The sequence below is a fragment of the Microbacterium aureliae genome, assembly GCF_054780155.1.
Genome location: NZ_BAAGWW010000001.1, coordinates 222,923 through 279,187 on the forward strand (window position 1 = coordinate 222,923; position 56,265 = coordinate 279,187).

Below are 56,265 nucleotides of genomic sequence, written 5' to 3' on the forward strand. Positions count from 1 at the left end.
TCGGACGACCATCCCGGCCGGTCCAGATCCTCCGCCGCCTCGATCGCCTGCCGCACGGCATCCAACGCCGGATGCCGGAAGGGCTGGGCGAGCGACCGCGCGAGCAGATCCCGATCCACGCGGTGGCCGAACTGCAGGAATCCCATCAGCGCGTCGCGCTCGAGGGCGATCTCGGCCGTCCGCGGCAGGGAGGCGATCGTCACTCCCGGGGCAGCGCCCTCGGCAGGGGCGTCCGCGCCGCGCGCCGCGGATGCCGGCCGCGCATCTTCCCGGGGCGCACTGCGGGACGATCTCTCCACCTCCCGACGCACATCCTCGGTGTCCATGCCGAGCCGCCGTGCGAGGACGCGCACGTACTCGGGCTGCAGCAGCGGATCGCGGAGCTCTGCCACCACGGGCGCGGCCGCGCGCAGCGCACCCACCCGGCCCTCGACGCTGGCCAGGTCGAAGCCCGAGATGCGCTGGTCGAGCACGAACTCCACCATCGGAACCTTGGTCTCCAAGAGCGCCCGCACCGCGCCGTCGCCGCGACGCAGGCGCAGGTCGCAGGGGTCCAGGCCCTCGGGTCCGGTGGCGACATAGGTCTGGGCGTTGAAGCGCTTGGCATCCGCGAAGGCGCGCAGCGCCGCCTTCTGGCCCGCGGCATCCGGATCGAAGGTGAAGACCACCTCGCCCGCGGTGGAGTCGTCCCCCATCACGCGGCGGAGGACGGTGATGTGGTCGCCGCCGAATGCGGTGCCGCACGTCGCGATCGCCGTCGTGATCCCCGCGAGATGGCAGGCCATGACGTCGGTGTAGCCCTCGACCACGACCACGCGATGTTCGCGGGAGACGTCGCGCTTGGCGAGGTCGAGGCCGTACAGGACCTGGGCCTTCTTGTAGATCGTCGTCTCGGGCGTGTTCAGGTATTTCGGGCCGTTGTCGTCGTCGAAGAGGCGGCGGGCCCCGAACCCGATCACCTGCCCGGTGACGTCGCGGATCGGCCAGATCAAGCGCCCGCGGAAGCGGTCGTACACCCCGCGCTGCCCCTGAGAGACGAGGCCGGCCGACAGCTGCTCCTCGTCGGAGAATCCGGCAGCCTTGAGGGCCGTGTGCAGCGCTGACCACCCCTTGGGGGCGTACCCGACGCCGAAGTGGGCCGCCGCACCGGCATCGAAGCCACGCTCGCCCAGGAAGCGCCGGGCGATCTCGGCCTCACCCGATGACAGCTGGCCCCGGAAGTACTCCGCCGCCGTCGTGTTGGCCTTGTACAGCCGCGCGCGGCCGGTGCCCTCGGGGGCGGCGCCGCCGTCCTCGTAGTGCAGCGTGAAGCCCAGGCGGCCCGCCAGTCGCTCCACCGCCTCGGTGAAGGTGACATGGTCCATGCGCCGCAGGAAGGAGTAGACGTCCCCCGACTCGCCGCAGCCGAAGCAGTGGTAGAAGCCGGCCTGCGGGCGCACGTTGAAGCTCGGACTGCGCTCGTCGTGGAACGGGCACAGTCCCTTCAACGAGCCGACGCCGGCGGACTTGAGCGCCACGCGCTCGCCGATGATGTCGGCGATGTTCGTGCGTGCCTTGACCTCGTCGACGTCGGCCTGGCGGATCCTCCCCGCCATCAGACCGCCACCCGCGGAACGGTGCGGCCGGGCCGGCTGCCCGGCGCCCAGATGCCCAGCGACGCGGCATCCACCTCGCCGATCAACCGCCCGTGCCACGCGATCGCGAGCTGGTCGGTGAGGCTCGCCACCTGGTCGACGACGACCCGCCGCCGCGCCCGGTCATCGACGGCGGCGGCGAAGTCCTCGCCGTGCAGCGCGTCGAGCCGGTCCGGCTGCTCCCACAGCGCGGACGCGAGCCGCTTGAGCACGCGGCGCTGCTCCTTGTAGAGATCCTTCCGCCCCTCGATCGAGACCACCACGGCGCCGATGATGCCCTTCAGGACGGCCATCTCGGCCTCGACCACTCGCGGCACGACGACGTGCGCCCGGTAGCGCGTCAGGGACGGAACCGCGTACGCCTCGCGCGTCGCCGTCGTCGCCGCGCGCGCGAAGCGGCCGATGAGGTCCGAGGTGAGGTTCTTCAGCTGCGCCATCGACGACCGCGTGCCGTCAAAGGAATCGATCCATTCCGGCATCCGCATGAGTCGGTAGAGCGCGTCGGCGAGCTCGTCGCGGGCGAAGTCGAAGCCCACCCACGCCTGGATCGCATCCAGCAGCGCCTCGTGCTCCCGCACGTCGGCGAGCCGCGCGGGGTCGAGATAGCCGTTGACCATGGCGTCCTCGAAATCGTGCACCGAATAGGCGATGTCGTCCGAGAGGTCCATCACCTCGGCCTCGATGCAGCGGACCCGACCGGGAGCCCCCTCGCGCATCCAGCGGAACAGCGGCTCGTCGTCGGGGTAGACGCCGAACTTCAGTCGCCCGCCGGGGTCCGGGAGGGGGTGCTCCGAGGTCCACGGGTACTTGCAGGTCGCGTCCAGGCTCGCCCGCGTGAGGTTGAGGCCGAAGGAGCGGCCGCCGTCGTCGAAGACCTTCGGCTCCAGGCGCGAGACGATGCGCAGCGTCTGGGCGTTGCCCTCGAAGCCGCCGATGTCCTCTGCCCAGTCGTTCAGCGCGCGTTCCCCGTTGTGGCCGAACGGCGGGTGGCCGAGGTCGTGACTGAGGCAGGCGGTGTCGACGACGTCGGCGGCCAGCTGCAGCGACGTGGCGAGCTCGCGGCCGACCTGGGCGACCTCGAGCGAGTGCGTCAGACGGTTGCGGGCGAAATCCGCCGGGGACGCCGGGCTCAGCACCTGCGTCTTCGCCGCCAGGCGCCGCAGGGCCGCGGAGTGCAGCACGCGCGCGCGGTCGCGCGCGAAGTCGTCGCGCTGGGAGCGGTGGCGCTCGGCGTGGAACCGCTCGGCATCCTCGTCGGAGTAGCCGTGCGGACGCCCGGCGCCGCCGGCGTCAGCCGCCACTGTGGTCGAGCTCCGCAGCGGCCAGAAGCCGTCCGTCATCCGCCGCGAGAGCGCGCGAGTCCAGCCAGCCGTCGGGCAGCGCGGGACGCTTGGGGGTGCCCGCCCGGCCGCGCTGCCCTTCCGCCGCCGCCCCCGGATAGGGAGCATCCAGGTCCAGGGTGGCCAGCAGCGCGTCGATCTCGGCGAGGGTCGACACGGTGGCCAGCGCCGCGCGGGTGTCGCCGCCGACGGGGTACCCCTTGAAGTACCAGGCCACGTGCTTGCGGATGTCCCGGCACCCCCGCCCCTCGTCCTCGAAGAACTCCACCAGCAGCTCCGCATGTCGGCGGAAGGCCCTCGCCACGAACCCGAGCGTGGCGTCCACGGGTTCGCCGGATGCCGCGCCCGGACCCCCCAGGGCGCGGGCGAGGTCGCCGAACAGCCACGGCCGGCCCAGGCAGCCGCGACCCACGACCACTCCGTCGCAGCCCGTCTCGGACATCATCCGGCGGGCGTCCTCGGCCGACCAGATGTCGCCGTTGCCCAGGACGGGCACCGAGGTGACCGCCTCCTTCAGGCGCGCGATCGCCGACCAGTCCGCATTCCCCGAGTAGAACTCCGACGCCGTCCGCGCATGCAGCGCCACCGCGGCGACACCGGCATCCTCGGCGATCCGGCCCGCCTCGATATAGGTCAGATGATCGCCGTCGATGCCCTTGCGCATCTTGACCGTCAGCGGGATGCCGCCGGCGGCACGGGCCGCCCGCGTGACGATGTCGCGGAACAGCTCCGTCTTCCACGGCAGCGCCGCCCCGCCGCCCTTGCGGGTGACCTTCGGGACGGGGCAGCCGAAATTGAGGTCGATATGGTCCGCGCGGTCCTCGTCGACGAGGACGCGGACGGCCGACTCGACGGTTGCCGGATCGACGCCGTACAGCTGGATGGACCGCGGCGTCTCGGACTCGTGGTGGGTGATGAGCCGCATCGTGGTGGCGTTGCGCTCGACGAGCGCCCGCGACGTGATCATCTCGCTGACGTACAGGCCCGCGCCGTATTCGCGGCAGAGCCGCCGGAAGGCGGTGTTGGTGATGCCCGCCATCGGCGCCAGCACCACCGGCGCATCGAGTTCGATGGGGCCGATGCGCAGCGCGGGGGCGGGCGCGAGGACGGAGGACACGTCGTCCATTCTCACAGACTCCGCCGAATGTGCGCCGAGCCCGTCCCCACCCCCGCGGGGGCGCTTAGCCTGGGAGCATGACCGACGCCATCGCCACCGACGTCCGCCAGATCCCCTTCCACACGGCCGAGGGCGACGTCGCTTCTCTTGCCGACTACGCCGGCCGGGCCGTGCTCGTGGTCAACGTCGCCTCGCGTTGCGGGCTGACGCCGCAGTACGCTCAGCTCGAAGATCTGCAGCGCGCGTACGCCGATCGCGGGTTCACCGTACTGGGGTTCCCCTGCAACCAGTTCATGGGCCAGGAGCCCGGCACGATGGAGGAGATCCTCGACTACTGCGCCACGACGTGGGGCGTCACCTTCCCCGTGGCCGCGAAGGTCAAGGTGAACGGCCCGAAGGCTGCGCCCCTGTTCGCCGAGCTGCGCAAGACGCCGGACGCGGACGGGCGGAGCGGACGCGTGCAGTGGAACTTCGAGAAGTTCCTCGTCGCCCCCGACGGCACGGTGAGCCGGTTCCGGCCGCGGACGGCGCCGGATGACCCGCAGATCGTCGCGGCGATCGAGGCGGTCCTCCCCCGCTGACGCCGGTCAGCCGACGGCGACCCGCTCGGCCGCGACCTGGCGGACGATCTGCGCGAAGGCGGCCGCCGGCCGCGCACCCGACACCCCGTAGGTCTCGTCGATGACGAAGAAGGGGACGCCGGTGATCCCCCACGCCCGGGCCTGGGCCTGGTCCGCCGACACCGCCTCGCGGAATCGGCCCTGCTCGAGGGCGTGCCTCGCCTCGTCGGCGTCCAGCCCCGACTCGGCGGCGAGGGTCACCAGGTCGTCCACGCGGCCGACGTGGCGGCCCTCGGTGAAGTACGCCGCCATGAGCCGCTCGGCCATCTCGTGCTGGCGCCCGCGAGACTTGGCGTAGTGCAGCAGCTCGTGCGCACGGACGGTGTTGGTGTGCTGCAGCAGGTCGACTCGGTAGCCGAGGCCGGCCTCGGCCGCCACTGCGGTGACGCGCTCGAGCATGGCTCCGGCCTGCTCGCGCGAGATCCCCTTGTGCTGCACGAGGTAGTCGCTCTCGTCGCCCTCGAAGTCCTCGGGAGTGTCAGGTGAGAGCTCGAAGGAGCGGTAGACGACCTCCACCTCGGGCAGGTCGCCCTCCGCTGCGGCGGCGGCCAGCCCCTGCTCCAGGTTGCGCTTGCCGATGTAGCACCACGGGCACGCGATGTCGCTCCATACGTCGATTCGGATCTTGTCGGTCACGAAGAGACCCAACGCCCCGGCATCCGCGCTATTCCGCCACGCGAGCCGACGGCGCTCATCTCGGGCGGTCGACGGCCCCGCCGAAGCGCCGATCGCGGGAGAGGTAGAGCGAGATCGCGTGCCACAGGTCCGTGCGCGAGAAGTCCGGCCAGAGGGTGTCCAGAAAGACGAACTCGGCGTACGCCGACTCCCACAGCAGGAAGTTCGAGGTGCGCTGCTCGCCGCTGGAGCGGATGAAGAGGTCGACGTCGGGCATGTCCGGCTGGTAAAGGTGCCGGCGGATCATCTTCTCGGTGATCGCGGACGGCCGCAGGCGTCCGGCGGCCACCTCCTCGCCGATGCGGCGCACCGCATCGACGATCTCGACCCGGCCGCCGTAGTTGACGCACATCGTGAGGGTCATCACGTCGTTGTCCCGCGTGAGCTCCTCGGCGTACTGCAGCTCCTTGATGACCGAGCCCCACAGCCGGGGTTTGCGACCGGACCACCGCACCCGGACGCCCCACTCGTTCAGCTGGTCGCGGCGGCGATGGAGCACGTCGCGGTTGTAGCCCATGAGGAAGCGGACCTCCTCGGGCGACCGCGCCCAGTTCTCGGTCGAGAACGCGTACACGCTCAGATGGCGGACGCCGGCCTGGATGGCGCCGGCCACCACGTCCAGCAGGACCTCTTCGCCGGCCTTGTGCCCCTCGACGCGGGTGAGCCCGCGGTGGTTCGCCCACCGGCCGTTGCCGTCCATCACGATCGCGACGTGCGCGGGGACCCGGCCCTCGGGGAAGGCCGGCGGATGGACCCCGGTCCAGTCCAGGGGGCGGTAGGCGACGGCATCCCGATGGGTGTAGGGCTTGGGGGTCATCGCGGGGTCTCCGTGGGAACGTGGGCGAGCGAGCGGATGCCGCGCTCGAGATGCCACTGGGCGTAGGCGGCGATGAGCCCCGAGGCGGCCGATGACGCGCCGCGGCCGGCGTCGTCGATGACCTGCCAGTCCCCGGCCATGAGGGCGCGCAGGACGGCGGCGGTCGCGGAGTCCAGCCGCGCCGAGCCCGCCGGCGCGCAGGACGAGCAGACCATCCCCCCCAGCTGGGCGACGAACGACTCGTGCGGGCCGGTCGCGCCGCAGCGCGCGCAGTCGGTCAGGCCGGGAGCCCACCCCGACAGCGCCATCGCGCGCAGCAGGTAGGAGTCCAGGATCGCGCGCGCGGCGTGCTCGCCGCGCGCGAGGGCCCGCAGGCCCCCGACCAGCAGCAGGTACTGCTGCGGGGTCGCCTCGGCCTCGTTGAGCCGGTCGGCGGCCTCGACCATCGCGTGCGCGGCGGTGTAGCGCTCGTAGTGGACGACGATGTCGGCGCCGTACGCGCCGATCGACTCCGCCTGCTGCACGATGTCCAGCGAACGCCCCTCGTACATCTGGACGTCGGCGACCATGAACGGCTCCAGGCGCGAGCCGAACCGCGACGACGTCCGGCGCACGCCCTTCGCCACGGCACGGATCTTGCCGTGCCGCCGGCTCAGCAGCGTCACGATCCTGTCGGCCTCGCCCAGCTTGTGGGTGCGCAGGACCACGACCTCGTCGCGATAGGTGGGCACCCCTCGATTATCCGCGGTCGCGGCCTTCCGGGGCGCAGGCCGGGCCGGGCCGATAATGAGGGGATGGACGAGCCGCTGTTCGTGATCCCGCTGTGGGCGGACCTCACCGCCGTGGGACTGGGCGGCATCCAGGGCGCACTGTTCGCCTCGGGGTTCCGCGGTCAGCGACGTCTCGACCTGCTCGGGGTGGCGATCATCGGCATGGTGATGGGCATGGGAGGCGGGCTCATCCGCGATCTGCTGCTCAACGTCACCCCGGCGACGCTGCAGAGCAACTGGTATCTGCTCACGGCCACCGGCGCGGCGATCGTCGGGATGCTGCTGGCGGGCGTCTTCCAGCGCCTGAACGGCGTCATCGTGGGGCTGGACGCCCTGGTGATCGGGATGTTCGGCGCCTTCGGCACGAGCAAGGCACTGGGCCTCGGACTCCCGCCGGTGCCCGCGGTGCTCGTCGGGGTGTGCGCCGCCGCGGGAGGCAGCATCCTGCGCGACATCATGATGGGCCTGCCGGTGGCCATCATGCACGTCGGCTCGCTCTACGCCGTGGCTGCCGGCGCGGGCTGCGCGTTCCTCGCCGTGGTCCACGCGTTGGGCGCACCCCTGCTGATCGCGGCGATCGTGGGGATCGTCGTGACGGCGATCATCCGGCTGCTGGCGGTGATCTTCGACATCTCGCTGCCCGAGCAGCGGGCGCTGTACCGCCGCAAGGTCGCCGTCGAGACCGCCGCGATCCCGACCCGGCGCCCCTGACGGGGCGCCGGGTCGGGATCTCACACGCCCGCGAGCGCCCCCGCCTGTGCGCGGGTGCGGATCGCCCGGTTCACGCCCGAGACGATCGCCTTGAGGGATGCGGTGGAGATGTCGCCGTCGATCCCGACGCCCCACAGCCGGTCGCCGTCGACCTGCAGCTCGACGTAGGCCGCGGCCTGCGCGTCGCCGCCCGCGCTCAGCGCGTGCTCGACGTAGTCGTAGACGGTGACGTCGAAGCCGTGTCCGCGCAGCACCTCGAGGAAGGCGGCCACGGGCCCGTTGCCGCGGCCGCTCGCGGGAACCCGCTCCTCACCGTCGCGCAGGGTCACCTCGAGCAGGACGTCGCCGGACATGTCGCTCTGCGTGCGCGTGGACAGCAGCTCGAAACGGCCCCAGCGCTCGTCGGCGTCGTCGGCGGGCAGGTACTCGTCGGTGAAGATGGACCAGATCTGGTCGCTCGTGACCTCGCCGCCCTCGGCATCCGTCTTGGCCTGGACGACGCCCGAGAACTCGATCTGCAGCCGTCGCGGCAGGTCCAGGGCGTGGTCGGTCTTCAGCAGGTAGGCCACTCCCCCCTTGCCCGACTGCGAGTTCACGCGGATGACCGCCTCGTAGGAACGGCCGAGGTCCTTCGGGTCGATGGGCAGATACGGCACGGCCCATTCGAGGTCGTCCACCGGCACCCCGGCCTGCTCCGCGCGCGCGGCCATCGCCTCGAAGCCCTTCTTGATGGCGTCCTGGTGCGAGCCGCTGAACGCGGTGAAGACGAGGTCGCCCGCCCAGGGGCTGCGCTCCGGAACCGGCAGCTGGTTGCAGTACTCGGCGGTGCGCTTGACGTGGTCGATGTCGCTGAAGTCGATCTGCGGGTCGATCCCCTGCGTGAGCAGGTTGATGCCCAGCGCCACCAGATCGACGTTGCCGGTGCGCTCGCCGTTGCCGAACAGGCATCCTTCGATGCGGTCCGCGCCGGCCATGTAGCCGAGCTCGGCCGCGGCGATCGCGGTGCCGCGGTCGTTGTGCGGATGCAGCGACAGGATGATGTTCTCGCGGTGGGCCAGGCGTCGCGACATCCATTCGATGGAGTCCGCATAGACGTTCGGGGTGGCCATCTCGACCGTGGCCGGCAGGTTGATGATGACCTTGCGGTCAGCGGTCGGCTCGAGCACCTCGATCACCTGGTTGCAGATGTCGACGGCGAACTCCAGCTCCGTGCCGGTGTAGCTCTCGGGCGAGTACTCGTAGAACACGCGCGTCCCGGGGATGCGCGTCTCGAACTGCCGGCACAGCCGCGCGCCCTCCAGCGCGATGTCGATGATGCCCTGCTTGTCGGTGCGGAACACCACGTCGCGCTGCAGGACGCTGGTGGAGTTGTAGAGGTGGACGATCGCCTGCTTCGCGCCGGCGATGGCCTCGTAGGTGCGCTCGATCAGGTGGGCGCGCGCCTGGGTGAGCACCTGGATGGTCACGTCGTCCGGGATGAGACCCTCGTCGATGAGCTGGCGGACGAAGTCGAAGTCGGTCTGGCTGGCGGACGGGAACCCGACCTCGATCTCTTTGTAGCCCATCTGCACGAGCAGCTCGAACATGATGCGCTTGCGCTCGGGGCTCATCGGATCGATCAGCGCCTGGTTGCCGTCGCGCAGATCCACCGCGCACCAGCGCGGGGCGGTGGTGATGCGCCGGGACGGCCACGTGCGATCGGGCAGATCGACGCGGAGCTGATCGTGGTAGGGCCGGTACTTGTGGGTCGGCATGCCCGAGGGCTTCTGGGTGTTCTCCATGGTTCGTCGCTTTTCGTTCACGGCCCGGCCGCGCGGGCTGGCGGCAGGCTCGGGGCGGATGGTGCGGGCCGATGAGAAGCTCCGCGACGAGGAAGGCCCTAGAACGAGGACTCGTCGCGGCGGCTAAGAAGGAGAAGGATGCCGGCGCGCATGGGTCGATGCTACCAGGATGTCTTCGAAACGGCTGAGACGAACCAATTGTGCTCGACACTGTGAGGGTGTGAACCGCTCGCACCGACAATCTGCACTCGTCCTGACCGCCGCGACAGCGCTGCTGACGGTCCTGCTCGCCTCGTGCGCCACACCGGGTCGCCCCGGCGCGGCGGACCCCGCCCCCGCGGCGACGCTCGCCCCGCCACCGCCCCCCGCGGGCGAGGTCATCGCGCAGGGCACGGTCCTCGACACTGGAGACGACCCGCAGCTGTGCCTCGGCGGTGTCGCGGAGTCCTATCCGCCGCAGTGCACCGGCCTGCCGCTGCGGGGTTGGGACTGGGAGTCCGTCGAGGGCAGCGAGAGCTCGGACGGGACCACGTGGGGCGCGTACGCCGTGCAGGGGACCTTCGACGGCGAGACGATGACGGTGACCGCCGAGCCCATCATGCTGGCCCTCTACGATCCGATGATGATCCCCGACCCGACCGGCGGACGGCCGGGCACGGCATCCGAGGACACCCTCGCCCAGCTGCAGGAGGAGATCTGGGAGCGCCTGGGCGCACAGGCCCTCACCGCGTCGGCGATGGACGGGCGCCTGTGGGTGGACGTGGTGTGGGACGACGGCACGCTGCAGTCCGCCGTGGACGCCGACTACGGCGAGGACGTCGTCATCGTGCGTTCGGCGCTGCGGGAGCTCGCCGGCTGATCAGAAGCCCAGCCGGCCGAGCTGCTTGGGGTCGCTCTGCCACTCCTTGGCGACGCGCACGTGCAGGGACAGGAACACCCGCGTCCCCAGCAGCGGCTCGATCTGCGCGCGGGCCCGCGCGCCGACATCCCGCAGCCGGGAGCCCTTGTGCCCGATGATGATGGCCTTCTGGCTGTCGCGCTCGACGATGAGGTCGGCGTAGACGTCGGTGAGGTCGGAGTCCTCGCGGGGCGAGATGTCCTGGACGACGACGGCGATGGAGTGCGGCAGCTCGTCGCGGACTCCCTCGAGCGCGGCCTCGCGGATGATCTCGGCGATCCGGTCCTCGAGGGTCTCGTCGGTGACGACGTCCTCGGGGTACAGGGCCGGTCCCACCGGCATGAGCGAGAGCAGCTCGGCGGCCAGAAGGTCCAGCTGCTCGCGCGTGAGCGCGGACAGCGGGATGACCGCTGCCCAGTCCGGGCGGAGGGCGTCTACCTCGATGAGCCGCTCGGTGATCTGCTCCCGGGACGCCGCATCCGTCTTGGTCACGATGGCGACCTTCTTCGCCCTGCCGTAGCCGTCGAGGGACTCGGCGATGCGCCGGTCGCCCGGACCGATCTTCTCGGTGGCCGGGACGCAGAACCCGATGACGTCGACGTCGCCGAGCACCTGCTCGACGAGATCGTTCAGGCGCTGCCCCAGGAGGGTCCGCGGGCGGTGGAGCCCGGGCGTGTCGACCAGGACGAGCTGACCCTCGGGTCGGTTCAGGATGCCGCGGATCGCGCGCCGCGTCGTCTGCGGCTTGTCGCTCGTGATCGCCACCTTCTCACCGACCAGGGCGTTGGTGAGCGTCGACTTCCCGACGTTCGGGCGCCCGACGAACGTGGCGAAGCCGGACCGGGCCTGCGGGACGGGGGCGGTGTCTTCTGCGGTCATGGCGTGCTCCTCACGGTGCGCACTTCTCCGGTCTGGGATCGTGCGGTCGACGGCTCCGCCGGCGCGGCCTCGGTCTCGGCGTCGGCGTCCTCTTCTGCGGCCCGCTCGACGATGACCGTGGCCAGCCTCCCGCGGCCGCGGGACGCGCCGCCGGTCATCACCAGCCCCGCCAGCTGACCGGTCGCCCCGGGCTGCGGCACGCGACCGAGGGCCTTGCCCAGCAGTCCGCCCACGGAGTCGACGTCCTCGTCCTCGAGCTCGATGCCGAACAGGTCGCCCACCTCGTCCAGGCTCATGCGCGCGGACACGCGGAACCGGCCCGGGTCGAGCTCGACCACCTCGTCGCCGCGCGGGTCGTACTCGTCCACGATCTCGCCGACCAGCTCCTCGATGAGGTCCTCGAGGGTCACCAGGCCCGAGACGCCGCCGTACTCGTCCACGACCATGCAGACGTGCACGGCTTCGCGCTTCATCTGCTGCAGGAGCGTCTCGGCCTTCATCGACTCCGGGACGAACACCGCGGGCCTCGCGATGCGCAGGATCGGCGCGTCGCGCCAGCCGGCCTCGTCGCGGAAGCCGAACTGCACGAGGTCCTTCAGGTAGAGCAGCCCCACGACGTCGTCCGCCTCGTCGTCGACGATCGGGATGCGCGAGACGCCCTTCTCGAGGAAGATCGCCATCGCGTCGCGCGTGGTCGCCGACGCGTCGGCGGTCACCATGTCGGTGCGGGGCACCATGACCTCGCGCACGTAGGTGTCGGTGAACTCGAACACCGAGTGGATGAGCTCGCGATCGTCCTCTTCGATGAGCTCGTTCTCGGCCGCGTCGTCGATGATGCTCAGCAGCTGCTCCTCCGAGGCGAAGTTGCCGCCGCGGCGGACCCCCGGGGTGAGGCGGGTGCCGAGCGCGGCCAGCCCGTGGGCGAGGGGGCCGAGCAGGATGCGCACCCCGCGCACGACGGGAGCCGCGGCGCGCAGCAGCCCCGTCGCGTGCTGTCGCCCGACACTGCGGGGGCTGACTCCGACCACCACGTAGGACACGCCCGTGAGGATCACCGCCGCGGTGAGGGTCGCCCACCAGATGCTGTCGAAGATGAGCGTGAGCGCGACCGTCACCAGCACCGCCGCGGTCGTCTCGGCCAGCACGCGGATGAAGGCCACGGCGTTGGCGTGGGCGTCGGGATCGATAGCGATCTTCCGCAGCGATGAGGCGTTCGGGCCGGCAGATCCCCACTCGGCCAGATCGGCGCGGGAGGTCACCGACAGCGCCGCGTCGAGGGCGACCATGAGGGCGCCGAACGCCAGCAGGACCCCCGCGGCGATCAGCAGCAGAGTGGGTGTCATGGGCGCTCGCGTCGTCGTTCGCCGTGCTGGAACCCCACGATGAGGTCCTTCTGCAGCGCGAACATCTCCCGCTCCTCGTCCGGCTCGGCGTGGTCGAAGCCGAGCAGATGCAGCAGCCCGTGCGTGGTGAGCATCACCAGCTCGTCCATCGTGGAGTGCTTGGCGGCGACGGCCTGCGTCTCGGCGACCTGGGGGCACAGCACGATGTCGCCGAGCAGACCGGGCGGGGTGGGCTGGTCCTCGGTGCCGGGGCGCAGCTCGTCCATCGGGAAGCTGAGGACGTCCGTGGGGCCCGGCTCGTCCATCCACTGCACGTGCAGCGCCTCCATCGCCCCCTCGTCCACCATGAGGATGGCGACGTCGGCGTCGGGGCTGATGTGGAGCTCGGCGAAGTTGTGCTCCATGAGGCGCAGCAGGACGGTCTCGTCGACCGCCACGCCGGACTCGTTGCTGATCTCGATGGTCATGAACGTCCCCGCTTCGGAAGATGGTCGCGCGGTCCGGCCGGCCGCGAGTGCCCGCGACGGTCGGCGCGGGAGGCGAACTCCGCCGCCTCGTCCCGCTCGCGTCGTGCGGCCAGCCGCCGTTCGTCGTACTCGGTGTACGCGTCCACGATGCGCCCGACCAGCGTGTGGCGCACGACGTCGTCGCTGGTGAGGTAGGCGAAGTGGATGTCGTCGATGGTGTCGAGCACCCGGGTCACCAGCCGCAGGCCCGACGCACCCTGGGGCAGGTCGATCTGGGTGATGTCGCCGGTGACGACCATGCGCGTTCCGAACCCGAGCCGGGTGAGGAACATCTTCATCTGCTCGGGGGTCGTGTTCTGCGCCTCGTCGAGGACCACGAAGGAGTCGTTGAGCGTGCGGCCGCGCATGTAGGCCAGCGGCGCCACCTCGATGGTGCCCGTGGCGATGAGCTTGGGCACCAGCTCGGGGTCCATCATCTCGTTGAGCGCGTCGTAGAGCGGTCGCAGGTAGGGGTCGATCTTGTCGGTGAGGGTTCCGGGCAGGAAGCCCAGACGCTCCCCCGCCTCGACGGCGGGACGGGTGAGGATGATCCGGCTCACCTCTTTGCGCTGCAGCGCCTGGACGGCCTTGGCCATGGCGAGGTAGGTCTTGCCGGTGCCGGCGGGACCGATGCCGAACACGATGGTGTTCTCTTCGATGGCGTCGACATACGCCTTCTGGCCGAGGGTCTTGGGCCGGATGACCTTGCCGCGGGAGGACAGCACCGCCTCGCCGAGCACCTCGGACGGACGGGGGCTGCCGTCGGAGCGCAGGATGCGGCTGGACGAGGCGACGTCGGCCGGATCGAGTCCCTGGCCGGCGCGGGTCATCTCCAGCAGCTCGTCCACGAGGCGGCGGGCGGCCGCCACGGCGTCGGCGTCGCCGGTGAGGGTGATCTCGTTGCCTCGCACCAGCACATCGACGTCCGGATGCTCCTTCTCGACGACGCGCAGCAGTCTGTCCTGCGGACCGAGCAGCTGCACCATGGCCACGCCGTCGGCGTAGACGCGCTGCGTCGTGGGCGAATCGTCAGGCACCGACACTCTTCTCTTCCAGTCCACCGGCCAGCACGTGCGCGTGCACGTGGAAGACCGTCTGCCCCGCCCGCGGGCCGGTGTTGAACACCAGGCGGAAATCGCCGTCGGAGTGCTCCGCGGCCACGGAGTTCGCCAGCCCGATCAGCTCGCAGAGAAGGTCCGGGTCTCCGGCTGCCAGTTCCACGACATCGCGGTACTCCTGGGACTTCGGGATCACCAGCAGGTGGACCGGCGCCTGGGGGGCGATGTCGGCGATCGCGAACGCGTTCTCGGTCTCGGCGATGATGTCGGCGGGGATCTCTCCCCGCAGGATGCGCGTGAAGATCGACGGTTCGCTCATACCCGCCAGTCTAACGAGGCGGTGTCACCACCGGCCGAGCACGACGCCGACCACCGCCAGGGCGGCGGGCCCCGCCGTCGAGGTGCGCAGGACCGTGTCGCCCAGGCGCACGGCGGTCGCACCCGCCTCGACCAGGCGCTCCCGCTCCTGCTCGGTGATGCCGCCCTCGGGCCCGACGACCAGCACGATCTCGCCCTGCTCGGGAGCTTCTCGCAGGACCGCGGAGAGCGGACGATCGGCGGCGGGGTCGAGCACCAGCATCCGGGACCGACGCGCGCGCTCGGCGAGCTCGGCGGTCGTGACCGGCGCCGCCACGTCGGGGACCCAGGCCCGGTGCGCCTGCTTGGCGGCCTCCCGGACGATCGACGTCCACCGGTCGCGCCCCTTCTGCGCCTTCGGGCCCTCCCATCGCGACACGCTGCGGGCGGCCTGCCAGGGCAGGATCTCGTCGACGCCGAGCTCGGTCGCCGCCTGGACGGCCAGCTCGTCGCGATCGCCCTTGGCCAGCGCCTGCACGAGGACGACGCGCGGCGCCGCGGCGGGCACGTCGCGGCGCGTGCTCACCCGGACCGACACCTCGCGCGGCGAGACCTCGGCGCACACGCCGGTCAGCCACGTGCCCCGTCCGTCACCCACCGTGACCTCTTCGCCGACGCGGACCCGCCGCACCACGGCGGCGTGGTGCGCCTCGGCGCCGGTGAGCACGATCGTGCCGCCGGCGGCGACCGACGAGGCGTCGTCCGCGACGAAGTGAAGCGCCACCGGATCAGCCGTTGCGGAATCGGTCGCGGAGCTTCGCGAACAGGCCCTGGTGGAACTCCGCGAGGCGCGGGCCGGGGGCCTTCGTGCGGCGGGCGAACTCCTCGATCAGAGCGCGCTCCTTGGCATCCAGCCGCGTCGGGGTCACGACGTGGACTCCCACCTTGAGGTCGCCACGCTGGGTGCCGCGCAGCGGCGTGATGCCGCGCCCCTTGATGGTCAGCATGTCACCGGCCTGTACGCCGGGGCGCAGCTCGAGGTCGACGGGGCCGTCCAGCGACGAAATGGTGGTCGTGGTGCCCAGGATCGCGTCGGGCATGGATACCTCGATGGTGGCGAGCAGGTCGTCGCCGTCCCGGCTGAAGACCTCGTGCGGCGACACCGTGACCTCGACGTAGAGATCGCCGTGCGGGCCGCCTGCCGGGCCCACCTCGCCCGAGCCGGGGAGCTGGAGCCGCAGGCCGGTCTCGACGCCGGCGGGGATCTCCAGCGACACGGTGCGGCGGGCGCGCACCCGGCCCTGCCCCTGACACGTCGCGCACGGGTACGGGATCGTGGTGCCGTAGCCCTGGCACACGGCGCAGGGCTGGCTGGTGACGACGTTGCCCAGCAGACTGCGCACCTGTCGCTGCACGTGACCGCTGCCGTGGCAGATGTCGCACGTGACCGGCGACGTGCCCGGCTGACAGCACGAGCCCTCGCAGGTCTCGCACAGCACCGCGGTGTCCACCTCGATGTCGCGGTGGACGCCGAACACCACGTCCCCCAGCTCCAGGGTCACCCGGACGAGGGCGTCCTGCCCGCGCTCGCGACGCGACCGCGGGCGGCCGCCGCGCGCGCCGCCGGCGGCGGCGCCGAAGAACGTCTCGAAGATGTCGCCGAAGCCGCTGAAGCCGCCGGCCGCGCCGCCGAAGGGCGAGTCGCCGCCCATGTCGTACCGCGCCCGCTGCTCGGGGTCGCTGAGCACGTCGTACGCGTGGGTGACGAGCTTGAACCGCTCGGAGGCGTCCTCCCCCGGATTCACGTCGGGATGCAGCTGACGGGCCAGCCGCCGGTACGCCTTCTTGATCTCGTCCGCCGTCGCGTCCCGCGAGACGCCGAGAACCTCGTAGTGGTCAGCCACTTTCGCCTTCCTGGCCGCGCACCCGGCGCGGCATCGTCCTGGGGGTCGCCCGCTCTCAGCGGGCGCCCTCGTCCTCTTCCAGCAGCCGGGTCAGGTAGCGGGCCACCGCCCGCACCGCCGCCAGATTCGTCGGGTAGTCCATGCGCGTGGGGCCCAGCACGCCGACGCGGGCGCGCTCCCCCGTGGCGTCGTAGTCGCTGGTGAGCACCGAGGCCTCGCCCAGGCCGAACGGCTCGTTCTCGCGTCCGATGCTCGCCGCCAGCCCCTGCTCGTCGGCGACCATCTCACCCATCAGGCGCAGCAGCGTCACCTGCTCCTCGATGGCCTCGAGCAGCGGGTAGATGCTGCCGCGGAAGTCCGCCTCGCGCCGGGCGAGGTTCGCGCTGCCGGCCATGACGAGACGGTCCTGGCGGAAGCCCTCGAGCTCCTCGCCGACGACCCGCAGCACGGCCGCCGTCGCCGCGTGACGGCCGGTTCCCGCCGTCGAGGCGGCGCCGGCGAGATGCTCGTCGATGCGCTGCACGCCGTCGCGGACGGCGCGCCCCACGAGCATCGTGCCGATCTCGGCGCGCATGCGGGCGAGCTCCGACTCGTCGAAGTCGTCGTGCACGACCGCCAGACGCTGCGAGACCCGCCCGGTGTCGGTGACGACGATCACCAGCATTCGCCCCCCGCCGAGCTGGACGAGCTCGACATGCGAGACGGTCGCGCGGGCGAACGAGGGGTATTGGACGATGGCGACCTGGCCGGTCAGCTGCGACAGCGCACGCACCGTGCGCGCCAGCGCGTCGTCCAGATCGCCGGGACCGTCCAGGAACGACGCGATGGCGTGCCGCTGGGCGGGGCTGAGCGGGCGCAGCTCGGCGAGGTGGTCGACGAAGACGCGGTAGCCCTTGTCGGTGGGCACGCGCCCCGAGGAGGTGTGAGGGGCGACGATGAGGTCCTCGTCCTCGAGCAGGGCCATGTCGTTGCGGATCGTGGCGGCAGAGACGCCGAAGGCGTGGCGCTCCACGATCGCCTTGCTGCCGACCGGCTCGCGCGTGTCCACGTAGTCCTGGACGATCGCGCGCAGCACCTGCAGACCCCGTTCGCTGACCATCGTCTCCCTCGCTGGCACTCCTCTTGCGCGAGTGCCAATCCTACCGCCGTCCGGGCCGGGGGTTCGCGAGAACCGCGGGGCATTCCCTCCGGATGCCGGTCACCGGGTCAGCGCATGGGCGACGACGTCGGCCAGCAGCCGTCCGCGCAGCGTCGGCACCGCCCGGCCGCGAACGGCGGCGGCGCCCTCGAGCAGACCGTCGGCGATGAGCGCGGCCACCGCGGTGCGCGCCTGCGCGGTCAGCTCGCCGAGATCGAGCCCGTCCCGGATGCGCGTACCCAGCAGCACCCGCTCCGCGTGACGCGCCTCGGGGCTCAGCCGCTCCCGCCCCTGCGCCGGGGAATGCCCGGCGGCCAGGCGCTGGGCGTACGCGGCGGGATGCCGGACGTTCCAGAAGCGCGTGCCGGCGATGTGGCTGTGGGCGCCGGGACCGAAACCCCACCAGTCCGTCCCGCGCCAGTACGCGAGGTTGTGCCGGGAGCGGAAACGGTCGCCGCGCGCCCAGTTCGACACCTCGTACCAGGAGTAGCCCGCCGCGGCGAGGGCGGCGTCCGCCTCTTCGTACATGTCCGCCTGCAGGTCGTCGTCCGGCATCGCGACCTCGCCGCGCCGGATGCGGCGGTGAAGGGCAGTCCCCTCCTCGACGATGAGGGCGTAGGCGGACACGTGGTCCGGGGCGTGCGAGAGCGCCTCGTCCAGCGTCCGCCGCCAGTCCTCGAGGCTCTCACCGGGCGTGCCGTAGATGAGGTCGAGGCTGACCTGGAGGCCGGCGCCCCGCGCGGCGCGGACGGCGGCGGCCACGTTGGCGGGCTCGTGCGTCCGGTCCAGGGTGTGCAGGACGTGCGGCACGGCCGACTGCATCCCGATGCTCAGCCGCGTGACCCCCGCCTCGGCGAGCAGGGCGACGGACTCGCCCGTGACGGTGTCGGGATTGGCCTCGACCGTCACCTCGGCGTCCGGGTCGAGGCCGAACGCCGCCGTCACCGCCTCGAGCATCCGGCCGAGGTCTCCGGCGGGCAGGAGCGTGGGCGTCCCGCCTCCGAAGAACACCGTCGCGGCGGGCCGCAGCGGGCCCACCGCCTCGAGGGCCGTGCGGGCGAGGTCGATCTCGCGCCGAACCTCGTCGGCGTAGTCCTGCTGGCGCGCACCGCGCAGTTCCGAAGAGGTGTAGGTGTTGAAGTCGCAGTAGCCGCAGCGCACGCGGCAGAACGGCACGTGCAGGTACACCCCGAAGGGCGTGCTCGGGTCGACGTGGGTGTCGGCGGGAAGGACGCCGCCGGGCGGCACCGGCTCGCCGTCCGGGAGCGCGGAGGGCATCAGCGGGTCACGCCGGCGTGGCGTACAGCGGCGAGATCGCCCGCAGGTAGCCGGTGAACAGCCCGCGACGCCGGCGCTTGACCATCGCCGGAAGCAGCCGGTAGAGCACGGAGGACGGCGCGTCGAAGGCGCGGACGGTGAACCACACCTCGTCGTTGTCGAGCCAGTCGAGCATGAAGGACTCCTCGCCGCTGACCACCGACCCGCTCACCGTCCCGAGGGCGTACCCCACCCGGCGCGGCTCGTCGACGGCGAGGATGACCCGCAGCTCGCCCGACGCACGGTGTCCGGCCACGCGGCCGTCCACCGTGACGGTGGTGCCGGCGGCGACGTACGGGGTGCCGTCCTGATCGAAGCGCTGATCGGCGTCCGTGCGGCTCGGAGCCACGGCATTGCCCTCGCTGTCGAAACTCACGCCCGAGTACATCGGGCCGGATGCCGGGCGCACATCGGTCAGGCGCAGCCCCGCTCCGCGGAGCGCCGCCCAAGACATCAGGGCGTCCGAGGCGGTCTGGAAGCGCGACTCGCCGCTGCCGATGCGCCAGGACTCCTCGGCCGGGACGCTCCGCTCCGGCGGATACTGCATGAGATCGGGCGCCTGCGTGGCGCCCACGGCTGCGTAGTCGACCGTCTCGTCCCTGAACGTCCCGCGGCGCATGGTCTCCAGCGTAGCCGCGGCCCCTGCGCGCCCGGTGTGAGCGGGCGCGGGCCGAGAGGCTACTTCTTCTCCTTGCCCTCGACGTCGCCGGACAGCGCCGCGATGAACGCCTCCTGCGGAACCTCCACGCGCCCGACCATCTTCATGCGCTTCTTGCCCTCTTTCTGCTTCTCGAGGAGCTTGCGCTTGCGGGTGATGTCACCGCCGTAGCACTTGGCGAGGACGTCCTTGCGGATGGCGCGGATGTTCTCGCGCGCGATGATGCGCGCGCCGATCGCCGCCTGGATCGGCACCTCGAACTGCTGCCGCGGGATGAGCTTGCGCAACCGCTCGGTCATCATCAGGCCGTACGCGTACGCCTTGTCGCGATGGACGATCGAGCTGAAGGCGTCCACCTTCTCGCCCTGCAGCAGGATGTCGACCTTCACCAGGTCCGCCGTCTGGGAGCCCGCCGGCTCGTAGTCCAGGCTCGCATAGCCCTGCGTCTTGGACTTCAGCTGGTCGAAGAAGTCGAACACGATCTCGCCGAGCGGCATGTTGTAGCGCAGCTCGACGCGGTCCTCGCTCAGGTAGTCCATTCCCAGCAGCGACCCGCGTCGGGACTGGCAGAGCTCCATCACGGTGCCCACGTAGTCCTTGGGCAGCAGGATGCCGACCTTCACGACGGGCTCGGACACCTCGGCCACGCGCCCGTCGGGGTACTCGCTGGGGTTGGTGACGACGACGTTCTCGCCGGTGTCGGTGGTGACCTCGTAGGTCACCGACGGCGCCGTGGTGATGAGGTCGAGGTCGAACTCCCGCGACAGGCGCTCGGTGATGATCTCGAGGTGGAGCAGGCCGAGGAACCCGCAGCGGAACCCGAAGCCCAGGGCCACCGAGGTCTCGGGCTCGTACTGCAGGGAGGCGTCCGACAGCTTCAGCTTGTCCAGGGCCTCCCGCAGCACGGCGTAGTCGCTGCCGTCGATCGGGTAGATCCCCGAGAAGACCATCGGCTTCGGGTCGGTGTAGCCGGCCAGCGGGTCGGCCGCAGGCTTGCGCGCATTGGTGATGGTGTCGCCCACCTTGGACTGGCGGACGTCCTTCACCCCGGTGATGAGGTAGCCGACCTCGCCGACGCCGAGGCCGCGCGTCGGGGTCGGCTCGGGGCTGGAGACCCCGATCTCGAGCAGCTCGTGCGTCGCGCGGGTGGACATCATCTGGATCCGCTCGCGCGGCTCGAGCTTGCCGTCCACCATCCGCACGTAGGTCACGACACCGCGGTAGGAGTCGTAGACGGAGTCGAAGATCATCGCACGCGCGGGCGCGTCGGCGTCGCCGACGGGAGCGGGGATGTCGCGCACGATGCGATCGAGGAGCTCTTCGACGCCCTGGCCGGTCTTGCCGCTGACGCGGAGCACGTCGTCGGGGTCGCCGCCGATCAGCCCCGCGAGCTCGTTCGCGAACTTCTCGGGGTCCGCCGCCGGCAGGTCGATCTTGTTGAGCACCGGGATGATCTGCAGGTCGTTCTCGAGCGCGAGGTACAGGTTGGCGAGGGTCTGCGCCTCGATGCCCTGCGCGGCATCCACCAGGAGGATCGCGCCCTCGCACGCCGCCAGCGAGCGCGAGACCTCGTAGGTGAAGTCCACGTGCCCGGGGGTGTCGATCATGTTCAGGGCGTACACCGGCTCGGCGCCGCCGTCCGCGGGAACGGCCCACGGCATCCGCACCGCCTGGGACTTGATCGTGATGCCGCGTTCGCGCTCGATGTCCATGCGGTCGAGGTACTGCGCGCGCATGTCGCGGTCCGAGACGACGCCGGTGATCTGCAGCATGCGGTCGGCCAGCGTGGACTTGCCGTGGTCGATGTGGGCGATGATGCAGAAGTTGCGGATGCGCTCGGGGGGCGTGGCGGCAGGCTCGAGCGAGGTGAGGGCGCGGGGTGACATGTCCGCAGAATTCTACCGGGCGCCCGGAGGGCCCATCGGTGCGCCCGGCGGGATGGGTGCTGGGTACCGTGGGAGCATGGCGGTGCAGGTGGTCCTCGTGCACGGCATCCGCACGTCTGCCACCATGTGGCGCTCGCAGGTGTCCTACCTGCAGCGCCGCGGGAATCCGGTGACCGCCGTCGACCTGCCCGGGCACGGGACCCGCATGAGCGAGACCTTCACCCTGGAGTCCGCGCTGCGGACCGTCGACGAGGCGGTGCGGGCCGCGGCGGACCGGGGCCCGGTGCTGCTGGTGGGCCATTCGATGGGCGGCCTCGTCTCGATCGAGTACGCCGGAAGCGAGAGCGCGCCTCCGGTGGCGGGCCTCATCGCCGCCTCGTGCACCGCCATCCCCCGCGGCGTGGGCCTGGCGACGTACCGGCTGCTCGCGCGCGGATTCGACCGGCTGCCCGGGCGAGGACAGTGGCTCGCCGACCAGGTGCTCGACCGGACGCTCCCCGCCGAGACGCGGGCGGACTTCGGCGCGGGCGGATACGCCTACGACACGCAGGACATCGCCCTGCGGAGCCTGTCGGTCCTCGACCTGCTGGCCGCCCTGCGGCGCATCGAGGCGCCGATCTGGTTCGTCAACGGCCAGTACGACCAGCTGCGCGTGAACGAACGGCTGTTCCTGCAGGTCGCACGGCATGCGGAGCTCATCGTGGTCCCGCGCACCAGCCATCTGGTCACCGCCATGCGTCCCACCGTGTTCAACGCCGTGCTGGAGCTGGCGATCACGACACTCGAGCAGACCTGATAAACTCGCTGATTGGCTTGCGTGTGGGTTCTTCCCTCACGACCGCCGTGCGGCATCCCTCTCCTGCCACTCGGCAACACCATCGATCAACTCCGAACGAAAGAACGTCGACACGTGGCGAACATCAAGTCGCAGGTCAAGCGCAACAAGACCAATGAGAAGGCGCACGAGCGCAACAAGGCCGTCAAGAGCGAGCTGAAGACCGAGGTGCGCCGCACCCGCGAGGCCGTCGCCGCCGGTGACAAGGCCGCCGCCGAGAAGGCGCTGGTCAAGGCCGCCAAGAAGCTCGACAAGGCTGTGAGCAAGGGCGTCATCCACAAGAACCAGGCTGCGAACCGCAAGTCGGCGATCGCGAAGCAGGTCGCCGCTCTCTGAGCCGGTACGCACCGACGGCCCGTCCCCGCCAGGGGGCGGGCCGTCGTCGTCGTGCCCGCGGACCCGCCGGGCCGCCGCGCCGACCGGCCCCGTCGCGTCAGACCAGCCCGTCGCGTCAGACCAGCCCGTCGCGTCAGACCAGCCCGTCGCGTCAGACCAGGCCGTCGCCGCGCGTGGCGATGACCGTGACGAGCCGCTCCAGTGCGAACACCGGATCCCGCGAGGCGCCCTTGACCTCGGCGTCCGCGCGTGCGGCGGCCTGGATGGCCGCGCCCAGCGCGGACTCCGTCCAGCCGGACAGATCCCGTCGCGCCCGGTCGACCTGCCAGTCCTTCATCCCGAGACGCCCGGCCAGTGCGGCCGCGGGTTCGCGGCTGCCCGCCACGCGCGCCATGATGCGCAGCTTCGAGGCGATCGCCGCCACCATCGGCACCGGATCCGCTCCCGAGGCGAGCGCGTGGCGCAGTGCGAGGAGCGCTTCGCCGTAGCGTCCGGCGATGGCGGTGTCGGCGACGGTGAACGCCGACGTCTCCACCCGGCCGCCGTAGTAGCGCTCTACGACCTGGTCGGTGATGTCGCCGTCGACGTCGGCGATCAGCTGCTGGCACGCCGCGGCGAGTTCGGTGACGTCGTCCGCGAACGCGGCGACCAGGGTCCGCAGGGCCGTCGGGGCGATGCGGCGCCCAGCGGCCTGGAACTCCCCCGCCGCGAAGTCGAACCGCTCCCCCTCGCGCTTGATCGCAGGGCAGGCGATCTCGACGCCGCCGCCTGCGCCGGCACGGATGGCGTCCAGGAGCTTCTTCCCGCGCACGCTCGCCCCGGTGTGCCGCAGCACCACCGTCGCCCCGTCCTGCGGCGCCTCGAGGTAGGACAGCGCCTCGCTCAGGAACGCGTCGGAGCACTTCTCCACGCCCGACACCCGCACCAGGCGCGGTTCGCCGAACAGCGACGGCGAGGTCGTGGCCAGCAGCGTTCCGGGCGCGTAGTCGTCGGCCCGCACGTCGGACACCTCGAGGCTGGCGTCCTCGGCACGCAGCCGCTCCCGGACGCCGGCGATGGCACGCTCGCCGCACACCTCTTCGGGACCGGAGACCAGGACGACCGGCGCGGGCCGCGGGTCGCGCCAGGACAGCTGCGGGATCGCGCTGCGCGGTGCGGCGGCCGGTCGCCGGCGCGGGGTGGGGGCCATCGCTCCAGCCTATCGACGGTCTGCGACGCCCCCGTTCTCGCGCCACACCGCCACGCCCCCCGCGGTGGGCCACACGGCGACCGCACCGTCGAGGTCGGTCCGCACAGTGCGCGCGCCCAGACCGCGCAGGACCCCGAGGATCTCGTCCCTGGGGTGGCCGTACCCGTTGCCGTCGCCGACCGAGACGATCGCGAGCGACGGCGCGGCGCGTTCGTAGAGCTCGTCGAGCTGATCGGCGCTGCCGTGATGGGCGACCTTCACCACCGCGTACGGGGGGCGCCACCCGCCGCTGCGCAGCAGGGCGCGCTGCGGCGCCTCGGACAGATCGCCCAGCAGCAGTGATCGCGGGATGCCGCCGCCGCCCACCTCGAGGACGACGCTGGCGTCGTTGCCCGGCGGCCACGCCCGCACCGCCGCGTCGGGCCACAGCACGCGCCAGTGCGCCGCGCCGAGCGCACCGGCGTCGCCGGCGGCGACGTGCCGCGTGTGCGCGCCCGCAGCGGCGAGCCCCCGGAGGATCGCCGCGGCGTCGCCGCCTGCCGGGCCGTGCAGCACCTCCGCCACCCGCCCGGTCAGCACGCTCGCCGCTCCGGCATGGTCGCGATCGAAGTGGGTGAGGACGAGCAGGTCCAGATCCGCCACCCCCGCTTGCGCGAGACAGCGCTCGAGCGCCTCGGGGTCGGGTCCGGTGTCCACGAGCGCGACGGCGTCGCCGCTGCGCAGCAGCATCGCGTCCCCCTGTCCCACGTCGCACTGCAGCACGGCCCACTCGTGGGGCACCGTCCAGGGCGCCGCCCACGTGGCCAGGGCGAGCACCCCCGCCATGACGCCCGCAGCCGCGAGCAGTCCTGCCCGCGCGGTCCGGCGCCGCCATCCGTCCGCGGCGACGAGGGCGACCACGACCAGCGTGCCGATGCCCGCCAGCGCCGCCGCACCGATCGGCCCGGAGCCCCAGGGCAGCGCGCCGGCGGGGAGCGTCGACGTCGTGGCGGCGGTCGCGGCGATCCAGGATGCCGGTACCCACGCGATCGTGGCGAACCCGGCGGCAAGCGGCGGGATCGCGGCGGTGAGGCAGGCGAGCAGACCGAGCACGGTGGCCGCGGGTGCGGCGGGACCGGCGAGCAGGTTTGCCACGACGCCGTACGTCGGCACGGTGGGCTCGATGAGGATCAGCAGCGGGCCGCACGCGAGCTGCGCCGCCAGCGGCACCGAGACCGACAGCGCGAGCGCCCGAGGCATCACGCGCGCGAGCGCCGTCGAGAGCGGGCGGGCGAGGATCAGCAGCGACGCCGTCGCCGTCGTCGACAGCGCGAAGCCCAGGGACGCGGCCAGCCACGGATCGACGACGAGCAGGATCGCGACCGCGACCGAGAGCACCGCGATGCCCGCGCCGGCGCGGCCGAGCAGCAGGGCTGCCATCGCGATGAGCGCCATGGTGGCGGCACGCACCACGCTCGGCTCGGGGGTCACGAGCACCACGAAGGCGCCGAGGACGACGGCCCCCGCCGCCACCCGTGCACCGCGGGGAGCGCCCGCCGCAGCGGCTACCAGGTAGGCGATCGCGACGACGAGTGCGCAGTTCGCGCCCGACACCGCCGTGAGATGCGAGAGGGACGACGCCTTCATCTGCGCGTCGAGTTCGGCGCTGACCGCGCTGGTGTCTCCGACGGACAGACCCGGGATCAGGCCGGCGCCGGGCCCGGGCAGTGTCCGCACCGCCGCGAGCAGGTCGGCGCGCAGAGCCGCCGCGCCCTCGAGGATGCCGGGCGGACCGGCCGTCACCTCGGTGCGCGGCGTTCCCGCGGAAAGCACGAAGACGGCGCGTTCGCCCGGCCGTGCGCTCCGGGCGGATCCCGCGGCGCGGAGCTCGGAGCCGACGTCCAGGCGCGGCCCGGGGACCAGCACGGCCACGGCCTCGCCTGTCATCCAGATCTCGATCGGCACCTCGGCGGGGCGTGCGTCGGCCCCGACGGTCACCGTCCTGGTCACCGCATCGAAGGCGACTCGCCCTCCGGCGCGCGGCTCGATCTTGCCCGTGACGACCGCCTCGACCGACACCGCTCGCCCGTCCCCCGCAACCAGCGTCGCCACCTCTGCGCGCAACGGCGCCGCGAAGGCGATGTGGGAAGCCGTCGCCGCGGCCAGAGCGGCTCCCGCGATCACCGCGAGCAGACCGGCCCGTCGCGGCGGACCGGGGCGCGCGAGGTGCGCGAGCAGGCCGAGCGTCGCGCACCACAGGGCCAGCGCCGCCCAGGGCGCGGCATCCGGATGGAGGATGAGCACTCCCGCGACGCCCCACGCGGCCGCGGCGGCGGGGACGAGCCGCATCCCGCGCGAGGCCACGTCAGACCCGCACCAGGTCGCGGAGCCCCTCGAGGATCGTCTCGCCGATCCCGGGCACGGCCAGCAGATCGTCGACGCTGCGGAAGCCGCCGTTGCGGGTGCGCCAGTCGATGATGCGCTCCGCGAGCGCCGGTCCGATCCGCGGCAGCGTCTCGAGGGCGCCGGCATCGGCGGTGTTGAGGTCGACCGGCCCTCCTGCAGTCGCGCCGTCGCCCGCGCCGGCTCCCCCGGCGGCCGGCGCTTCACCCGGGACCGGCACGTGGAGCTGCTCGCCGTCGACCACCGCGCGAGCGAGGTTCACCGCCGCACGGTCGGCGCCGTCGGCGTATCCGCCGGCCGCGGCGATCGCGTCCACCACCCGCGCGCCGGGAGCCAGCACGTAGAGGCCTTCGCGGCGCACCGCACCCGAGACGTGGACGTAGACGCGCTCGGCCGCGGGTGCGGACGGCGTCGGTGTGCCGGACGACACCGCCCCCGGCGGGTCCACGGCCACCTCCTCGACCGGGGCGACGGCGGAGCGGACGAGCCCGATCCCGACGGTGACGGCGAGGGCAGCCAGCACGAGGACCACCGCGGCGCCCATGCCCAGCCGCCGTCGCGGGGCGGCCGGAGCCGCCGTCGTCGCCGTTCCCACGCCCGCCACTCAAGCGCACCGGGCACGGGCACCGTGCCCGGCCGGCGGATCGGGGGAACGATCGGGCCGGGAGCCGGCCTGGGGAGGAGACGCCGCGACGGGTCGCGGTGACGGTCAGTGCGTGCTGAAGCTCACGACCTTGGGCGGGCGGACGACGGCGCGCGTGATCTGCCGGTCGCCGAGGGATCGCTGCACCTTCTCGTCCGTGCGGGCACGCGCTTCGAGCTCCGCGGCGTCGATCCGCGTGGGCACCACGAGCGTGGCGCGCACCTTGCCGTCGATCTGCACGACCGCGGTGACCGACTCCTCGGTCAGCAGCGTCGTGTCCGCCGACCGCCAGGTCACCAGTCCCACGAACGGCTCGTATCCCAGCACCTCCCACATCTCTTCGGCGGTGTGCGGGGCGAAGAGGTCGAGGATCATCGCGGTCACCTCGGCCGCCTCGCGGACGGCGGGATCGGCGGGGCCCGCTCCGGAGTCGATGACCTTGCGGGTGGCGTTGACCAGTTCCATCAGTCGCGCGACGACGACGTTGAACTTCGTCTGCTCGACCAGGCCCGGGGCGTCCGCCAGCAGCCGGTGCGTGACGCGGCGGAGCCCGCGGTCGCCCTCGGCCCACACCACGTCCGGCTCGCTCGTGACGTCGTGCGCCACGCGCATCGCCCGGGCCAGGAACTTCTGCGCGCCCGTGGTCGAGACGTCGTTCCAGTCCTTGTCGTCCTCCACCGGGCCCGCGAAGGCGAGGGCCACGCGCAGCGCGTCCGCGCCGTGTGCGTCGAGCTCGTCCTGGAAGAGGACCAGGTTGCCCTTGCTCTTGGACATCTTCGCCCCGCCCAGGATCACCATCCCCTGGTTGATCAGGCTCGAGAACGGCTCCGTGAAGTCCACGGCGCCCATGTCGTAGAGGACCTTCGTGATGAAGCGGGCGTAGAGCAGGTGCAGGATGGCGTGCTCGACGCCGCCGATGTAGAAGTCGACCGGGCCCCACTTGTCGGCCTCGCGCGCCGAGAACGGCTCGGTCGAGCTGTCCGGCGACAGGAAGCGCAGGAAGTACCAGGAGCTGTCGACGAACGTGTCCATCGTGTCGGGATCGCGCAGCGCCGGCTCGCCCGTCTCGGGATCGACGGTGGCGACCCACTCCGCCGCGCCGCCGAGGGGCGAGGTGCCCTTCGGGGTGAGATCGAGGTCCCCCGCCTCGGGCAGCCGGATCGGCAGCTGCTCGTCGGGGACGGGGACGATCCGCCCGTCGGCGGTGTGGACCATCGGGATCGGCGTGCCCCAGAAGCGCTGGCGCGAGATCAGCCAGTCGCGCAGCCGGTAGGTCTTGGCCGCGCGCCCGGCGCCGAGCGACTCGAGCCGGTCGATCATGCGGGCGATGGCGTTGCGCTTGGACAGCCCGTCGAGTTCCTGCGAGTTGATCATGCGGCCCTCGCCCGTCAGGGCGATCCCGGTGCGCGCGGGATGGATGTCGTCCAGCCCGTCGGCGCCGAGGCTCGGATCGATCGGCACGCCGTCCTCGTCGAGCTCGATCACCGGGATGGCGCCGGTGATCGGCGCGGTGGTGTCGACGACGACCTTGACAGGCAGGTCGAACGCGCGGGCGAAGTCGAGGTCGCGCTGATCGTGGGCGGGCACGGCCATGACGGCGCCGTGCCCGTAGTCGGCGAGGACGTAGTCGGCCGCCCAGATCGGCAGCCGCTCGCCGTTGACGGGGTTGATCGCGTACCGCTCGAGGAAGACGCCGGTCTTGGGCCGGTCGGTGCTCTGACGTTCGATGTCGGTCTCGCGCTGCACGCGGTCGAGGTAGTCCTGGAAGCGCATGCGCACCTCGGCCGAGGAGCCGGCCGCCAGCTCGGCGGCGAGGTCGCTGTCGGGGGCGACGACGAAGAAGGTCGCGCCATGGAGGGTGTCCGGGCGCGTCGAGAAGACGGTGACCTTGCCGGGACGACCCTCGATCTCGAAGTCGATGTCGGCGCCGACGGAGCGGCCGATCCAGTTGCGCTGCATCTGGATGACCTTCTGCGGCCAGAAGCCCTCGAGCTGATTCAGGTCGTCGAGCAGGCGGTCGGCGTAGTCGGTGATCTTGAAGTACCACTGGGTCAGTTTCTTCTTGACCACCTCGGCCCCGCAGCGCTCGCAGCGGCCGTCGACGACCTGCTCGTTGGCCAGCACCGTCTGGTCGTTGGTGCACCAGTTGACCGGGCTCTCCTTGCGGTAGGCGAGCCCGCGCTCGTACATGCGCTGGAACAGCCACTGGTTCCAGCGGTAGTACTCCGGGTCGCTGGTGTGCAGGACGCGGCTCCAGTCGAACGAGACCCCGTAGGCGCGGAAGCCCGCCTTCTGCTGGGCGATGTTGGCGTAGGTCCACTCCCGCGGATCGGCTCCGCGCTTGATCGCGGCGTTCTCGGCGGGCAGGCCGAAGGAGTCCCACCCGATGGGGTTGAGGACGTTGTAGCCGCGGTGCCGCCACGAGCGGGCGACGATGTCGGAGTAGAGGTAGTTCTCGGCGTGCCCCATGTGCAGGTCGCCCGAGGGATAGGGGAACATCGCGAGCACGTACTTGCGGGGACGGCTGTCCTCGTCGCCACCGGCGCGGAAGGGATCGGCGTCGGCCCAGCGCGCCTGCCACTTGTGCTGGACGGCGTGCGGGTCGTGACCGCCGTCGGCGGGCGCGGTGGAGTCGGGGGGAGTCTGGCTCACGGAACGGGTACCAATCCTGGGTGGCGCGGAAGGCGCGCGAAGCGCATCGCCCAGGTTACCCGACGCCCACCTGCGCCCACTCGGCGGGCAGGCGGGCGCCGACGGCTGCGAGGGGCCCGGTCGCCTTCAACGCGACCTCCGCGACCTCGGCGGCCGGACGGGAGCGCCAGGTGATCCCCCCGCCCGCCCCGACGTAGGCACCGTCGGCGTCGATGAAGACGGACCGGATGACCATCGCCAAGTCCATTCCGCCGTTCTCGCCCACCCAGCCGAAGCAGCCGGCGAACACCCCCCGCGCCGAGCCCTCGAGACGGTGCAGGATCTGCATCGCCGACAGTTTGGGCGCCCCCGTCATGCTCCCGGCGGGGAAGGCCGCGTCCCAGAGGTCGCCGGCGCTCACGCCGCCGGTCAGCACCCCCGAGACCGTGCTGACCAGCTGATGCACCGCCGGATAGGACTCCACCTGCAGCAGCGCGTCCACGCCGACGCTCCCGGCCACGCACACCCGCGAGAGGTCGTTGCGCATGAGGTCGACGATCATGACGTTCTCGGCCCGCTCCTTCACGTCGGTGCGCAGCTCCTCGGCCAGCGCCGCATCGCGCGCGGCGTCGGCGCCGCGGGGCCTGGTTCCCTTGATGGGCGACGTGCGGACGGTGCCCGCCGCGACCTCGAGGAAGCGTTCGGGACTGGCGCTGGCGAGGGCGCGCCCGCCGATCCGGATCAGTCCGCCGTGATGGGCCGGGTGCGCCGCCCGCAGGCGCTCGTACGTCGCGATCGGATCCCGCCGACCCGGGACGCTGAAGCGCGTCGTCAGGCACAGCTGGTACGCGTCGCCCTCGCGGATGGCCGCTCGGCAGGAGTCGATGAGCGCGGCGTACTCCGCGGGGCTGTGGCGGGCGACCGCGGCAGCCACGGCGCCGATCTCGGGATCCGACAGGCGCGCCTCGGCGGGCGGCCGGCAGACCTCCGCGGCGAGGTCCCCCGCGCGATCGGGGGCACCCACCGCCCAGGCGGATCGGGTCGCATGGTCGAAGGCGACCCACTCCCGCGCGCGGATCCACGCCGCGCCGTCCGCCGGCGACGACTCCGCCACGGGCGCACCCGCCCGCCGGGCGGCGTCCTCGTACCCCAGCCAGCCGACCCAGCCCCCGCGGAAGGCCCCCGCGGGCCATGTGTCGTCCCCCTGTCCGGCCAGCGGCACCGCGCGGACCCGCTCGGGGTCGCGTTCGGGCTCCCCCGCTCCCACGTAGCTCCAGCCCTCGCGGGCGTCGGCTCCGGCATCCAGCCAGAAGGTCGCCGGCTCGCGCCCGCTCAGCAGCCGGTGAACGGATGCCGGGTCCACCCATCGCGACAGTCGGACGGCGCGGGCACCCCTGGTCATCCCCCCAGGCTACGGCGGCGCGGCGCGCTCTAGGCTCGAGGCGTGAACGAGTTCCTGACGGCGCTGCTGGATGCCGTCCAGAGCGTGGACCCCGTGCTGCGGACCGTGCTGGCGGGACTCGCGATCATGCTCGAGACGAGCGTGCTGGTCGGACTGATCGTCCCCGGCGACACCATCGTCATCGTGGCGGGGACCGCGGTGGCCTCGCCGCCGGAAGGCGTCGTCCTCGGGCTCGCCGTGATCGCCGGGGCGCTCGTCGGCGAGAGCATCGGGTTCTGGCTGGGCCGTGTGCTCGGCCCCGCCATCCGCCGCTCCCGGCTGGGGCGGCGCATCGGCGAGGCGAACTGGCGGCGCGCCGAGGGCTACCTGCGCCGGCGCGGCGGACCGGCGATCTTCCTCTCCCGGTTCCTGCCGGTGCTGCACTCCCTGGTCCCCCTCACCGTCGGGATGAGCGGCTTCCCCTACCGGCGGTTCCTCGCCTGGACGCTGCCGGCGTGCGCACTGTGGGCGGTGCTGTACGTGTCGGTCGCCGCCGCGGCGGCCGGGACGTACCGAGAGCTGTCCGAGACCGTGCACGCCGCCGGCTACATCTTCGTCGGCGTCATCGTCGTCTTCCTCGTGCTGGTGTGGGTGAGCAAGAAGATCATCGAGCGGGTGGAGCGCAAGCACATCCACGGCGAGGACATGGAAGACTGAACGGCGATGGCCCGATCCGATGTCTCCTCCCGCACCGACGTGCTCTGGCTGGCCCGGCTGGAGCACCGCTTCCACTCCTGGCGCGAGAGGCGGGCCCGCGCGCGCGGCCTCACCCCGAGCGTCACCCCGTTCCCCGGCTATGCCGGCGCCGACTGGGTCCGCGTCCTCGCGCGCGTGCTGATCCTGCCCCCGCCTCCCCGCGCCGAGGCCGGCGAGTACGCCCGCATGCGCGGCTGGCGAAGCTTCGTGGCCGTTCCGATCAGCTACGCCCAGGTGAAGGTCACGATCGGCGGCGTCACCCACGAGGTGGTGGCCGACCGCGGCGGGGTGATCGACGCGGTGCTGCCCGCCCGCCTCGAGCCCGGCTGGCAGACCTACACGATGACGGTCGAGGGCGGCGAGGCGGCCGAGGCGCGGACGTACGTGGTCGACCCGTCCCAGCGGTTCGGCATCGTGTCCGACATCGACGACACCGTCATGGTGACGGCGCTGCCCAGACCCCTCATCGCGGCCTGGAACTCCTTCGTCGTCGACGAGCACGCCCGGCAGCCCGTGCCGGGGATGGCGGTCCTGCTCGAGCGCATCGTGCGTGAGAATCCCGGCGCGCCGCTGGTGTACCTCTCGACGGGCGCCTGGAACGTCGCCCCGACCCTCATCCGGTTCCTGCGCCGGCACCTCTATCCGTCGGGCGCGATGCTGCTCACCGACTGGGGACCCACCCACGATCGGCTGTTCCGCAGCGGCAAGATCCACAAGGCGACGAACCTGCGCCGGCTGGCGCAGGAGTTCCCCGATGTGAAGTGGCTGCTGATCGGCGACGACGGCCAGCACGACGACGAGCTGTACACCACATTCACCAGCGAGCATCCGGCCAATGTGGCGGGCGTCGCGATCCGCCGCCTGTCCCCCGCCGAGGCCGTCCTCGCGGGTGGCCGGACCGCCGTCAACGACCATTCCGCGGCCTCCGTGCCGTGGGTGACCGGGTCCGACGGGGCGAGTCTGCTCAAGCGACTGCAGTCGGTCGGCATCGTCACCGACTGAGATCGGCGGGTCCGCGTAGCCTGGGAGCATGTGCGGACGTTTCGTCGTCGCCCACGCCGGCTCCGAGCTCGTGGGAGTCCTCCGCGTCGATGTCGAGGGCGAGGATCTTCCCGCGCCGTCGTACAACGTCGCCCCGACCGCGCGCGTGGCCATCGTGCTGGACTCCGCCAAGACCGAACCGCCCACCCGGCGTCTCGAGGCGGCCCGCTGGGGCCTGGTCCCCGGCTGGGCGAAGGATCCCGCGATCGGCGCCCGCGCCTTCAACGCGCGGTCCGAAGAGCTGCAGGACAAGCCGATGTTCCGGGGTGCGCTCGACAAGCGCCGCGCCGTCGTCCCGGCATCCGGCTATTACGAATGGAAGCGCGAGGGCGACGCGAAGATCCCGCACTACATCCACTCCGCCGACGGCTCCCCGCTGTTCCTCGCGGGCCTGTACGAGTGGTGGCGGGACCCGGCTCGCGCGGACGACGACCCGCAGCGGTGGATGCTGAGCTTCACGATCCTCACGCGCGACGCGATCGGCCGCCTGGGCTCGATCCACGACCGGATGCCGCTGTTCATGGACCCCGACCACGCCGACGCGTGGCTGGATCCGGACACCGACAACGTCCGCGATGTCCTGGATGCCGCCATCGACGCCGCCCCGGCGGTGGCCGCCACGCTCGAGGACCATGTCGTCTCGCGGGCGGTGGGGAACGTCCGCAACGACTCCCCCGACCTCATCGAGCCCGTCGCCGACGGCGCCTGAGCGACGTCATCCCGGGCTGCGCAGATCAGTGCCGCGCGGCGTCGCAGCCGGTGCACGGCAGAAGCGCGCTGCCCCGGTCGGCCGACTGCACCCGCAGGGTCGTCACGCGGACGGCGGCCTCGCGCAGACGCTCGGGGGCGAGCTCGCCCCGCTCGACCGCCGCGACGATGCCGTCGACGATCCGGGGCGCCGTCGCGGCATGCGAGAACATCACCGTCAGCACCATGTCGTTCCCCGCCGCCAGCGCGCGGACCGCGTTGCGCACCGGATCCCGGTACTCGCGCAGGCCCGACGCCTGGAGCATGCCCAGGTCGTCGGTGATCGCGACGCCTTCGAACCCGAGGTCCTCGCGCGCGATCTCATGCCACCGCACCGAGAGCGAAGCGGGGGCGGCATCGACGGCCGTATAGGCCAGGTGCCCGAACATCAGCAGCGGCGCCCCCGCCTGGATCCCGGCGGCGAACGGGGCGCCGTCGGTGTCACGCCAGCGCTCCAGCGACATCGATGTGCGCGGGATGCCGACGTGCGAGTCGCCGGGAGCGGCGCCGTGCCCCGGGAAGTGCTTCAGCGTCGTCAGCACGGCATCCGCCTCGCCCTCGACGGCGCCGGCTACCCGCGCGGCGGTGCCTCGGGGCGAGGTGCCCAGCGCGCGACGGTGGATGAACGACGAGCTGTCGGGCGCGACGTCGGCCACGACGCCGAAGTTCACATCCATGCCGCCCCGCGCCACCAGAGCGGCCCGCGCGGCGAAGGCGAGGCGCGCGGCGGCGGGGTCCTCCCGCTTCAGCGTCAGTGCCGAGGGCAGGTCGTCCCACGGCAGCCGGGACACGTCACCGCCCTCCTGGTCGATCGCGAGGAGGGGCGGCAGGTCGGGGTCGGGCGTGAGGGCATGGGTGAGGGCCCGAAGGGACGCTTCGCTCCCGGGGACGTTCCCTCCCATGAGGATGAAGCCGCCGAGTCCGCTGTCGGCCATGTACTCGCGCAGACGCGCGCGATCTGTTCCCGCGACGTGTCCCATGACGACGCTCGCCGCGCGCTCGCGGACGCTCATCCCGTCGACGATGCGTTCGGCCTCGGCGCCGGCGTCCTCGGGCGCGGCGGCGGCGACGGTCACGGTTGGGGACGCCGCGGCGGAGGCCGCCGGGGAACCGCCCGATCCTTCGACGGCCGGGACGGCGACGGCGAGGATCGCGGCCGCCAGCGCCGCGTACCGCCATCGATCCCGCATCGCGCGCCGCCCTCGTCCCGTCATGTCCGTGTCGTGTGCAGAACGAAGAAGACCCCCGGATTCCCGGGGGTCTTCTTCGTGTCGGTGGACCTGAGGGGACTCGAACCCCTGACCCCCTGCATGCCATGCAGGTGCGCTACCAGCTGCGCCACAGGCCCTCTTCGCCGCCCTCGCGGGGCAACCCCATAAGCCTACAACATGTCGGCGGGTGCTCCGAACCGGGGCGGCGGGTGTCACTCCCCGGGCGTGTGCGCGGGCACCTCGAAGGGCACCACGGGGCAGTCCTTCCACAGCCTTTCGAGGCCGTAGAACATGCGCTCCTGCTCGTGGAAGACGTGGACGACGAGGTCGCCGAAATCGAGCAGGATCCAGCGCGACTCCTCGCGCCCCTCGCGGCGGAGGCGCTTGTGCCCGGCCTCGAGCAGCTTCTCTTCGACCTCGTCGGCGATCGCGGCGACGTTGCGCTCGTTCCGGCCCGTCACCAGCAGGAAGACGTCCACGAGCGGCAGCGGTCCCGACACGTCCAGCGCGACGAGATCCTCGCCGCCCTTGGCATCGGCGGCGGTGGCGGCGACCTGCAGCATGTGCCGTGCCTGGTCCGTCGCGGTCACGAGAACACCCCCGTCACGAACGCGAGGATGAGCACGCCGACCAGCGCCAGCGCGAGCGCGCCGGCCGTGATGGCGAGCGTCAGCATGAGCCGGCTGCCCTTCTCGGGCGCCGGCGGCTTGATGATCTCGCCCGCCGTCTTGGATGTGCTGATGGCGGCGCTGGCCGCGATCGGCGTCGGGGACGAGTGCGCGGGCAGTTCGCCGTCGACGAGGACCGCGTCGACCTCTTTGCCGTCGGCGGCGCCCAGGGCGTGGCCGGTGGAGCCGAGGCCCTCGGGCAGGTTGAACGTGCCGGTGATCAGCACGTCGCCGGTCGAGGTCACCGGGGCGACGAGTGGGGCGGCCGCGGGCGTCTGCGACACGATCAGGGCGTGCGGCGCGCTCGACGAGGCGGTGGGCGAACGGCTCAGCAGCTGATCGAACGACGGCGGCAGGTCGATCGGCGCCGCGTCCCCGGCGAGGAGCCCTGCTCCGAGCGCGGGATTGACGACGCGCTCGGGCTCCACCTCGACCACCGAGGCGGTGTCCGCCACCTCGCCGGACGACGGTTCCGGCACGGACGCGAGCTCGCGCTCGACCACGGGGGCCGCGGTGGCCGTGCGCGCCCCGGACATCGCCGCGGCGTGCGCCGAGACGAGGTCGGGGGTGATCACCGGCACGGATGCCGTGCGGATGCGCTCCTGCTGGCGTGCCTGGCGGCGGGTCAGGGGCGAGGCGGCGGTGGCGGCCGACGAGGCGGGCGGCGCGTCGGCCGCGGTCTCATCGTGCCCGGCGTCTTCGGCAGAAGGGGCCTCCGGCACTTCGGGTGCGGAGGCCGGGGCGGGCATCGGGAGCGCCTCGACGAGCGGCATCGGCGCGAGAGCCGGAGCGGGCTCGGCCTCGGCGGCGGGCTCTGCGGCCGGAGCCGACTCGGCCTCCGGAGCCGGCTCGGCCTCGGCGGCCGGCGCGGGCTCGGACTCGGTCGTTGGGACGGACTCGTCGGGCGCGGACGGCACCACGATGGGGGTCGCCCCCGTGTTGCGGATCTCGCGCAGCTGTCTGCGGGTGAGCGGTGGGGTGGCCGGCTGCTCGGGTTCAGTCATTCCTTGCTCCGGTAGAGGTGATGCTTCGCAATGTATTGGACGACGCCGTCGGGGACGAGATACCACACCGGATGTCCTCGTTCCACGCGTTCCCGGCAGTCCGTCGACGAGATGGCGAGGGCGGGTATCTGAAGCTGGCTGACGTCGTCGCTGGGCAGACCTTCGGTGCTCAGTTCGTGGCCGGGTCGCGACACGGCCACGAAGTGCGCGAGGTCCCAGAGCTCATCATGGTCCCTCCAACTGAGAATCTGCGCCAAGGCGTCGGCACCGGTGATGAAGAAGAGCTCGGCGTCCGGGCGCAGCGACTTCAGGTCGCGCAGCGTGTCGATCGTGTAGGTCGGCCCGGCACGGTCGATGTCCACGCGGCTGACGGTGAAGCGCGGATTGGAGGCGGTGGCGATCACCGTCATCAGGTAGCGGTGCTCGCTCGGCGAGACGTCGCTCTTCTGCCACGGTCGCCCGGTGGGGACGAAGACGACCTCGTCGAGGTCGAAGGACTGTGCAACCTCGCTCGCGGCGACGAGGTGACCGTGGTGGATGGGGTCGAACGTGCCGCCCATCACCCCGATCCGCGGGGCGCGCGTCGCCGTCATGCGGAAGGCCTCAGTGGCCGTGCCCCGCCCGGTGGACGTCGTTGGCGTGGGCGCGGGCGTAGGCCTCGGCCTTGTGCGAGTGGCGGTTGGCGACGTTGCGGTAGGACGCCGTCACGAGGGCGAGCGCGCCGAAGACGACCATCGCGACCGCGCCGTACCAGAAGGTCTCGAGGGCGACGTTGCCGTGGTGCTCAGCCTCTTCCGCTGCCAGGGCGATCATCATGGCGAAGGTCATTCGTGCTCCGTTTCGTCCGCCCCGGACCGGGGCCTCATCAGTTTATGTCGTCAGGCTCGCACCTGACCCGCGCCGCGCGCGAGCCACTTGGTGCTGGTGAGCTCGGCAAGGCCCATGGGTCCCCGCGCGTGCAGCTTCTGGGTGGAGATGCCGACCTCGGCGCCGAAGCCGAATTCGCCGCCGTCGGTGAACCGCGTCGAGGCGTTGGCCATGACCACCGCGGAGTCCACCTCGGCCAGGAACCGCTCGGCGGCGTCGTGGTCCTCGGTGATGATCGACTCGGTGTGGTGAGTCGAGTATCGACGGATGTGCGCCAGCGCGGCGTCGAGGTCGTCGACGACGCGCATCGCGACGTCGAGGCTGAGGTACTCGTCGGACCAGTCCGCGTCGGTGGCGGGGACGACGCCCTCGGCGAGAGCGGCCACCTCGGCGTCGCCGTGCACCGTGACCCCCTGGGCGCGCAGCGCCTCGACCACCGGCGAGACGAGTCGTTCGGCCGCCGCTCGGTGCACCAGCACCGTCTCTACGGCGTTGCAGACGCTCGGCCGCTGCACCTTGGCGTTGACCACGATGTCGCGGGCCCACTCCTCGCGCGCGGTGGCGTCCAGGAAGACGTGGACGACGCCGGCGCCGGTCTCGATGACCGGAACCTGCGACTCCGTCACGACCGTCTCGATGAGCTGAGCACTGCCGCGCGGCACCAGGACGTCGACGATGCCGCGGGCGTGCATGAGCTCGCGGGCGCCGTCGCGACCGAAGTCGTCGACGGTCTGGACGGCGTCGGGCGAGATGCCGACGCGGGCGAGGGCGCCGCGGATGACGTCGATGAGCGCGGCGTTGGTGCGCTCGGCGGCCGAGCCCCCGCGCAGCACCACGGCGTTGCCCGAGCGAAGAGCGAGAGCGGCGATGTCGACCGTGACGTTCGGACGGGCCTCGTAGATCGAGCCCACGACCCCGAAGGGCACCGTGACCTTCGTCAGACGGACGCCGCCGGCGATGGTGCGCTCGTCCAGCACCCTGCCCACCGGGTCCGGCAGGGCGGCGATGTCACGGACGGCCGAGGCGAGGGCGCGCACGCGCGCGCTGTCCAGGCGCAGGCGGTCCCGCAGCGCCTCGGACAGGCCGGACTCCGCGCCGCGCGCGAGGTCGTCGGCGTTGGCCGCGACGATGCGGTCGGCAGCCGTCTCGATGTCGTCGGCGATGGCCAGGAGGGCGTCGCGCTTGGCCTCGTCGCCGAGCAGGCCGACCTGCCGCGATGCGGCCTTGGCCGCCAGCATCCGATCGCGCGCCGAGACAAGGGTGGAGGTCATCGTCACAGCTTACCGAGGGTGGCGAACCGGCCCCGTGACGGGGGCGGCGGCGGGCTCCGGGTTCGGGTCGAACCACGTCCCGATGTCGTCACCGACCAGGGCCGCTCCGACGAGATCCGCGCTCGTGACCAGCACGCCGATGCCGGCTGCGGCCGCCAGGCGGGCCGCGGACACCTTGGTCGCCGCGCCGCCGGTGCCGACGGAGTTGACCACGACTGAGCCGAACTCGAAGCCGTGCAGATCCTCGCCATAGGTCAGCCGCGTGATCGGCCGGGCCCCCGGCTGGTCCGGCGGGCGGGTGTACAGGCAGTCGATGTCGCTGAGCAGCACGAGGGCGTCGGCGGCGATCAGCTCGGCCACCAGTGCCGCCAGGCGGTCGTTGTCGCCGAAGCGGATCTCGTGGGTGGCCACGGTGTCGTTCTCGTTGACGATCGGCAGGATCCGAAGGCCCAGCAGCCGCTCCATCGCGCGACGGGCGTTGGAGCGATGGGTGGCGTTCTCGAGGTCCCCGGCGGTCAGCAGCACCTGTCCCGCGACGATCCGGAACGGGCGCAGCGCGTCCTGATAGCGGTAGATGAGCACGTTCTGCCCGACGGCGGCGGCGGCCTGCTGCGTGGCGAGGTCGGCGGGGCGCTCCTCGAGCGACAGGAACGGCATACCGGTCGCGATCGCCCCCGAAGACACCAGCACGACCTCGGTGCCGCGCGCGTGCGCGGCCGCCAGGGCTTCGACGATGGGCTGGATCTTGGCGGCGTTCTCACCGCTGATCGAGGACGACCCGACCTTCACGACGATGCGTCGCGCGGTGGCCAGGTCGCTGCGCTGCCGCGCGGTCACTCGTCGTCTCCGCCGTCCCAGCCGCGCTCGGCCAGCCGCTCGGATTCGAGCTCGGCGCGCGCCTGCGCCTTGGCGTCCATGCGGTCGTGATAGCGCTCGCGGCGCTCCGACGTCGTGCGGCGGTTGCTCTGGTCCAGGCGCGGATCGGTGCCGCGCGGCGCCGTCATGAGCTCGGCCACCGAGCTGAGCGCGGGCTGCCAGTCGAAGACGATGCCGTCGCCCTCGCCGATGACCACCGTCGACCCCGGCTCGGCACCGGATTTCAGCAGCTCGTTCTCGACGCCGAGCTTCTCGAGGCGATCCGCGAGGTACCCCACCGCCTCATCGTTCTGGAAGTCGGTCTGCTGGACCCACTTGACGGGCTTGTCCCCCAGGACGCGGTAGATGTTGCCGTACGTGCCGCCCTCGACACGCACGGTGAACTCGCGGTCGGCGCCCTTCGGGCGGATCACGATCCGCTCCGGTGCGGCGGTCGCGACGGCCGCGGCGCGGTGCTCCTCGATGATCCCGCCGAGCGCGAAGGTCAGCGGCCGCAGGCCCTCGTGACTGACCGTCGAGATCTCGAAGACGCGGAATCCCCGCGCCTCGAGCTCGGGGCGGACGAGGTCGGCGAGCTCCTTGGCCTCGGGCACGTCGATCTTGTTCAGGGCGACCAGCTGCGGGCGGTCCAGCAGCGGGATCTGCCCGTCCGGCACGGGATAGGCGGCGAGCTCGGCGAGGATCACGTCCAGGTCGCTGAGGGGATCGCGCCCGGAGTCCAGCGTCGCGCAGTCGAGCACGTGGACGAGCGCCGTGCACCGCTCGACGTGGCGCAGGAACTCCAGGCCCAGGCCCCGGCCCTCGCTCGCGCCCTCGATGAGCCCGGGGACGTCGGCGACGGTGAACCGGACGTCACCGGCCTGCACGACGCCGAGATTCGGGTGGAGGGTCGTGAACGGGTAGTCCGCGATCTTGGGGCGGGCCGCCGAGATGGCCGCGATGAGGCTGGACTTGCCCGCCGACGGGTATCCGACCAGCGCGACGTCGGCGACGGTCTTCAGCTCGAGGACGACGTCGCCCTCCCAGCCGGGCGTGCCGAGCAGCGCGAAGCCCGGGGCCTTGCGCTTGGGCGAGGCGAGGGCGGCGTTGCCCAGACCGCCGAGTCCACCCGGCGCCACGACGACCCGGACGCCGGGATCGATCATGTCCGCCAGGACCTCGCCGGCCGGATCCTTCACCACGGTGCCGACGGGGACGGCGAGTTCGAGCGACTCCCCCGCGGCGCCGGAGCGGTTGTCCCCCATGCCGAAGCCGCCGTTGCCGGCGGAGCGGTGCGGCGAGTGGTGGTAGGACAGCAGCGTCGTCACCTGCGGGTCGGCGACGAGGACGACGTCGCCGCCGTGGCCGCCGTTGCCGCCGTCGGGGCCCGCCAGCGGCTTGAACTTCTCACGGCGCACCGACACGCATCCGTTGCCGCCTCTTCCGGCGCGCAGGTGCAGTGTGACGCGGTCGACGAACGTGACCATGCGCTCCCCCTCGGTGGTTGTCGGATGTGTGCGGGTGTGCAGGGAGGGGGCGAGCCGAAGCCCGCCCCCTCCCGAGGTGTGTGGACCGAGCGGATTACTCCGCGGCCGCCACGATGTTGACGACCTTGCGACCGCCCTTGTGGCCGAACTCGACCGAACCGGCCGACAGCGCGAACAGGGTGTCGTCGCCACCGCGGCCGACGTTGGCGCCGGGGTGGAAGTGCGTGCCGCGCTGGCGGACGAGGATCTCGCCGGCGTTGACGACCTGGCCGCCGAAGCGCTTCACGCCGAGGCGCTGGGCGTTGGAGTCACGACCGTTGCGGGTGGAGCTTGCGCCCTTTTTGTGTGCCATCTTCTACGTCTCCCTGGCTTACTTGATGCCGGTGACCTTGACGCGCGTGAGGTCCTGACGGTGCCCCTGGCGCTTCTTGTAGCCGGTCTTGTTCTTGAACTTCTGGATCACGATCTTCGGGCCGCGCTCCTCGCCGAGGACCTCAGCGGTCACGGTGACCTTCGCGAGCTTGTCGGCGTCGGTCGTGACGGCGTCGCCGTCCACGAGCAGGACGGCGGGCAGCTCGAGCTTGTCGCCGACCTTCGCCTGCTGACGGTCGAGGACGACGATCGTGCCGACCTCCACCTTCTCCTGCCGGCCGCCGGCGCGCACAACTGCGTAAACCACTTCACACCTGTTTTTCTTCTGGGAGCGCACGCGCTCGGGATGTCAGACAAGACGCGGTGCGGATGTCTCGACGCACCAAAGGGATACTTTACCGGATGCCGGGACCACAGGCAAAAGCCCGCACCCGCGTGTCGGGCTCCGGCCGTAGGATCGGCGCGTGGCCATCCTGATCGACGACCCCCGCTGGCCGGCGCACGGCCGCCTGTGGGCGCATCTGGTCAGCGACAGCGACCTGGACGAGCTCCACGCCTTCGCCCGCGCGCACGGCATCCCCCGCCGGGGATTCGACCGGGATCACTACGACGTCCCTGAGGACGCGCACGCGCGCCTGGTCGCCGGCGGCGCCCAGCACGTGTCCGGACACGAGCTGGTGCGCCGGCTGATCGCCTCGGGCCTGCGGGTGAGGGCGCGCGACCGCCACTGACTCACTCCTCGGGCTGGTGCGCGACGGGCGTGCCGGTCAGGGCGGCGGTGGTGACCCGCCGCCGACCACGGCCCTGACCGGGCGCCTTCGGCTCCGGAAGGGCGTTGAGCACCGAATCCAGCAGCATGTCGGTCTCGGTCTTCGGCGCGCGGGATGCCGCGTCCTGGCGCTTCTTGCGCTTTTTCGTCCGCTCGGCCGGACGCTGCTCCTCCGCGGCCGGGACCGGCGCCGGCTCGAGCTGCGGCGCCTCGACGGCGGCGGGCACCTCGTCGTGGTGGTGGATCGTCGAGGCGGCGATCTGGGCGAGCGCCGACTTGACCCCCTCGGTGATGACGTGCGTGCCGCCGTTGCCCGCGGCGGGCTGCGACGAGCCGTTGCCGCCGCGCGAGCGCCGGCCGGACGACGCGGGCGGGCCGCCGGCGGTCCGGTGCTTGACGACGGGGTCGTGGTGCACGATGACGCCGCGCCCCGCGCACACCTCGCACGCCTCGCTGAAGGTCTCGAGCAGACCGAGCCCGAGCTTCTTGCGGGTCATCTGGACGAGCCCGAGCGACGTGACCTCGGCGACCTGGTGCTTCGTGCGGTCCCGGCTGAGGCACTCCACGAGCCTGCGCAGGACGAGGTCGCGGTTGGACTCCAGGACCATGTCGATGAAGTCGACCACGATGATGCCGCCGATGTCACGCAGCCGCAGCTGGCGGACGATCTCCTCCGCGGCTTCGAGGTTGTTCTTCGTGACCGTCTCTTCGAGGTTCCCGCCCGAGCCGACGAACTTCCCGGTGTTGACGTCGATGACCGTCATCGCCTCGGTGCGGTCGATGACGAGCGAGCCGCCCGAGGGCAGCCACACCTTGCGGTCCAGCGCCTTCTCGATCTGCTCCGTGATGCGGAACTCGTCGAACGGGTCGTGATCGGACTCATACGCCTCGACCCGCTCGAGCAGGTCGGGCGCCACGGACTCGAGGTACTTCGAGATGGTGTGGTGGGCGTCCTCGCCCTGGATGAGCATCTTCGAGAAGTCCTCGTTGAAGACGTCCCGGACGATCTTGACCAGCAGGTCGGGTTCGGAGTGAAGCAGCGCGGGGGCCTGCATGCTCTGCACCTGCGTGCCGATGTGCTCCCACTGCGTGGTGAGCCGCTGGACGTCCCGGGTCAGCTGCTCCTCGGTGGCACCTTCGGCCGCGGTGCGCACGATGACGCCGCTGGACTCGGGAAGGACCTCCTTGAGGATCTTCTTCAGCCGGGCGCGCTCGGTGTCCGGCAGCTTCCGCGAGATGCCGTTCATCGCCCCGCCCGGTACGTACACGAGGTAGCGTCCCGGCAGCGAGATCTGGCTGGTCAGTCGTGCGCCCTTGTGGCCCACGGGATCCTTCGTCACCTGGACCAGGACCTTGTCGCCGCTCTTGAGCGCGAGTTCGATGCGCCGAGGCTGGTTGCCCGTCTCGACGGCGTCCCAGTCGACCTCGCCGGAGTACAGCACGGCGTTGCGACCGCGCCCGATGTCCACGAACGCCGCCTCCATGCTCGGCAGGACGTTCTGGACGCGGCCGAGGTAGACGTTGCCGATGAGCGAGGCGTCCTGGCTGCGGGCGACGTAGTGCTCGACGAGCACGTTGTCCTCGAGGACGGCGATCTGGATGCGGCCGTTCTTGGAGCGGACGATCATCACGCGGTCGACGGCCTCGCGGCGCGCCAGGAACTCCGCCTCGGTCACCACGGCACGCCGGCGTCCGGCCTCGCGGCCGTCGCGACGGCGCTGCTTCTTGGCCTCGAGCCGTGTGGATCCCTTGATGCGCTGCGGCTCGGTGATCAGCTCGACCGCGCGCTTGCGCGGCTCGCGTTCGCCGGTGTCGGCGGGCTCGTCCGCCGACGCGCCGCCGCGGCGCCGCCCGCGACGCCGCGAGGACGACGATGCGGCAGGCGCCGCGGCGTCGTCCTCGAGGGGACGCGCCTGACCGGGGCGGGGCGGCAGCAGCGTGATCTCGGGGGCGTAGAAGTGCAGCTGGGTCGACACCGACGACACGAAGGTCTCGGGCAGCAGGCCGAGGCTCACCGCAGTGAGCGCGGCGGGCTCCTGCGCGGCCGGCTCCTGCGCCTCGGGCTCGGTAGGGGCCGCAGCGGCCTCGGCGGGCGCTTCCGCCGTCGGCTCGACCGCGTCGCCGGCGGCGTCCTGGTCGGGCGACGCCTCGGCCGGGGCGGCCTCGTCGACGACCGGCGCCGCGGTGGGCTCCTCGGCGAGCGGGGCGTCGGCGGCTTCCGCTACGCCGACGGACGCGGCATCCGCCTGCGTCTGATCCTCGGGGGTGTGGTGGTCTTCTCGGTCGGCTGTCTCATCGGCCATCACTGGCTTACTCCCTGCGGGCGCACCGCGCGTCGCCCGGCGAAATCTCGTGCGGCGCCGCACCTGCGGTGCCGCGAACTCACTCGGTGTGGAGCGATCCCGGCGCGTGTCGCGGGGACGCTCCCTGCAAGGGCGATCGTCGCCCTGAAGTCTTCGGTGATGCGGTGGCGGCGCGGCCGCGACCGATCGACCCCCATTATCGCACTAACCTGCCGGATCCGCGCTCCGCGACCGCACGACGCGCCCGCGACGGAGCGGCCGGCGGGCCCGCGGAGCCCGCGGTGGGATAATCCGAGCATGTCCCAGGCCCGTTCGCGCACCCGTCCCACCGCCCTGGCGATCTGGCTGGTCCTGGCGGGCGTGGTGGGGTGGTGGGCCGCCTTCTCGCTCACGATGGAGCGGTTCCACCTGCTGCTCGAGCCCGACGCCCTGGCGTCGTGCGACTTCAGCGTGCTGGTGCAGTGCACGGCGAACCTGGAGTCCTGGCAGGGCAGCGTCTTCGGCTTCCCCAACCCGATCCTGGGGCTGACCGGCTGGGTCGCGCCCGTCGCGGTCGGCGCGGCACTGCTGGCGGGCGCCCGGTTCGCCCGCTGGTTCTGGCTGCTGTTCACCGCGGGGATGGCGTTCGCGTTCGGTTTCGTCGTCTGGCTCATCAGCCAGAGCGTGTTCGTGCTGGGCACGCTGTGCCCGTGGTGCATGGTCACCTGGGCGGTGACGATCCCCACGTTCTACGCCGTGGTGCTGCACGGCCTGCGCTCGGGCAACCTGCCGGCGCCGGCGGGCGTGCGCCGGGGCGCCGACACCCTGATGGGCTGGGTGCCGCTGCTGGCCGTGGTCAGCTACGCCGTCGTCGCGGTGATCGCCCAGCTCCGGCTGGACGTGCTGGGGTCGCTCTTCTGAGACCCAGCCTCGAGCTCAGCCGAACCAGATCTCCAGTTCCCGCGCCGCCGACTCCGGGCTGTCCGAGCCGTGGACGAGGTTCTGCTGGACCTTCAGGCCCCAGTCGCGTCCGAGGTCGCCGCGGATGGTGCCCGGGGCGGCGGTGGTCGGATCGGTCGTGCCCGCGAGGGAACGGAATCCCTCGATGACGCGGTTGCCGGCGAGGCGGATCGCCACCGACGGCCCCGACATCATGAACTCCACGAGCGGCTCGTAGAAGGGCTTGCCCTCGTGCTCTCCGTAGTGCTGCTCGAGCCGGCCGCGATCGGGCTCCACCAGCCGCAGGTCCACCAGCGAGTAGCCCTTGGCCTCGATGCGGGCGAGGATCGCGCCGGTCAGACCTCGTGCGACGCCGTCGGGCTTGACCAGGACGAGAGTCTCTTCGATGGCCATGTCATTCTCCGTTCCGGGGGGCTGTGTCAGAGGGGCCGGCGTCCTCGGGGGACGCGGCCAGGCGGGCGTTGCGCTCGTCGAGCGCGCCTCCCTTGATGGTCGCATACGCGTACATGCCGCCGAAAATGAGCGCGACCACCAGCAGCGCGGGCACGAGGAAGGCTCCGAGCGCCAGCACGATCTGCAGGATGCCGCCCAGCACCACGCCCCCCGTCCACCGGGCCACGCGGCCGGTGACGATCATGAGGACCGCCAGCACAGCGCCGCCGACGATCCCCCACCACGGCTCGATGCCCGCCGGCAGCGCGCGCAGGCCGTAGACGGTGAGTCCGCCGAGGAACACGATGATCGACTCGAAGGCGAGCACGATCGACACGAGCGATTCGCGCGCGCCGCGGATGCGACGCGGAGCCGCGGGGGCGGTCATCTGGCGCCCTCCTGCTTCCAGTCCTCGTCGGCCGAGAGGGTCAGGGCCTCGCCGGCCAGCAGCACGGAACCGGCGATGACGACGGCGCGTCGATCGGATGCCGCGGCCCACGTCCGCGCCGCAGCCGCGGCGTCGGCGAGCGACGGGTGAACGGTGACGCGGCCGCCCCGCTCCTCGACGAGGTCGGCCAGGCGATCGGGGTCGCCGGCGCGCTCGGACTCCGGCGTCGTGGCGAAGACGTGCGCGGCCGCCGGGACCACCGCGTCGGCGATGCCGGCGGCGTCCTTGTCGCCGAGGACGCCCAGGACGATGCCCCACTCGTCGAAGTCGAACGACTCCGACAGCGCCGACACCAGGGCGCGCGCACCGTGCGGGTTGTGCGCGGCGTCGACCAGCACCGTCGGGGACGTGCCCACCAGCTGCAGCCTGCCGGGCGAGGTGACCTGCCCGAGCCCTTCGGCGAGCACGGCGGCGGCGATCGGGCGCTCGCCGCCGCCGAGCAGGGACTCCACCGCGGCGATGGCCAGCGCGGCGTTGAAGCCCTGGTGACCGCCGTAGAGCGGAAGGTACTCGTCGGTGTAGGTGCCGGCGAGCCCGGCGACCGAGATGAGCTGCCCGCCGACGGCCAGCCGCTGCTCGGCGAGTCGGAACGTCTCGCCCTCGAAGGCCACGCTCGCACCGCGGCGGCCCGCCGCGTCGCGCAGGACGCGCTCGGCCACCGGGTCCTGCCGGGACGACACCACGAGGGCGCCGTCCTTGATGATGCCGGACTTCACCGCGGCGACCTCGGCGATCGTTCGCCCGAGCCGGTCGGTGTGATCGAGGTCGATGGGGGCGAACACCGCCACGTCCCCGTCGGCGGTGTTGGTCGAGTCCCATTCCCCGCCCATCCCCACCTCGAGGACGAGGACATCGATCGGCGCATCGGCGAAGGCGACGAAGGCGAGCGCGGTCAGCAGCTCGAAGAACGTCAGCGGGGCGTCGCCGGCGGCCTTCAGCTCGGCGTCGACCAGTGAGACGAACGGCTCGATCTCGTCCCACGCGTCGGCGACGGCGCCGTCTGCGATGGGCTCGCCGTCGATCATGATCCGCTCGGTGAAGCGCTCCAGGTGCGGGCTCGTGAACAGGCCCGTGCGCAGGCCGTGGGCCCGCACCAAGCTCTCGATGATGCGGCTCGTCGACGTCTTGCCGTTCGTCCCGGTGACGTGGACCACACGGTACGTGCGCTGCGGGTCGTCCAGCAGCTCCAGCAGGCGCCGCGTGCGCTCCACGCGCGGCTGCACCCACTGCTCCCCCTGACGGGCGAGCAGGGCGTCGTAGACGCGGTCGGCGCGACCCCGGTCGCCGCTCACGCCGCCGCCTCGGCCTTCTCGACCGTGACCGTGAACGGCGCCTGGTTGGCGAACGCGCGCGCGGCGAACGACGCCGTGTGGCCCGTCGCCGGCGGCTCCGCCGCGTCGGCGGCCGCCACCGAATGCGCCACCGACAGCGTCTCGCCGGCGACGTCGGCGACCTCGAAGGCACGGGTGACGGCGTCGGCGTCCTCGGGCGCCTCGAACCGGAGCGCCAGGCGGATGCGGTCGCTCACGTCGAAACCGGCGGCCTTCCGGGTGTCCTGCACGGCGCGGATGACGTCCCGTGCGAGACCCTCGGCCTCGAGCTCGGGCGTGGTCGCGGTGTCCAGCAGCACGAAGCCGCCCGAGGGCAGCAGCGCCAGCGCCTCGCCCGCGGGGCGCCCCGTGGTCTCGAGGACGAGGTCGTACTCCCCCTCGGCGAGGGGGATCCCGCCGGCGACGACGACGCCCCCGGACTCGGACCAGTCCCCGCGCTTGGCGGCGCCGATCGCCTGCTGCACCTGCTTGCCCAGCCGGGGTCCCGCGGCGCGGGCGTTCACCGACAGGCGGTGGCTGATGCCGTACGCCGCGGCGGTGTCGTCCTCGAGCACCACGAGGTCGACCGCCTTGACGTTCAGCTCGTCCTTCAGGATGTCCTCGAACTGCGCCAGGGCGGCGGCGTGGGCGTGGACGACGGTCAGCCTCGACAGCGGCAGGCGCACGCGCTTGCCCTCGCGCTTGCGCAGCGCGTTGGCGACGCTCGAGACCTCGCGGACGGCGTCCATCGCCGAGCGGATGTCGTCTGCGGGCGCGAAGGATGCGGCATCCGGCCAGTCCTGAAGATGCACGCTGCGGCCGCCGGTGAGCCCCTGCCACACGCGCTCCGAGACGAGCGGGATGAGGGGTGCAGCCACCCGCGTGAGCGTTTCGAGCACCGTGTACAGCGTGTCGAAGGCCTCGCGGCCGGCCGGATCGTCCGACACCCCCACCCAGAACCGGTCCCGCGAGCGCCGGATGTACCAGTTCGTCAGCGCCTCGGCGAAGTCGCGCAGCTTCGCGGCGGCCATGGTCGAATCCAGCGCCGTGAGATCGGCGGCGACGTCGCGGACGAGATCGCCGGTGAGGGCGAGGATGTAGCGGTCCAGGACGTGCGTGGAGTCCGTCCGCCATTGGGCCCGGTAGCCGTCGCCGCCCGGCCCCGACGCGGCGTTGGCGTAGGTGGCGAAGAAGTACCATGCGTTCCACAGCGGAAGCAGGAACTCCCGGACTCCCGCTCGGATGCCCTCTTCGGTGACGACCAGGTTGCCGCCGCGCAGCACCGAGCTCGACATCAGGAACCAGCGCATGGCGTCCGAGCCGTCGCGGTCGAACACTTCGCTGACGTCGGGATAGTTGCGCAGCGACTTCGACATCTTCTGCCCGTCGCTGCCCAGCACGATGCCGTGGCAGGACACGCCGGTGAAGGCCGGGCGGTCGAACAGCGCCGTCGAGAGCACGTGCATGACGTAGAACCAGCCGCGGGTCTGCCCGATGTACTCGACGATGAAGTCCGCCGGCGAGTGGGTGTCGAACCACTCGCGATTCTCGAACGGGTAGTGCACCTGCGCGTAGGGCATGGACGCGGAGTCGAACCACACGTCCAGCACGTCCTCGATGCGGCGCATCGTGCTGCGGCCGGTCGGGTCGTCGGGGTTCGGGCGCGTGAGGTCGTCGATGTACGGACGGTGCAGGTCGACGTCGCCGGCCTCGTTGCGCGGCAGGCGCCCGAAGTCGCGCTCGAGGTCGGCCAGCGAGCCGTACACGTCCACGCGCGGGTAGGCGGGGTCGTCGCTCTTCCACACCGGGATGGGCGTGCCCCAGTAGCGATTGCGGCTGATCGACCAGTCGCGGGCGCCTTCGAGCCACTTGCCGAACTGCCCGTGCTTGACGTTGTCGGGCACCCATGTGATCTGCTCGTTGCCGCGCAGCAGGGCGTCCTTGATCTCGGTGACCCGGACGAACCAGCTCGAGACGGCCTTGTAGATGAGGGGATTGCGGCAGCGCCAGCAGTGCGGGTACGAGTGGTCGTAGCTGGCCAGGCGCAGCAGGCGACCGCTCTGGCGCAGCAGCCGGATGAGCGGGGTGTTGGCCTCCATCCACAGCACGCCCGCCACATCGGCGACCTGCGGCAGGAAGCGGCCGGAGTCGTCGAGGCTCATGATGAGCGGGATGCCGGCGGCCTCGGTGATCCGCTGGTCGTCCTCACCGTAGGCGGGGGCCTGGTGGACGATGCCGGTGCCGTCCGAGGTCGTGACGTAGTCGTCGACCAGGATGCGCCAGGCAGCCTGCGTCCCCCACGTCTCGGCGTCGGCGTAGTAGTCGAACAGGCGGTCGTACGCGACGTCGGCGAGCTCGGCGCCCACCACCGTCTGGACGACGGCCGCGCGCGCGGACTCCGCGCTGTCGTAGCCGAGGTCCTTGGCGTAGCCGGCGAGCAGGTCCTCGGCCAGCAGGTAGCGGTGGGCGGTGGCCTCGACCGGGTCGTCGCCGTCGTGGACGTCGGCGGCGCCGGCCGGCCCGCCGGGCACGACGGCGTACCGGATGCCGGGTCCCACGGCCAGGGCGAGGTTGGTGGGGAGGGTCCACGGGGTCGTCGTCCACGCGAGGGCCCGGACGCCGGTGAGGCCGAGGGACTCGGCCTTGGCCCCCACGAGGGGGAAGGTCACGGTCACCGACGGGTCCTGGCGCATCTTGTAGACGTCGTCGTCCATGCGCAGCTCGTGGCTGGACAGCGGCGTCTCATCGCGCCAGCAGTAGGGCAGGACGCGGTGGCCCTCGTAGGCGAGCCCCTTGTCGTGGAGCGTGCGGAAGGCCCACAGCACCGACTCCATGTAGGTGGTGTCGAGCGTCTTGTACCCCCGCTCGAAGTCCACCCAGCGGGCCTGCCGCGTGACGTAGTCCTCCCACTCGCGCGTGTACTCCAGCACCGAGGCGCGCGCCTTGGCGTTGAAGGTCGCCACGCCCATGCGCTCGATCTCGTCCTTCTCGGTGATGCCGAGCTGCTTCATCGCCTCGAGCTCGGCGGGGAGGCCGTGGGTGTCCCACCCGAAGACCCGGTCGACCTTCTTGCCGCACATGGTCTGGAACCGCGGGAACAGGTCCTTGGCGTACCCGGTGAGCAGGTGCCCGTAGTGGGGCAGGCCGTTGGCGAAGGGCGGGCCGTCGTAGAAGACCCATTCCTCGGCGCCCTCGCGGCGCTCGATGGACGCGCGGAAGGTGTCGTCGTCCTTCCAGAACGCGAGCGTCTCGCACTCGATCTCGGGCAGACGGGGACTCGGGACGACGGGGGTGTCGGAGTTGTGGGGGTAGGTCATCGCACTCTCGCAGCCGGACGGATCGTTCTCGGCCGGGACGACTCCTTCGAGCCGCGGTACCACCCCGCGTTGATGCGCCGGCGAGCGACGGCATCCCCTTTCACAGCGGCTGTGACGGGCCTGCCCCGTTCGGTTCTAGTGAGGGCCGAGGCCCCGTTCTTCCGAAAGCTCCCCGGTGATGGCCGGATCGGTGCTGATCGCTCGATCATACCCGCCACCGGACGGCCGCGTCCGGCCCGGGTAGAATGACCGGCGGCATCCCACACTCAGGCACGCTCACACAGTGCCGCACATATCGCACGAGGAGTCCCGCATGGCCGCCACCCCCGACAAGCCCGCCCTCGAAGGCCTCGAAGAGAAGTGGGACGCCGCGTGGAGCGCGCAGGGGACCTACCTCTTCGACCGTCGACGCGCCGCCGAGGTGGGCCGTGAGGGGATCTACTCCGTCGACACTCCCCCGCCCACGGCGTCCGGGTCGCTGCACATCGGGCACGTCTTCAGCTACACCCACACCGATGTGAAGGTGCGCTTCGAGCGGATGCGGGGCAAGACGGTGTTCTACCCGATGGGGTGGGACGACAACGGCCTGCCGACCGAGCGGCGCGTGCAGAACTATTACGGCGTGCGCTGCGACCCCTCCCTTTCCTACGCGCCGGACTTCACCCCGCCTTACGAGGGCGGCGACAACAAGTCCAGCCGCGCCGCCGACCAGGTGCCGATCAGCCGGCGCAACTTCATCGAGCTGTGCGAGAAGCTCACGGTCGAGGACGAGAAGCACTTCGAGGCGCTGTGGCGATCGCTCGGTCTGAGCGTGGACTGGACCCAGACGTACCGCACGATCTCGGACGACACCATGCGCACGAGCCAGCTGGCGTTCCTGCGGAACCTCGAGCGCGGCGAGGCGTTCCAGGACCTCGCCCCCACCCTGTGGGACATCGACTTCCGCACCGCGGTCGCGCAGGCCGAGCTCGAGGACCGCGAGCAGCCCTCGGCCTACCACCGCGTGGCCTTCCACAAGACCGACGGCTCAGGCGACGTCTTCATCGAGACCACCCGGCCGGAGCTGCTGGCGGCGTGCGTCGCGCTCGTCGCCCACCCCGACGACGAGCGCTACCGGCCGCTGTTCGGCTCCACGGTGCGCACGCCCCTGTTCGACGTCGAGGTGCCGGTCCTCGCCCACCCGCTCGCGCAGCAGGACAAGGGATCGGGCATCGCGATGATCTGCACCTTCGGCGACGTCACCGACATCGTGTGGTGGCGGGAGCTCCAGCTGCCCAACCGCACGATCCTCGGGCAGGACGGCCGGATCATCGCCGACGCTCCCGAGGCGATCGCCACGGATGCCGCGAAGGCGGCGTACGCAGAGATCGCCGGCAAGACGGTCTTCAGCGCCAAGAAGCGCATCGTCGAGCTGCTCCAGGAGTCGGGCGAGCTCGTCGGCGACCCGAAGCCGTTCACCCACGCGGTGAAGTTCTACGAGAAGGGCGACCGCCCGCTCGAGATCGTCTCGACGCGCCAGTGGTACATCCGCAACGGTGCCCGCGACGAGGCGCTGCGCGACAAGCTCATCGCCCTCGGCAAGGGCATGTCGTGGCATCCGGACTTCATGCGCGTGCGCTTCGAGAACTGGACCAACGGGCTCACCGGCGACTGGCTGGTCTCCCGGCAGCGGTTCTTCGGCGTGCCGATCCCGGTGTGGTATGCACTGGACGAGAACGGCGAGCGGGACTACGCGCGCGTGCTGACTCCCGACCACGCCGCCCTCCCGGTGGACCCGTCCACGGACGTGCCGCCGGGCTACACCGAGGACCAGCGCGGCGTCCCCGGCGGGTTCGAGGGCGAGAACGACATCTTCGACACGTGGGCGACGTCCTCGCTCACGCCGCAGCTCGCCGGCGGCTGGGAGCGCGACCCCGAGCTGTGGAGCCTCGTCGCCCCCTTCGACGTGCGGCCGCAGGGCCAGGACATCATTCGCACGTGGCTGTTCTCGACGCTGCTGCGCAGCGCCCTCGAGGACGACCGCTCCCCCTGGACGGATGCCGCCATCTCGGGCTTCATCGTCGACCCCGACCGCAAGAAGATGTCCAAGTCCAAGGGCAACGTCGTCACCCCGGCCGACATCCTCGCCCAGCACGGCTCCGACGCCGTGCGGTACTGGGCGGCGTCGAGCCGACTCGGGACGGACGCGGCGTTCGATCCGCAGAACCCCACCCAGATCAAGATCGGCCGGCGCTTGGCGATCAAGGTGCTCAACGCGGCGAAGTTCGTGCTGTCCTTCCCGCTCACCGACGGCGCCGAGGTCGACCACCCGTTGGACCGGTCGATGCTGGCGACCCTCGACGGCGTGGTGCGCGAGGCCACCAAGGCCCTCGCCGCCTACGACCACGCCCGCGCTCTCGAGGTCACCGAATCCTTCTTCTGGACCTTCTGCGACGACTACCTCGAGCTGGTCAAGGAGCGGGCGTACGACGAGGACGACCCCGCGCAGGCCTCGGCGGCGCTCGCGCTGCGCACGGCGCTGTCCGTGCAGCTGCGGCTGCTCGCCCCCGTCCTCGCCTTCGCCGCCGAGGAGTCGTGGTCGTGGTTCAACGACGGCTCGGTGCACGCCGCGGCATGGCCTCAGCCCTCGGGCATCGACGGCGACCCGGGCGTGCTCGAAGCGATGAGCCGCGCCCTCATCGGCATCCGCCGCGCCAAGACCGAGGCGAAGGCCTCGCAGAAGACGCCGGTCGCCTCGCTCACGCTCCGCGCCGACGACCGCACGGTCTCGGCCATTCGGCTCGCCGAGGGCGACCTGCGGGCGGTGGGCCGCATCGACCGGCTGGAACTGCTCGGCGGGTCCGACGAGCTCGCCATCGACAGCATCGAACTGACCCCGCAGGAGGCCTGACATGCAACTCGGCACACGCTGGACCTCGGGCGACGAGCCCCCGCGCTCCGTCCCCGAGGCCCTGGCCCGCGGCATCCGGGATGTGGACGCGGCGATCCCCGGCGACCTTCTGGGTCAGCCGCGCCCGCGATGGACCCTGACGTGGCTCGAGGGCAAGCCCATCGCCGAGCTGGACACCGGCGTCGAGGTGACCCTGGACGCCGCCGGCAACGCCGTCGTCTCGCACGTGGGCGACGAGTCACCGCTCAGCTGACCGGCTGCCCGGTCGCGACGTCGTACCGCGAGGCCTGCAGCAGCAGTCGCGCGGCGACCACCGTGGCCGCCAGCGTGACCGCCGCGGCGATCAGGTAGGGCACCCGCAGGTCGATCCTCGCGACCAGCCCGCCCGCGAGCGTCGCGAAGGGGAACACGCCCCACGTGACGGTGCGGATCATCCCCAGCACACGCCCGAAGAGGGCGGGCGGGACGATCGACTGGCGAAGGGCTGCCCACGGGACGTTCCAGCACGACACGGCGCACGCCATCACGCCGTACGCCAGGATCCCGGTGACGATGCCCGGCGCGGCCCACACGCCCACGAGTCCTGCCGCCGCGGCGACGTTCGCGCCGAGCATCACGCGCCCCCGGCCGTACCGGGCGACGAGGGCGGGAGCCACGAGCGAACCCCCCAGTGCACCGAGCCCGATCCCCGCCGTGACCAGGCCGATGGCGGCAGGGATCACGCTCAGCTCGTCCAGGAAGTACAGGACGGTGGGTGCCTGTGCGAACGCGAAGGCGCAGCCGACCACCGAGGTGAAGATCACCAGGGACCGCAGGAACCGGTGCCGGCGCAGATACGCCCACGCCTCACCCGCAGACGGGCCGGGCACCCGGGTACGAGGCGCAGCGGCCTCATCGGCCGACAGGGGCCGGGCGGCCGCCAGCGGGAGCAGGAGCGCCAGGGCGATCGGCACGAGGTATCCGGCGGCACCCACCCACAGCGGCAACGCAAGCGAGACGGCGAACAGCAGACCGCCGATGGGCGTGGCGATGAAGCTGTCGATCGTGACCTGTGCCGCCTGCAGCCATCCGTTCGCCCGGTCGAGCGAGCGCCGCTCCACGAGGCCGGGCACGACCGCGTTGGTGGCGTTGTCGAACAGCGTCTCGCCGAGGCCGAAGGCCAGGACTCCGGCGAACAGGAACCAGATCGTCAGCTCGCCGGTGACGGTCAGCACCGCCAGCACGAGTGCGACCGCGGCGCGCAGTCCGTTGGCGATCGCCATCACGAGGCGACGGTCTGCGCGGTCGACGATCATGCCGGCCGGCAGCCCGAACACCAGCCACGGCAGGAAGGCCAGCGCACCGATCGCGGCGATCGCCAGCGGGTCTCGCGTCAGCGTCGTCGCGATGAGCGGCACCGCGGTGCGCCCGACCCCGTCGGCGAGGTTGCTGAAGGCCGCGGCCGTCCACAGCTTGCCGAAGTCGGCCCCGAGCGGTGCCCGCGCGGGGCGCGCGCGGCGCCGCGGTGGCGCGAGCGTCACGGCAGCAGGCCGAGGGCGCCGCGAGCCTGCGCCTCGGTGCGCCGGCGGTCCGCGGCCTCCCACGCGTGCGCGACGCAGGCGGCCCGGGCGCGGCGCGCGGGGCGAGCGGCGATGCGGGCGTACAGCACCGACACGGCGTGCAGCAGCATCCGGTCGATGCGCGTGCCGGCGGACGGCAGGACGATGGAGATGGTGGTCATGAGGGGTCTCCTCGTTCGGGAAGTGGGAAGACGTCGGTGCGGATGCTCACCGGACGGACGTCATCGCCGGTCTGGTCGCGGTAGCGATCGACGTACTCGTCGACGACCGCCATGAGCCGGTGCGTGAGCTCGGTGCTCTGCTCCGGGGTGAGCCGGGCGGTGGCGGTGGCGATCATGCTCCCGGAATGCCAGGAGCCACCCTCCTCTGCCATGCCCGAGCGCAGGAAGCGCATGAGCTGCTCCTGCCGATTGCGGAAGAACTCGCTCATGATGAGCTGGGTGGCGGCGCGGCCGGCGGGGGTCTTCATCGCCTCGGGGTTGGCGAAGCTCACGCCCCCCACGGGCCGCTCCCACCAGCGCTCCCGGGTCGTGCCGCGGTCGGGGACCTCGCGGATGAGGTCGTGCTTGGCGAGGGCGCGCAGGTGGTAGCTGGTCGACCCCGAGGACTCCCCCAGCCGCTCGGCGAGAGAGCTCGCGGTGTGCGGCCCGTACTGGCTCAGGATGTCGTAGATCTGCACCCGCAGCGGATGGGCCAGCGCCCGCAGCGCCCCCGGATCGAGGATGCGGTCGGCACGATGGCGTTCCTCGGTCCTCGCGATGAGGTCCTCGTGCGCCGCGTCGTCACCGGGAGCGGGCGTATCGATGTCCATGACGCCATGATAGCCATGCAAAGCTTTCTTTGCAAGGTAATCTTTGCAAGCAAGTATTTGCAAACGAATGGCGGCGACGTCGGCATCACACCTAGGCTGGCGCCATGGCTCTCGACAACCCGCTCCTGCACGCCAGCCCCCACCCCTACGGGCTGCCGGACTATCCGACCATCCACGCCGAGCACTACCTGCCGGCCTTCGAGCGGGCCTTCGCGGATCACACCGCCGAGATCACGGCGATCGTCGGGACCGAGGAGCCCCCGTCGTTCGCGAACACCATCGAGGCCCTCGAGCGCAGCGGCCGCCTGCTCGGCGAGATCTCACGCACCTTCTACACGGTGTCCTCGGCCGACGCGACCGACGCGATCCAGCAGGTCGAGCAGACGCTCGCGCCGCTCATGTCGGCACACCACGACTCGATCCAGTTGAACGCCGCGCTCTACGCGCGGGTGCGGGCGGTGC

Annotated in this window: 54 protein-coding genes and 1 tRNA gene (2 of these 55 only partly in view); 13 read left to right on the forward strand and 42 right to left on the reverse strand. The window is 71.9% G+C overall.

Annotation, left to right across the window (positions count from 1 at the left end; translation table 11 throughout):
- The 3 genes in view from dnaG to dusB are tightly spaced (each overlapping or abutting the next) and all read right to left on the reverse strand, a layout consistent with a single transcriptional unit that may run on beyond the window.
- Window positions 1–1,595 carry the 5' portion of a DNA primase gene (dnaG, locus tag ACYVF4_RS01100; protein WP_460718896.1) on the reverse strand. It extends 265 nt beyond the left edge of the window, so only the first 1,595 of its 1,860 coding nucleotides appear in the window; it begins with the start codon at window positions 1,593–1,595; its stop codon lies off the left edge, out of view.
- On the reverse strand, window positions 1,595–2,935 hold the full coding sequence (locus ACYVF4_RS01105; protein WP_460718898.1) for a deoxyguanosinetriphosphate triphosphohydrolase: 1,341 nt from the start codon (window positions 2,933–2,935) through the stop codon (window positions 1,595–1,597). Before ACYVF4_RS01105 ends, dnaG begins: the two co-directional genes overlap by 1 nt.
- Window positions 2,925–4,100, reverse strand: a complete 1,176-nt coding sequence (dusB, locus tag ACYVF4_RS01110) for a tRNA dihydrouridine synthase DusB (protein ID WP_460718899.1) — start codon at window positions 4,098–4,100, stop codon at window positions 2,925–2,927. Before dusB ends, ACYVF4_RS01105 begins: the two co-directional genes overlap by 11 nt.
- 68 nt (window positions 4,101–4,168) lie before the next feature.
- Here dusB and ACYVF4_RS01115 point away from each other — a divergent pair, with 68 nt between their 5' ends.
- Window positions 4,169–4,672, forward strand: a complete 504-nt coding sequence (locus ACYVF4_RS01115; protein ID WP_460718901.1) for a glutathione peroxidase — start codon at window positions 4,169–4,171, stop codon at window positions 4,670–4,672.
- A 6-nt stretch (window positions 4,673–4,678) separates the two neighbouring features.
- Here the strand turns inward: ACYVF4_RS01115 and ACYVF4_RS01120 are convergent, their stop codons facing one another.
- The 3 genes from ACYVF4_RS01120 to recO are packed head-to-tail and all read right to left on the reverse strand — an operon-like array spanning window position 4,679 to window position 6,934.
- A complete protein-coding gene (locus ACYVF4_RS01120) occupies window positions 4,679–5,347 on the reverse strand; it encodes a DsbA family oxidoreductase (RefSeq protein WP_460718903.1) in 669 nt (222 codons plus the stop codon).
- A 55-nt stretch (window positions 5,348–5,402) separates the two neighbouring features.
- Window positions 5,403–6,203, reverse strand: a complete 801-nt coding sequence (locus ACYVF4_RS01125) for an isoprenyl transferase (RefSeq protein ID WP_460718905.1) — start codon at window positions 6,201–6,203, stop codon at window positions 5,403–5,405.
- Window positions 6,200–6,934, reverse strand: a complete 735-nt coding sequence (recO, locus tag ACYVF4_RS01130; protein WP_460718907.1) for a DNA repair protein RecO — start codon at window positions 6,932–6,934, stop codon at window positions 6,200–6,202. The genes ACYVF4_RS01125 and recO overlap by 4 nt, the downstream gene beginning before the upstream one ends.
- Window positions 6,935–6,997: 63 nt before the next feature.
- On the opposite strand from recO, the gene ACYVF4_RS01135 reads away from it, so the two are divergent.
- A complete protein-coding gene (locus ACYVF4_RS01135) occupies window positions 6,998–7,684 on the forward strand; it encodes a trimeric intracellular cation channel family protein (RefSeq protein ID WP_460718909.1) in 687 nt (228 codons plus the stop codon).
- 20 nt (window positions 7,685–7,704) lie between these two features.
- On the opposite strand, the gene leuA is transcribed toward ACYVF4_RS01135, so the two are convergent.
- The gene (gene leuA / locus ACYVF4_RS01140; RefSeq protein ID WP_460718911.1) at window positions 7,705–9,465 is read right to left on the reverse strand and encodes a 2-isopropylmalate synthase; all 1,761 of its coding nucleotides are present in this window, start codon (window positions 9,463–9,465) and stop codon (window positions 7,705–7,707) included.
- A 220-nt stretch (window positions 9,466–9,685) separates the two neighbouring features.
- Here leuA and ACYVF4_RS01145 point away from each other — a divergent pair, with 220 nt between their 5' ends.
- Entirely contained in the window at window positions 9,686–10,324 is a 639-nt protein-coding gene (locus ACYVF4_RS01145) for a hypothetical protein (protein ID WP_460718913.1), read from the forward strand.
- Here the strand turns inward: ACYVF4_RS01145 and era are convergent, their stop codons facing one another.
- From era to lepA, 11 genes are all read right to left on the reverse strand, one after another.
- The gene (gene era, locus ACYVF4_RS01150; RefSeq protein WP_460718915.1) at window positions 10,325–11,242 is read right to left on the reverse strand and encodes a GTPase Era; all 918 of its coding nucleotides are present in this window, start codon (window positions 11,240–11,242) and stop codon (window positions 10,325–10,327) included.
- Window positions 11,239–12,585 carry a hemolysin family protein gene (locus ACYVF4_RS01155; protein WP_460718917.1) on the reverse strand — a complete coding sequence of 449 codons (1,347 nt, stop codon included), beginning with the start codon at window positions 12,583–12,585 and terminating at the stop codon, window positions 11,239–11,241. Before ACYVF4_RS01155 ends, era begins: the two co-directional genes overlap by 4 nt.
- A complete protein-coding gene (ybeY, locus tag ACYVF4_RS01160) occupies window positions 12,582–13,052 on the reverse strand; it encodes an rRNA maturation RNase YbeY (RefSeq protein ID WP_460718919.1) in 471 nt (156 codons plus the stop codon). The genes ACYVF4_RS01155 and ybeY overlap by 4 nt, the downstream gene beginning before the upstream one ends.
- Window positions 13,049–14,077: a PhoH family protein gene (locus ACYVF4_RS01165; RefSeq protein ID WP_460720710.1), complete on the reverse strand. Its 1,029-nt coding sequence runs from the start codon at window positions 14,075–14,077 to the stop codon at window positions 13,049–13,051. Before ACYVF4_RS01165 ends, ybeY begins: the two co-directional genes overlap by 4 nt.
- A gap of 43 nt (window positions 14,078–14,120) precedes the next feature.
- The gene (locus ACYVF4_RS01170) at window positions 14,121–14,468 is read right to left on the reverse strand and encodes an HIT domain-containing protein (protein ID WP_460718922.1); all 348 of its coding nucleotides are present in this window, start codon (window positions 14,466–14,468) and stop codon (window positions 14,121–14,123) included.
- 24 nt (window positions 14,469–14,492) lie between these two features.
- Window positions 14,493–15,230 (reverse strand): 16S rRNA (uracil(1498)-N(3))-methyltransferase, encoded by a 738-nt coding sequence (locus tag ACYVF4_RS01175; RefSeq protein WP_460718924.1) that lies wholly within the window; start codon window positions 15,228–15,230, stop codon window positions 14,493–14,495.
- 4 nt (window positions 15,231–15,234) lie between these two features.
- A complete protein-coding gene (gene dnaJ, locus ACYVF4_RS01180; protein WP_460718926.1) occupies window positions 15,235–16,350 on the reverse strand; it encodes a molecular chaperone DnaJ in 1,116 nt (371 codons plus the stop codon).
- A gap of 55 nt (window positions 16,351–16,405) precedes the next feature.
- Entirely contained in the window at window positions 16,406–17,449 is a 1,044-nt protein-coding gene (hrcA, locus tag ACYVF4_RS01185) for a heat-inducible transcriptional repressor HrcA (RefSeq protein ID WP_460718928.1), read from the reverse strand.
- Between the two features lie 99 nt (window positions 17,450–17,548).
- Window positions 17,549–18,766, reverse strand: coding sequence for a radical SAM family heme chaperone HemW (hemW, locus tag ACYVF4_RS01190; RefSeq protein ID WP_460718930.1), 1,218 nt, complete (start codon window positions 18,764–18,766; stop codon window positions 17,549–17,551).
- 7 nt (window positions 18,767–18,773) lie between these two features.
- Complete coding sequence (locus tag ACYVF4_RS01195; protein ID WP_460718932.1) at window positions 18,774–19,424, reverse strand: DUF1990 family protein; 651 nt, start codon at window positions 19,422–19,424, stop codon at window positions 18,774–18,776.
- A gap of 59 nt (window positions 19,425–19,483) precedes the next feature.
- Window positions 19,484–21,349, reverse strand: a complete 1,866-nt coding sequence (lepA, locus tag ACYVF4_RS01200) for a translation elongation factor 4 (protein WP_460718934.1) — start codon at window positions 21,347–21,349, stop codon at window positions 19,484–19,486.
- Window positions 21,350–21,425: 76 nt separating this feature from the next.
- On the opposite strand from lepA, the gene ACYVF4_RS01205 reads away from it, so the two are divergent.
- Both ACYVF4_RS01205 and rpsT read left to right on the forward strand, forming a co-directional pair.
- Window positions 21,426–22,145 (forward strand): alpha/beta fold hydrolase, encoded by a 720-nt coding sequence (locus ACYVF4_RS01205; RefSeq protein WP_460718936.1) that lies wholly within the window; start codon window positions 21,426–21,428, stop codon window positions 22,143–22,145.
- 114 nt (window positions 22,146–22,259) lie between these two features.
- Complete coding sequence (rpsT, locus tag ACYVF4_RS01210) at window positions 22,260–22,520, forward strand: 30S ribosomal protein S20 (RefSeq protein WP_460718938.1); 261 nt, start codon at window positions 22,260–22,262, stop codon at window positions 22,518–22,520.
- A gap of 151 nt (window positions 22,521–22,671) precedes the next feature.
- Here rpsT and holA read toward each other — a convergent pair whose 3' ends face one another.
- The 5 genes from holA to ACYVF4_RS01235 form a co-directional block, all read right to left on the reverse strand.
- Entirely contained in the window at window positions 22,672–23,709 is a 1,038-nt protein-coding gene (gene holA, locus ACYVF4_RS01215) for a DNA polymerase III subunit delta (RefSeq protein WP_460718940.1), read from the reverse strand.
- Between the two features lie 9 nt (window positions 23,710–23,718).
- Window positions 23,719–26,052 (reverse strand): ComEC/Rec2 family competence protein, encoded by a 2,334-nt coding sequence (locus ACYVF4_RS01220; RefSeq protein ID WP_460718942.1) that lies wholly within the window; start codon window positions 26,050–26,052, stop codon window positions 23,719–23,721.
- Between the two features lies 1 nt (window position 26,053).
- Window positions 26,054–26,635 carry a ComEA family DNA-binding protein gene (locus ACYVF4_RS01225; RefSeq protein WP_460720712.1) on the reverse strand — a complete coding sequence of 194 codons (582 nt, stop codon included), beginning with the start codon at window positions 26,633–26,635 and terminating at the stop codon, window positions 26,054–26,056.
- Window positions 26,636–26,800: 165 nt separating this feature from the next.
- The gene (leuS, locus tag ACYVF4_RS01230; protein ID WP_460718944.1) at window positions 26,801–29,386 is read right to left on the reverse strand and encodes a leucine--tRNA ligase; all 2,586 of its coding nucleotides are present in this window, start codon (window positions 29,384–29,386) and stop codon (window positions 26,801–26,803) included.
- Between the two features lie 55 nt (window positions 29,387–29,441).
- Complete coding sequence (locus ACYVF4_RS01235; protein WP_460718946.1) at window positions 29,442–30,767, reverse strand: anthranilate synthase component I family protein; 1,326 nt, start codon at window positions 30,765–30,767, stop codon at window positions 29,442–29,444.
- Between the two features lie 42 nt (window positions 30,768–30,809).
- Here ACYVF4_RS01235 and ACYVF4_RS01240 point away from each other — a divergent pair, with 42 nt between their 5' ends.
- From ACYVF4_RS01240 to ACYVF4_RS01250, 3 genes are read left to right on the forward strand one after another with little or no spacing between them, the layout of a single operon-like run.
- The gene (locus ACYVF4_RS01240) at window positions 30,810–31,463 is read left to right on the forward strand and encodes a DedA family protein (RefSeq protein ID WP_460718948.1); all 654 of its coding nucleotides are present in this window, start codon (window positions 30,810–30,812) and stop codon (window positions 31,461–31,463) included.
- 6 nt (window positions 31,464–31,469) lie between these two features.
- Entirely contained in the window at window positions 31,470–32,504 is a 1,035-nt protein-coding gene (locus ACYVF4_RS01245) for an App1 family protein (protein WP_460718950.1), read from the forward strand.
- 28 nt (window positions 32,505–32,532) lie between these two features.
- Window positions 32,533–33,252 carry an SOS response-associated peptidase gene (locus tag ACYVF4_RS01250; protein ID WP_460718952.1) on the forward strand — a complete coding sequence of 240 codons (720 nt, stop codon included), beginning with the start codon at window positions 32,533–32,535 and terminating at the stop codon, window positions 33,250–33,252.
- A gap of 25 nt (window positions 33,253–33,277) precedes the next feature.
- Here ACYVF4_RS01250 and ACYVF4_RS01255 read toward each other — a convergent pair whose 3' ends face one another.
- From ACYVF4_RS01255 to rplU, 11 genes are all read right to left on the reverse strand, one after another.
- Window positions 33,278–34,504 carry a glycoside hydrolase family 3 N-terminal domain-containing protein gene (locus tag ACYVF4_RS01255; RefSeq protein ID WP_460718954.1) on the reverse strand — a complete coding sequence of 409 codons (1,227 nt, stop codon included), beginning with the start codon at window positions 34,502–34,504 and terminating at the stop codon, window positions 33,278–33,280.
- 61 nt (window positions 34,505–34,565) lie between these two features.
- A tRNA-Ala gene (locus ACYVF4_RS01260) sits at window positions 34,566–34,638 on the reverse strand.
- Window positions 34,639–34,713: 75 nt separating this feature from the next.
- Entirely contained in the window at window positions 34,714–35,091 is a 378-nt protein-coding gene (gene rsfS, locus ACYVF4_RS01265; protein ID WP_460718956.1) for a ribosome silencing factor, read from the reverse strand.
- On the reverse strand, window positions 35,088–36,173 hold the full coding sequence (locus ACYVF4_RS01270) for a hypothetical protein (protein WP_460718958.1): 1,086 nt from the start codon (window positions 36,171–36,173) through the stop codon (window positions 35,088–35,090). Before ACYVF4_RS01270 ends, rsfS begins: the two co-directional genes overlap by 4 nt.
- A complete protein-coding gene (gene nadD, locus ACYVF4_RS01275) occupies window positions 36,170–36,766 on the reverse strand; it encodes a nicotinate-nucleotide adenylyltransferase (RefSeq protein WP_460718960.1) in 597 nt (198 codons plus the stop codon). Before nadD ends, ACYVF4_RS01270 begins: the two co-directional genes overlap by 4 nt.
- 10 nt (window positions 36,767–36,776) lie before the next feature.
- Window positions 36,777–37,001 carry a hypothetical protein gene (locus ACYVF4_RS01280; protein WP_460718962.1) on the reverse strand — a complete coding sequence of 75 codons (225 nt, stop codon included), beginning with the start codon at window positions 36,999–37,001 and terminating at the stop codon, window positions 36,777–36,779.
- Between the two features lie 50 nt (window positions 37,002–37,051).
- Window positions 37,052–38,311 carry a glutamate-5-semialdehyde dehydrogenase gene (locus ACYVF4_RS01285; RefSeq protein WP_460718965.1) on the reverse strand — a complete coding sequence of 420 codons (1,260 nt, stop codon included), beginning with the start codon at window positions 38,309–38,311 and terminating at the stop codon, window positions 37,052–37,054.
- A gap of 9 nt (window positions 38,312–38,320) precedes the next feature.
- Window positions 38,321–39,148 (reverse strand): glutamate 5-kinase, encoded by an 828-nt coding sequence (gene proB / locus ACYVF4_RS01290; protein ID WP_460718967.1) that lies wholly within the window; start codon window positions 39,146–39,148, stop codon window positions 38,321–38,323.
- On the reverse strand, window positions 39,145–40,653 hold the full coding sequence (gene obgE / locus ACYVF4_RS01295; RefSeq protein ID WP_460718969.1) for a GTPase ObgE: 1,509 nt from the start codon (window positions 40,651–40,653) through the stop codon (window positions 39,145–39,147). The genes proB and obgE overlap by 4 nt, the downstream gene beginning before the upstream one ends.
- 94 nt (window positions 40,654–40,747) lie before the next feature.
- On the reverse strand, window positions 40,748–41,005 hold the full coding sequence (rpmA, locus tag ACYVF4_RS01300; RefSeq protein WP_460718971.1) for a 50S ribosomal protein L27: 258 nt from the start codon (window positions 41,003–41,005) through the stop codon (window positions 40,748–40,750).
- 18 nt (window positions 41,006–41,023) lie between these two features.
- A complete protein-coding gene (gene rplU / locus ACYVF4_RS01305) occupies window positions 41,024–41,332 on the reverse strand; it encodes a 50S ribosomal protein L21 (RefSeq protein WP_460718973.1) in 309 nt (102 codons plus the stop codon).
- Window positions 41,333–41,489: 157 nt separating this feature from the next.
- Between rplU and ACYVF4_RS01310 the strand changes: the two genes are divergently transcribed.
- On the forward strand, window positions 41,490–41,756 hold the full coding sequence (locus ACYVF4_RS01310) for a DUF4031 domain-containing protein (protein WP_460718975.1): 267 nt from the start codon (window positions 41,490–41,492) through the stop codon (window positions 41,754–41,756).
- A gap of 1 nt (window position 41,757) precedes the next feature.
- On the opposite strand, the gene ACYVF4_RS01315 is transcribed toward ACYVF4_RS01310, so the two are convergent.
- Complete coding sequence (locus tag ACYVF4_RS01315) at window positions 41,758–44,097, reverse strand: Rne/Rng family ribonuclease (RefSeq protein ID WP_460718977.1); 2,340 nt, start codon at window positions 44,095–44,097, stop codon at window positions 41,758–41,760.
- A 297-nt stretch (window positions 44,098–44,394) separates the two neighbouring features.
- Between ACYVF4_RS01315 and ACYVF4_RS01320 the strand changes: the two genes are divergently transcribed.
- Complete coding sequence (locus tag ACYVF4_RS01320; RefSeq protein ID WP_460718979.1) at window positions 44,395–44,997, forward strand: vitamin K epoxide reductase family protein; 603 nt, start codon at window positions 44,395–44,397, stop codon at window positions 44,995–44,997.
- A 15-nt stretch (window positions 44,998–45,012) separates the two neighbouring features.
- Here ACYVF4_RS01320 and ndk read toward each other — a convergent pair whose 3' ends face one another.
- From ndk to ileS, 4 genes are read right to left on the reverse strand one after another with little or no spacing between them, the layout of a single operon-like run.
- On the reverse strand, window positions 45,013–45,429 hold the full coding sequence (ndk, locus tag ACYVF4_RS01325; protein WP_460718981.1) for a nucleoside-diphosphate kinase: 417 nt from the start codon (window positions 45,427–45,429) through the stop codon (window positions 45,013–45,015).
- A gap of 1 nt (window position 45,430) precedes the next feature.
- The gene (locus tag ACYVF4_RS01330) at window positions 45,431–45,856 is read right to left on the reverse strand and encodes a DUF4233 domain-containing protein (RefSeq protein ID WP_460718983.1); all 426 of its coding nucleotides are present in this window, start codon (window positions 45,854–45,856) and stop codon (window positions 45,431–45,433) included.
- Complete coding sequence (locus ACYVF4_RS01335; protein WP_460718985.1) at window positions 45,853–47,208, reverse strand: bifunctional folylpolyglutamate synthase/dihydrofolate synthase; 1,356 nt, start codon at window positions 47,206–47,208, stop codon at window positions 45,853–45,855. The genes ACYVF4_RS01330 and ACYVF4_RS01335 overlap by 4 nt, the downstream gene beginning before the upstream one ends.
- A complete protein-coding gene (gene ileS / locus ACYVF4_RS01340) occupies window positions 47,205–50,543 on the reverse strand; it encodes an isoleucine--tRNA ligase (RefSeq protein ID WP_460718987.1) in 3,339 nt (1,112 codons plus the stop codon). Before ileS ends, ACYVF4_RS01335 begins: the two co-directional genes overlap by 4 nt.
- A 313-nt stretch (window positions 50,544–50,856) precedes the next feature.
- Here ileS and valS point away from each other — a divergent pair, with 313 nt between their 5' ends.
- Together valS and ACYVF4_RS01350 are read left to right on the forward strand one after the other, a co-directional pair.
- Window positions 50,857–53,433 carry a valine--tRNA ligase gene (gene valS / locus ACYVF4_RS01345; protein ID WP_460718989.1) on the forward strand — a complete coding sequence of 859 codons (2,577 nt, stop codon included), beginning with the start codon at window positions 50,857–50,859 and terminating at the stop codon, window positions 53,431–53,433.
- Window position 53,434: 1 nt separating this feature from the next.
- Complete coding sequence (locus ACYVF4_RS01350) at window positions 53,435–53,686, forward strand: hypothetical protein (protein WP_460718991.1); 252 nt, start codon at window positions 53,435–53,437, stop codon at window positions 53,684–53,686.
- Here the strand turns inward: ACYVF4_RS01350 and ACYVF4_RS01355 are convergent.
- The 3 genes from ACYVF4_RS01355 to ACYVF4_RS01365 are packed head-to-tail and all read right to left on the reverse strand — an operon-like array spanning window position 53,679 to window position 55,803.
- Window positions 53,679–54,953, reverse strand: coding sequence for an MFS transporter (locus ACYVF4_RS01355; protein WP_460718993.1), 1,275 nt, complete (start codon window positions 54,951–54,953; stop codon window positions 53,679–53,681). The two genes, ACYVF4_RS01350 and ACYVF4_RS01355, sit on opposite strands and share 8 nt — an antisense overlap.
- A complete protein-coding gene (locus ACYVF4_RS01360; protein ID WP_460718995.1) occupies window positions 54,950–55,153 on the reverse strand; it encodes a hypothetical protein in 204 nt (67 codons plus the stop codon). Before ACYVF4_RS01360 ends, ACYVF4_RS01355 begins: the two co-directional genes overlap by 4 nt.
- Window positions 55,150–55,803 carry an ArsR/SmtB family transcription factor gene (locus ACYVF4_RS01365; protein WP_460718998.1) on the reverse strand — a complete coding sequence of 218 codons (654 nt, stop codon included), beginning with the start codon at window positions 55,801–55,803 and terminating at the stop codon, window positions 55,150–55,152. The genes ACYVF4_RS01360 and ACYVF4_RS01365 overlap by 4 nt, the downstream gene beginning before the upstream one ends.
- A gap of 104 nt (window positions 55,804–55,907) precedes the next feature.
- On the opposite strand from ACYVF4_RS01365, the gene ACYVF4_RS01370 reads away from it, so the two are divergent.
- A protein-coding gene (locus tag ACYVF4_RS01370; protein ID WP_460719000.1) for a M3 family metallopeptidase crosses the window boundary here: on the forward strand, window positions 55,908–56,265 show its start. It continues 1,694 nt past the right edge of the window; only the first 358 of its 2,052 coding nucleotides appear in the window; it begins with the start codon at window positions 55,908–55,910; its stop codon lies off the right edge, out of view.

Coding starts and splice junctions, on each gene's coding strand:
- ACYVF4_RS01115 (WP_460718901.1), top strand. CDS start 4,169: ATGACCGACGCCATCGCCACCGACGTCCGCCAGATCCCCTTCCACACG.
- ACYVF4_RS01255 (WP_460718954.1), bottom strand. CDS start 34,504: ATGACGGGACGAGGGCGGCGCGCGATGCGGGATCGATGGCGGTACGCG.
- ndk (WP_460718981.1), bottom strand. CDS start 45,429: ATGGCCATCGAAGAGACTCTCGTCCTGGTCAAGCCCGACGGCGTCGCA.
- ACYVF4_RS01320 (WP_460718979.1), top strand. CDS start 44,395: ATGTCCCAGGCCCGTTCGCGCACCCGTCCCACCGCCCTGGCGATCTGG.
- ACYVF4_RS01195 (WP_460718932.1), bottom strand. CDS start 19,424: ATGCGCCGCGGGACGTTCAGGGACGAGACGGTCGACTACGCAGCCGTG.
- ACYVF4_RS01225 (WP_460720712.1), bottom strand. CDS start 26,635: ATGGGCGCCGCGGTGGTCCTCGTGCTGGCTGCCCTCGCCGTCACCGTC.
- ACYVF4_RS01315 (WP_460718977.1), bottom strand. CDS start 44,097: ATGGCCGATGAGACAGCCGACCGAGAAGACCACCACACCCCCGAGGAT.
- ACYVF4_RS01205 (WP_460718936.1), top strand. CDS start 21,426: ATGGCGGTGCAGGTGGTCCTCGTGCACGGCATCCGCACGTCTGCCACC.
- lepA (WP_460718934.1), bottom strand. CDS start 21,349: ATGTCACCCCGCGCCCTCACCTCGCTCGAGCCTGCCGCCACGCCCCCC.
- ACYVF4_RS01125 (WP_460718905.1), bottom strand. CDS start 6,203: ATGACCCCCAAGCCCTACACCCATCGGGATGCCGTCGCCTACCGCCCC.
- leuA (WP_460718911.1), bottom strand. CDS start 9,465: ATGGAGAACACCCAGAAGCCCTCGGGCATGCCGACCCACAAGTACCGG.
- ACYVF4_RS01165 (WP_460720710.1), bottom strand. CDS start 14,077: ATGGTGCAGCTGCTCGGTCCGCAGGACAGACTGCTGCGCGTCGTCGAG.
- ACYVF4_RS01155 (WP_460718917.1), bottom strand. CDS start 12,585: ATGACACCCACTCTGCTGCTGATCGCCGCGGGGGTCCTGCTGGCGTTC.
- obgE (WP_460718969.1), bottom strand. CDS start 40,653: ATGGTCACGTTCGTCGACCGCGTCACACTGCACCTGCGCGCCGGAAGA.
- valS (WP_460718989.1), top strand. CDS start 50,857: ATGGCCGCCACCCCCGACAAGCCCGCCCTCGAAGGCCTCGAAGAGAAG.
- rpmA (WP_460718971.1), bottom strand. CDS start 41,005: ATGGCACACAAAAAGGGCGCAAGCTCCACCCGCAACGGTCGTGACTCC.
- ACYVF4_RS01250 (WP_460718952.1), top strand. CDS start 32,533: ATGTGCGGACGTTTCGTCGTCGCCCACGCCGGCTCCGAGCTCGTGGGA.
- dusB (WP_460718899.1), bottom strand. CDS start 4,100: ATGGACGACGTGTCCTCCGTCCTCGCGCCCGCCCCCGCGCTGCGCATC.
- ACYVF4_RS01280 (WP_460718962.1), bottom strand. CDS start 37,001: ATGACCTTCGCCATGATGATCGCCCTGGCAGCGGAAGAGGCTGAGCAC.
- ACYVF4_RS01365 (WP_460718998.1), bottom strand. CDS start 55,803: ATGGACATCGATACGCCCGCTCCCGGTGACGACGCGGCGCACGAGGAC.
- ybeY (WP_460718919.1), bottom strand. CDS start 13,052: ATGACCATCGAGATCAGCAACGAGTCCGGCGTGGCGGTCGACGAGACC.
- ACYVF4_RS01330 (WP_460718983.1), bottom strand. CDS start 45,856: ATGACCGCCCCCGCGGCTCCGCGTCGCATCCGCGGCGCGCGCGAATCG.
- ACYVF4_RS01170 (WP_460718922.1), bottom strand. CDS start 14,468: ATGAGCGAACCGTCGATCTTCACGCGCATCCTGCGGGGAGAGATCCCC.
- ACYVF4_RS01245 (WP_460718950.1), top strand. CDS start 31,470: ATGGCCCGATCCGATGTCTCCTCCCGCACCGACGTGCTCTGGCTGGCC.
- ileS (WP_460718987.1), bottom strand. CDS start 50,543: ATGACCTACCCCCACAACTCCGACACCCCCGTCGTCCCGAGTCCCCGT.
- hrcA (WP_460718928.1), bottom strand. CDS start 17,449: ATGGTCAGCGAACGGGGTCTGCAGGTGCTGCGCGCGATCGTCCAGGAC.
- holA (WP_460718940.1), bottom strand. CDS start 23,709: ATGGCCCCCACCCCGCGCCGGCGACCGGCCGCCGCACCGCGCAGCGCG.
- ACYVF4_RS01350 (WP_460718991.1), top strand. CDS start 53,435: ATGCAACTCGGCACACGCTGGACCTCGGGCGACGAGCCCCCGCGCTCC.
- ACYVF4_RS01285 (WP_460718965.1), bottom strand. CDS start 38,311: ATGACCTCCACCCTTGTCTCGGCGCGCGATCGGATGCTGGCGGCCAAG.
- nadD (WP_460718960.1), bottom strand. CDS start 36,766: ATGACGGCGACGCGCGCCCCGCGGATCGGGGTGATGGGCGGCACGTTC.
- hemW (WP_460718930.1), bottom strand. CDS start 18,766: ATGCCCTCCGCGCTCCCGGACGGCGAGCCGGTGCCGCCCGGCGGCGTC.
- ACYVF4_RS01135 (WP_460718909.1), top strand. CDS start 6,998: ATGGACGAGCCGCTGTTCGTGATCCCGCTGTGGGCGGACCTCACCGCC.
- era (WP_460718915.1), bottom strand. CDS start 11,242: ATGACCGCAGAAGACACCGCCCCCGTCCCGCAGGCCCGGTCCGGCTTC.
- ACYVF4_RS01360 (WP_460718995.1), bottom strand. CDS start 55,153: ATGACCACCATCTCCATCGTCCTGCCGTCCGCCGGCACGCGCATCGAC.
- ACYVF4_RS01270 (WP_460718958.1), bottom strand. CDS start 36,173: ATGACTGAACCCGAGCAGCCGGCCACCCCACCGCTCACCCGCAGACAG.
- ACYVF4_RS01235 (WP_460718946.1), bottom strand. CDS start 30,767: ATGACCAGGGGTGCCCGCGCCGTCCGACTGTCGCGATGGGTGGACCCG.